The 53,236-nt window shown below is 67.9% G+C and carries 62 protein-coding genes and 2 tRNA genes (2 of these 64 only partly in view); 32 read left to right on the plus strand and 32 right to left on the minus strand.

All coding sequences use genetic code 11. The features are described from left to right. The 3 genes in view from gcl to ACWF0M_RS09160 are tightly spaced (at most 19 nt apart) and all read right to left on the minus strand, a layout consistent with a single transcriptional unit that may run on beyond the window. Positions 1-1,257, minus strand: the 5' portion of a protein-coding gene (gcl, locus tag ACWF0M_RS09150) for a glyoxylate carboligase (protein WP_452235086.1). The gene continues 519 nt to the left of window position 1, outside the view; 1,257 of the gene's 1,776 nt are visible here — the first part of the coding sequence; its start codon is at positions 1,255-1,257; its stop codon lies off the left edge, out of view. Next, positions 1,257-2,141 carry a 2-hydroxy-3-oxopropionate reductase gene (locus tag ACWF0M_RS09155; RefSeq protein ID WP_452235087.1) on the minus strand — a complete coding sequence of 295 codons (885 nt, stop codon included), beginning with the start codon at positions 2,139-2,141 and terminating at the stop codon, positions 1,257-1,259. Before ACWF0M_RS09155 ends, gcl begins: the two co-directional genes overlap by 1 nt. Before the next feature lie 19 nt (positions 2,142-2,160). Beyond that, positions 2,161-2,973 carry a hydroxypyruvate isomerase family protein gene (locus ACWF0M_RS09160; RefSeq protein WP_452235088.1) on the minus strand — a complete coding sequence of 271 codons (813 nt, stop codon included), beginning with the start codon at positions 2,971-2,973 and terminating at the stop codon, positions 2,161-2,163. Positions 2,974-3,020: 47 nt separating this feature from the next. On the opposite strand from ACWF0M_RS09160, the gene ACWF0M_RS09165 reads away from it, so the two are divergent. The 6 genes from ACWF0M_RS09165 to guaD all read left to right on the plus strand — a co-directional run bounded on the left by ACWF0M_RS09165 (position 3,021) and on the right by guaD (position 12,780). After that, positions 3,021-4,652, plus strand: a complete 1,632-nt coding sequence (locus tag ACWF0M_RS09165) for a PucR family transcriptional regulator (RefSeq protein ID WP_452235089.1) — start codon at positions 3,021-3,023, stop codon at positions 4,650-4,652. A gap of 125 nt (positions 4,653-4,777) precedes the next feature. Continuing rightward, positions 4,778-6,703: a 2-oxo-4-hydroxy-4-carboxy-5-ureidoimidazoline decarboxylase gene (gene uraD / locus ACWF0M_RS09170; protein WP_452235090.1), complete on the plus strand. Its 1,926-nt coding sequence runs from the start codon at positions 4,778-4,780 to the stop codon at positions 6,701-6,703. Then, the gene (locus ACWF0M_RS09175) at positions 6,700-8,136 is read left to right on the plus strand and encodes a xanthine dehydrogenase small subunit (protein WP_452235091.1); all 1,437 of its coding nucleotides are present in this window, start codon (positions 6,700-6,702) and stop codon (positions 8,134-8,136) included. The genes uraD (ACWF0M_RS09170) and ACWF0M_RS09175 overlap by 4 nt, the downstream gene beginning before the upstream one ends. Further along, positions 8,133-10,574: a xanthine dehydrogenase molybdopterin binding subunit gene (xdhB, locus tag ACWF0M_RS09180; RefSeq protein ID WP_452235092.1), complete on the plus strand. Its 2,442-nt coding sequence runs from the start codon at positions 8,133-8,135 to the stop codon at positions 10,572-10,574. The genes ACWF0M_RS09175 and xdhB overlap by 4 nt, the downstream gene beginning before the upstream one ends. Positions 10,575-10,579: 5 nt before the next feature. After that, positions 10,580-11,506: a xanthine dehydrogenase accessory protein XdhC gene (gene xdhC, locus ACWF0M_RS09185; protein WP_452235093.1), complete on the plus strand. Its 927-nt coding sequence runs from the start codon at positions 10,580-10,582 to the stop codon at positions 11,504-11,506. Further along, positions 11,503-12,780: a guanine deaminase gene (gene guaD, locus ACWF0M_RS09190; protein ID WP_452235094.1), complete on the plus strand. Its 1,278-nt coding sequence runs from the start codon at positions 11,503-11,505 to the stop codon at positions 12,778-12,780. Before xdhC ends, guaD begins: the two co-directional genes overlap by 4 nt. Here guaD and ACWF0M_RS09195 read toward each other — a convergent pair whose 3' ends face one another. The 8 genes from ACWF0M_RS09195 to ACWF0M_RS09230 all read right to left on the minus strand — a co-directional run bounded on the left by ACWF0M_RS09195 (position 12,781) and on the right by ACWF0M_RS09230 (position 18,934). After that, a complete protein-coding gene (locus tag ACWF0M_RS09195; protein WP_452235095.1) occupies positions 12,781-13,755 on the minus strand; it encodes a type IV toxin-antitoxin system AbiEi family antitoxin domain-containing protein in 975 nt (324 codons plus the stop codon). Between the two features lie 118 nt (positions 13,756-13,873). Further along, on the minus strand, positions 13,874-15,217 hold the full coding sequence (locus ACWF0M_RS09200) for an 8-oxoguanine deaminase (RefSeq protein ID WP_452235096.1): 1,344 nt from the start codon (positions 15,215-15,217) through the stop codon (positions 13,874-13,876). Positions 15,218-15,219: 2 nt separating this feature from the next. Continuing rightward, positions 15,220-16,125: a factor-independent urate hydroxylase gene (gene pucL / locus ACWF0M_RS09205; RefSeq protein WP_452235097.1), complete on the minus strand. Its 906-nt coding sequence runs from the start codon at positions 16,123-16,125 to the stop codon at positions 15,220-15,222. 6 nt (positions 16,126-16,131) lie between these two features. Beyond that, complete coding sequence (uraH, locus tag ACWF0M_RS09210; RefSeq protein ID WP_452235098.1) at positions 16,132-16,449, minus strand: hydroxyisourate hydrolase; 318 nt, start codon at positions 16,447-16,449, stop codon at positions 16,132-16,134. Beyond that, positions 16,446-16,940, minus strand: coding sequence for a 2-oxo-4-hydroxy-4-carboxy-5-ureidoimidazoline decarboxylase (uraD, locus tag ACWF0M_RS09215; protein WP_452235099.1), 495 nt, complete (start codon positions 16,938-16,940; stop codon positions 16,446-16,448). The genes uraH and uraD (ACWF0M_RS09215) overlap by 4 nt, the downstream gene beginning before the upstream one ends. A gap of 172 nt (positions 16,941-17,112) precedes the next feature. After that, positions 17,113-17,487, minus strand: a complete 375-nt coding sequence (locus ACWF0M_RS09220) for a helix-turn-helix domain-containing protein (RefSeq protein ID WP_452235100.1) — start codon at positions 17,485-17,487, stop codon at positions 17,113-17,115. Beyond that, positions 17,480-17,719 (minus strand): thiamine-binding protein, encoded by a 240-nt coding sequence (locus ACWF0M_RS09225; protein WP_452235101.1) that lies wholly within the window; start codon positions 17,717-17,719, stop codon positions 17,480-17,482. The genes ACWF0M_RS09220 and ACWF0M_RS09225 overlap by 8 nt, the downstream gene beginning before the upstream one ends. 9 nt (positions 17,720-17,728) lie before the next feature. After that, positions 17,729-18,934 (minus strand): DUF6986 family protein, encoded by a 1,206-nt coding sequence (locus ACWF0M_RS09230; protein WP_452235102.1) that lies wholly within the window; start codon positions 18,932-18,934, stop codon positions 17,729-17,731. Between the two features lie 113 nt (positions 18,935-19,047). Here ACWF0M_RS09230 and ACWF0M_RS09235 point away from each other — a divergent pair, with 113 nt between their 5' ends. Next, positions 19,048-19,809 (plus strand): IclR family transcriptional regulator, encoded by a 762-nt coding sequence (locus ACWF0M_RS09235; RefSeq protein WP_452235103.1) that lies wholly within the window; start codon positions 19,048-19,050, stop codon positions 19,807-19,809. 9 nt (positions 19,810-19,818) lie between these two features. Here ACWF0M_RS09235 and ACWF0M_RS09240 read toward each other — a convergent pair whose 3' ends face one another. Next, positions 19,819-20,394: a GNAT family N-acetyltransferase gene (locus ACWF0M_RS09240; RefSeq protein WP_452235104.1), complete on the minus strand. Its 576-nt coding sequence runs from the start codon at positions 20,392-20,394 to the stop codon at positions 19,819-19,821. A gap of 10 nt (positions 20,395-20,404) precedes the next feature. Further along, positions 20,405-21,409, minus strand: a complete 1,005-nt coding sequence (fgd, locus tag ACWF0M_RS09245; protein ID WP_452235105.1) for a glucose-6-phosphate dehydrogenase (coenzyme-F420) — start codon at positions 21,407-21,409, stop codon at positions 20,405-20,407. A gap of 91 nt (positions 21,410-21,500) precedes the next feature. On the opposite strand from fgd, the gene ACWF0M_RS09250 reads away from it, so the two are divergent. The 3 genes from ACWF0M_RS09250 (at position 21,501) to ACWF0M_RS09260 (ending at position 23,512) form a co-directional block, all read left to right on the plus strand. After that, complete coding sequence (locus ACWF0M_RS09250; RefSeq protein ID WP_452235106.1) at positions 21,501-21,824, plus strand: hypothetical protein; 324 nt, start codon at positions 21,501-21,503, stop codon at positions 21,822-21,824. 313 nt (positions 21,825-22,137) lie between these two features. Continuing rightward, positions 22,138-22,971: a carbon-nitrogen hydrolase family protein gene (locus tag ACWF0M_RS09255; RefSeq protein ID WP_452235107.1), complete on the plus strand. Its 834-nt coding sequence runs from the start codon at positions 22,138-22,140 to the stop codon at positions 22,969-22,971. Between the two features lie 37 nt (positions 22,972-23,008). Beyond that, positions 23,009-23,512 carry a methylated-DNA--[protein]-cysteine S-methyltransferase gene (locus tag ACWF0M_RS09260; RefSeq protein WP_452235108.1) on the plus strand — a complete coding sequence of 168 codons (504 nt, stop codon included), beginning with the start codon at positions 23,009-23,011 and terminating at the stop codon, positions 23,510-23,512. On the opposite strand, the gene ACWF0M_RS09265 is transcribed toward ACWF0M_RS09260, so the two are convergent. Continuing rightward, entirely contained in the window at positions 23,454-24,347 is an 894-nt protein-coding gene (locus tag ACWF0M_RS09265) for a DUF72 domain-containing protein (protein ID WP_452235109.1), read from the minus strand. The two genes, ACWF0M_RS09260 and ACWF0M_RS09265, sit on opposite strands and share 59 nt — an antisense overlap. 20 nt (positions 24,348-24,367) lie before the next feature. Here ACWF0M_RS09265 and ACWF0M_RS09270 point away from each other — a divergent pair, with 20 nt between their 5' ends. Then, on the plus strand, positions 24,368-25,306 hold the full coding sequence (locus ACWF0M_RS09270) for a phosphotransferase (protein WP_452235110.1): 939 nt from the start codon (positions 24,368-24,370) through the stop codon (positions 25,304-25,306). An 83-nt stretch (positions 25,307-25,389) separates the two neighbouring features. On the opposite strand, the gene ACWF0M_RS09275 is transcribed toward ACWF0M_RS09270, so the two are convergent. After that, positions 25,390-25,764, minus strand: coding sequence for a hypothetical protein (locus ACWF0M_RS09275; RefSeq protein ID WP_452235111.1), 375 nt, complete (start codon positions 25,762-25,764; stop codon positions 25,390-25,392). Positions 25,765-25,941: 177 nt separating this feature from the next. Beyond that, on the minus strand, positions 25,942-26,328 hold the full coding sequence (locus tag ACWF0M_RS09280) for a hypothetical protein (protein WP_452235112.1): 387 nt from the start codon (positions 26,326-26,328) through the stop codon (positions 25,942-25,944). Positions 26,329-26,450: 122 nt separating this feature from the next. Here ACWF0M_RS09280 and ACWF0M_RS09285 point away from each other — a divergent pair, with 122 nt between their 5' ends. Then, positions 26,451-26,795 (plus strand): ClpX C4-type zinc finger protein, encoded by a 345-nt coding sequence (locus ACWF0M_RS09285; RefSeq protein WP_452235113.1) that lies wholly within the window; start codon positions 26,451-26,453, stop codon positions 26,793-26,795. A gap of 6 nt (positions 26,796-26,801) precedes the next feature. Here the strand turns inward: ACWF0M_RS09285 and ACWF0M_RS09290 are convergent, their stop codons facing one another. Beyond that, positions 26,802-27,656, minus strand: a complete 855-nt coding sequence (locus ACWF0M_RS09290; protein ID WP_452235114.1) for an alpha/beta fold hydrolase — start codon at positions 27,654-27,656, stop codon at positions 26,802-26,804. A gap of 64 nt (positions 27,657-27,720) precedes the next feature. On the opposite strand from ACWF0M_RS09290, the gene ACWF0M_RS09295 reads away from it, so the two are divergent. Next, positions 27,721-28,119 carry a cytidine deaminase family protein gene (locus ACWF0M_RS09295; protein ID WP_452235115.1) on the plus strand — a complete coding sequence of 133 codons (399 nt, stop codon included), beginning with the start codon at positions 27,721-27,723 and terminating at the stop codon, positions 28,117-28,119. On the opposite strand, the gene ACWF0M_RS09300 is transcribed toward ACWF0M_RS09295, so the two are convergent. Next, a complete protein-coding gene (locus tag ACWF0M_RS09300; RefSeq protein WP_452235116.1) occupies positions 28,105-28,227 on the minus strand; it encodes a hypothetical protein in 123 nt (40 codons plus the stop codon). The genes ACWF0M_RS09295 and ACWF0M_RS09300 overlap by 15 nt on opposite strands. A gap of 365 nt (positions 28,228-28,592) precedes the next feature. Continuing rightward, complete coding sequence (locus ACWF0M_RS09305) at positions 28,593-29,342, minus strand: phosphotransferase enzyme family protein (RefSeq protein ID WP_452235117.1); 750 nt, start codon at positions 29,340-29,342, stop codon at positions 28,593-28,595. A 71-nt stretch (positions 29,343-29,413) separates the two neighbouring features. Between ACWF0M_RS09305 and ACWF0M_RS09310 the strand changes: the two genes are divergently transcribed. From ACWF0M_RS09310 to ACWF0M_RS09325, 4 genes are all read left to right on the plus strand, one after another. Beyond that, positions 29,414-29,848, plus strand: a complete 435-nt coding sequence (locus tag ACWF0M_RS09310; RefSeq protein ID WP_452235118.1) for a VOC family protein — start codon at positions 29,414-29,416, stop codon at positions 29,846-29,848. A gap of 2 nt (positions 29,849-29,850) precedes the next feature. After that, positions 29,851-30,153, plus strand: coding sequence for a hypothetical protein (locus ACWF0M_RS09315; RefSeq protein ID WP_452235119.1), 303 nt, complete (start codon positions 29,851-29,853; stop codon positions 30,151-30,153). 94 nt (positions 30,154-30,247) lie between these two features. Beyond that, the gene (locus tag ACWF0M_RS09320; protein WP_452235120.1) at positions 30,248-30,829 is read left to right on the plus strand and encodes a helix-turn-helix domain-containing protein; all 582 of its coding nucleotides are present in this window, start codon (positions 30,248-30,250) and stop codon (positions 30,827-30,829) included. Beyond that, positions 30,826-31,488: a DUF6036 family nucleotidyltransferase gene (locus ACWF0M_RS09325; protein WP_452235121.1), complete on the plus strand. Its 663-nt coding sequence runs from the start codon at positions 30,826-30,828 to the stop codon at positions 31,486-31,488. The genes ACWF0M_RS09320 and ACWF0M_RS09325 overlap by 4 nt, the downstream gene beginning before the upstream one ends. Before the next feature lie 28 nt (positions 31,489-31,516). Here the strand turns inward: ACWF0M_RS09325 and ACWF0M_RS09330 are convergent, their stop codons facing one another. Continuing rightward, positions 31,517-32,182: a Type 1 glutamine amidotransferase-like domain-containing protein gene (locus tag ACWF0M_RS09330; protein WP_452235122.1), complete on the minus strand. Its 666-nt coding sequence runs from the start codon at positions 32,180-32,182 to the stop codon at positions 31,517-31,519. 115 nt (positions 32,183-32,297) lie between these two features. Here ACWF0M_RS09330 and ACWF0M_RS09335 point away from each other — a divergent pair, with 115 nt between their 5' ends. Both ACWF0M_RS09335 and ACWF0M_RS09340 read left to right on the plus strand, forming a co-directional pair. Next, positions 32,298-32,837 carry a GNAT family N-acetyltransferase gene (locus tag ACWF0M_RS09335; RefSeq protein WP_452235123.1) on the plus strand — a complete coding sequence of 180 codons (540 nt, stop codon included), beginning with the start codon at positions 32,298-32,300 and terminating at the stop codon, positions 32,835-32,837. Between the two features lie 111 nt (positions 32,838-32,948). After that, positions 32,949-33,884, plus strand: a complete 936-nt coding sequence (locus tag ACWF0M_RS09340; RefSeq protein WP_452235124.1) for a hypothetical protein — start codon at positions 32,949-32,951, stop codon at positions 33,882-33,884. 533 nt (positions 33,885-34,417) lie between these two features. Here the strand turns inward: ACWF0M_RS09340 and ACWF0M_RS09345 are convergent. Further along, positions 34,418-34,630: a hypothetical protein gene (locus ACWF0M_RS09345; RefSeq protein WP_452235125.1), complete on the minus strand. Its 213-nt coding sequence runs from the start codon at positions 34,628-34,630 to the stop codon at positions 34,418-34,420. Between the two features lie 310 nt (positions 34,631-34,940). Between ACWF0M_RS09345 and ACWF0M_RS09350 the strand changes: the two genes are divergently transcribed. Together ACWF0M_RS09350 and ACWF0M_RS09355 are read left to right on the plus strand one after the other, a co-directional pair. Next, a complete protein-coding gene (locus tag ACWF0M_RS09350) occupies positions 34,941-35,111 on the plus strand; it encodes a hypothetical protein (RefSeq protein ID WP_452235126.1) in 171 nt (56 codons plus the stop codon). A 102-nt stretch (positions 35,112-35,213) separates the two neighbouring features. After that, positions 35,214-35,918 (plus strand): hypothetical protein, encoded by a 705-nt coding sequence (locus tag ACWF0M_RS09355; protein ID WP_452235127.1) that lies wholly within the window; start codon positions 35,214-35,216, stop codon positions 35,916-35,918. A gap of 524 nt (positions 35,919-36,442) precedes the next feature. Here the strand turns inward: ACWF0M_RS09355 and ACWF0M_RS09360 are convergent. The 5 genes from ACWF0M_RS09360 to ACWF0M_RS09380 all read right to left on the minus strand — a co-directional run bounded on the left by ACWF0M_RS09360 (position 36,443) and on the right by ACWF0M_RS09380 (position 38,613). Further along, positions 36,443-36,646: a hypothetical protein gene (locus tag ACWF0M_RS09360; RefSeq protein WP_452235128.1), complete on the minus strand. Its 204-nt coding sequence runs from the start codon at positions 36,644-36,646 to the stop codon at positions 36,443-36,445. Positions 36,647-36,693: 47 nt separating this feature from the next. Next, entirely contained in the window at positions 36,694-37,551 is an 858-nt protein-coding gene (locus tag ACWF0M_RS09365; protein WP_452235129.1) for a helix-turn-helix domain-containing protein, read from the minus strand. Continuing rightward, positions 37,532-38,050 carry a DUF6879 family protein gene (locus ACWF0M_RS09370; protein WP_452235130.1) on the minus strand — a complete coding sequence of 173 codons (519 nt, stop codon included), beginning with the start codon at positions 38,048-38,050 and terminating at the stop codon, positions 37,532-37,534. Before ACWF0M_RS09370 ends, ACWF0M_RS09365 begins: the two co-directional genes overlap by 20 nt. Positions 38,051-38,055: 5 nt before the next feature. Continuing rightward, positions 38,056-38,250, minus strand: a complete 195-nt coding sequence (locus ACWF0M_RS09375; RefSeq protein ID WP_452235131.1) for a hypothetical protein — start codon at positions 38,248-38,250, stop codon at positions 38,056-38,058. 290 nt (positions 38,251-38,540) lie between these two features. Next, positions 38,541-38,613 (minus strand) — tRNA-Arg (locus tag ACWF0M_RS09380). A gap of 147 nt (positions 38,614-38,760) precedes the next feature. Here ACWF0M_RS09380 and ACWF0M_RS09385 point away from each other — a divergent pair. From ACWF0M_RS09385 to ACWF0M_RS09400, 4 genes are all read left to right on the plus strand, one after another. After that, positions 38,761-39,315 carry a hypothetical protein gene (locus ACWF0M_RS09385; protein ID WP_452235132.1) on the plus strand — a complete coding sequence of 185 codons (555 nt, stop codon included), beginning with the start codon at positions 38,761-38,763 and terminating at the stop codon, positions 39,313-39,315. Between the two features lie 190 nt (positions 39,316-39,505). Beyond that, positions 39,506-40,099: a hypothetical protein gene (locus ACWF0M_RS09390; RefSeq protein WP_452235133.1), complete on the plus strand. Its 594-nt coding sequence runs from the start codon at positions 39,506-39,508 to the stop codon at positions 40,097-40,099. Further along, a complete protein-coding gene (locus ACWF0M_RS09395) occupies positions 40,099-41,343 on the plus strand; it encodes a hypothetical protein (protein ID WP_452235134.1) in 1,245 nt (414 codons plus the stop codon). The genes ACWF0M_RS09390 and ACWF0M_RS09395 overlap by 1 nt, the downstream gene beginning before the upstream one ends. Before the next feature lie 323 nt (positions 41,344-41,666). Further along, entirely contained in the window at positions 41,667-43,556 is a 1,890-nt protein-coding gene (locus tag ACWF0M_RS09400) for a phosphoenolpyruvate carboxykinase (GTP) (RefSeq protein ID WP_452235135.1), read from the plus strand. A 60-nt stretch (positions 43,557-43,616) separates the two neighbouring features. Here the strand turns inward: ACWF0M_RS09400 and ACWF0M_RS09405 are convergent, their stop codons facing one another. Next, complete coding sequence (locus tag ACWF0M_RS09405; protein WP_452235136.1) at positions 43,617-44,273, minus strand: phosphoribosyltransferase; 657 nt, start codon at positions 44,271-44,273, stop codon at positions 43,617-43,619. A gap of 306 nt (positions 44,274-44,579) precedes the next feature. After that, positions 44,580-44,669, minus strand: a tRNA-Ser gene (locus tag ACWF0M_RS09410). 265 nt (positions 44,670-44,934) lie between these two features. Here ACWF0M_RS09410 and ACWF0M_RS09415 point away from each other — a divergent pair. The 4 genes from ACWF0M_RS09415 to ACWF0M_RS09430 all read left to right on the plus strand — a co-directional run bounded on the left by ACWF0M_RS09415 (position 44,935) and on the right by ACWF0M_RS09430 (position 49,026). Beyond that, positions 44,935-46,527 carry an LCP family protein gene (locus ACWF0M_RS09415; RefSeq protein ID WP_452235137.1) on the plus strand — a complete coding sequence of 531 codons (1,593 nt, stop codon included), beginning with the start codon at positions 44,935-44,937 and terminating at the stop codon, positions 46,525-46,527. Between the two features lie 70 nt (positions 46,528-46,597). Then, the gene (locus tag ACWF0M_RS09420; protein WP_452235138.1) at positions 46,598-47,569 is read left to right on the plus strand and encodes a hypothetical protein; all 972 of its coding nucleotides are present in this window, start codon (positions 46,598-46,600) and stop codon (positions 47,567-47,569) included. A gap of 34 nt (positions 47,570-47,603) precedes the next feature. Next, on the plus strand, positions 47,604-48,062 hold the full coding sequence (locus ACWF0M_RS09425) for a hypothetical protein (RefSeq protein ID WP_452235139.1): 459 nt from the start codon (positions 47,604-47,606) through the stop codon (positions 48,060-48,062). A 4-nt stretch (positions 48,063-48,066) separates the two neighbouring features. Then, entirely contained in the window at positions 48,067-49,026 is a 960-nt protein-coding gene (locus ACWF0M_RS09430) for an acetylxylan esterase (protein ID WP_452235140.1), read from the plus strand. On the opposite strand, the gene ACWF0M_RS09435 is transcribed toward ACWF0M_RS09430, so the two are convergent. Continuing rightward, positions 49,023-49,589 carry a hypothetical protein gene (locus ACWF0M_RS09435; protein WP_452235141.1) on the minus strand — a complete coding sequence of 189 codons (567 nt, stop codon included), beginning with the start codon at positions 49,587-49,589 and terminating at the stop codon, positions 49,023-49,025. The genes ACWF0M_RS09430 and ACWF0M_RS09435 overlap by 4 nt on opposite strands. 284 nt (positions 49,590-49,873) lie before the next feature. Between ACWF0M_RS09435 and ACWF0M_RS09440 the strand changes: the two genes are divergently transcribed. Then, the gene (locus ACWF0M_RS09440) at positions 49,874-50,191 is read left to right on the plus strand and encodes an ArsR/SmtB family transcription factor (RefSeq protein ID WP_452235142.1); all 318 of its coding nucleotides are present in this window, start codon (positions 49,874-49,876) and stop codon (positions 50,189-50,191) included. Between the two features lie 74 nt (positions 50,192-50,265). On the opposite strand, the gene ACWF0M_RS09445 is transcribed toward ACWF0M_RS09440, so the two are convergent. Both ACWF0M_RS09445 and ACWF0M_RS09450 read right to left on the minus strand, forming a co-directional pair. Beyond that, entirely contained in the window at positions 50,266-50,496 is a 231-nt protein-coding gene (locus ACWF0M_RS09445) for a hypothetical protein (protein WP_452235143.1), read from the minus strand. A gap of 14 nt (positions 50,497-50,510) precedes the next feature. Further along, complete coding sequence (locus ACWF0M_RS09450; RefSeq protein ID WP_452235144.1) at positions 50,511-50,930, minus strand: MarR family winged helix-turn-helix transcriptional regulator; 420 nt, start codon at positions 50,928-50,930, stop codon at positions 50,511-50,513. A gap of 76 nt (positions 50,931-51,006) precedes the next feature. On the opposite strand from ACWF0M_RS09450, the gene ACWF0M_RS09455 reads away from it, so the two are divergent. After that, positions 51,007-51,843 (plus strand): NAD(P)H-binding protein, encoded by an 837-nt coding sequence (locus ACWF0M_RS09455; protein ID WP_452235145.1) that lies wholly within the window; start codon positions 51,007-51,009, stop codon positions 51,841-51,843. Between the two features lie 163 nt (positions 51,844-52,006). Here ACWF0M_RS09455 and ACWF0M_RS09460 read toward each other — a convergent pair whose 3' ends face one another. Continuing rightward, complete coding sequence (locus ACWF0M_RS09460) at positions 52,007-52,873, minus strand: HIRAN domain-containing protein (protein WP_452235146.1); 867 nt, start codon at positions 52,871-52,873, stop codon at positions 52,007-52,009. 231 nt (positions 52,874-53,104) lie between these two features. On the opposite strand from ACWF0M_RS09460, the gene ilvA reads away from it, so the two are divergent. Further along, positions 53,105-53,236, plus strand: partial view of a threonine ammonia-lyase IlvA gene (ilvA, locus tag ACWF0M_RS09465; RefSeq protein ID WP_452235147.1) — the beginning only. It continues 1,152 nt past the right edge of the window; 132 of the gene's 1,284 nt are visible here — the first part of the coding sequence; it begins with the start codon at positions 53,105-53,107; the stop codon falls past the right edge of the window.

Genomic DNA, 53,236 nt, shown 5'->3' on the forward strand with positions numbered 1-53,236 from the left:
CCCGGCCTGGCCGGCGTTGATCCAGTGCCGCGGACGGTACACGTGCAGCATCTGCGCCGCCTGGATCTGCGACAGCCCGATCGTGCTGACGTAGCGGACCTCCGGCCCGAACGCCCGGTTCATCTCCTCGTACACGCGCTGCGGCTTGATCGGCACCGCGTCGAAGTGCGTCTTGCGCTGCAGCGTGGTCTTCCGCTCACGGCACTCCGCGGCCCACGCCGTACGGTCGGCCAGCTTGCCGGCGGCGGCCCATTCGCGGGCCACCTCGACGAAGACCTCCAGCGCCGCCCGCGCGTCCGACACGACGCCGTAGTCCGGCGCGAACACCCGCCCGATCTGCGTCGGCTCGATGTCCACGTGGATGAACTTCCGCTGACCGCGATAGACATCCAGCCCGCCGGTGTGCCGGTTCGCCCATCGGTTGCCGATCCCGAGGACCAGGTCGGAGGCCAGCATCGTCGCGTTCCCGTACCGGTGCGAGGTCTGCAGGCCGACCATGCCCGCGCTCAACGGGTGGTCGTCCGCGATCGCGCCCCAGCCCATCAAGGTCGGTACGACGGGAACGCCCGTGATCTCTGCAAAGGCGACCAGAAGCTCCGCCGCGTCGGCGTTGATGATCCCGCCACCCGCGACGATCAACGGCCGCTCGGCGTCGGCCAAAAGAGACAGCACCTTCTCCGCCTGCGCCCGAGTGGCCGCGGGACGCGAGACCGGAAGCGGCTCGTAGGTGTCGATGTCGAACTCGATCTCCGCGAGCTGTACGTCGATCGGCAGGTCGATCAGCACCGGACCCGGCCGGCCTTCGCGCATCACCTGGAACGCCTTCTGGAAGGTGCCCGGGACCTGCGCGGCCTCCATCACCGTGACCGCCCACTTGGCCACCGGCTTGGCGATCGACGAGATATCGACAGCCTGGAAGTCCTCTTTGTGCAGCTTCGCGACCGGTGCCTGTCCCGTGATGCACAGGATCGGGATCGAGTCCGCGGAGGCGGAGTACAGCCCGGTGATCATGTCGGTGCCGGCCGGTCCCGACGTACCGATGCAGACGCCGATGTTGCCGGCCTTGGCCCGGGTGTACCCCTCGGCCATGTGCGACGCGGCCTCGACGTGGCGGGCGAGCACGTGCTTGATCCCGCCGTGGGCGCGGATCGCGCTGTAGAACGGGTTGATCGCGGCGCCGGGCAGCCCGAACGCCTGCGTCGACCCTTCCTTCTCCAGGATCAGTACGGCGGCGTCAACCGCGCGCATGCGAGCCATCAGTCCACCTTCTTTCCGGACAGCCGCTCGACGCCGCGCAGCAGTGCGGAGTGGTCGAGGCCGCCGTCGCCGTTCGCACGGGCCGACGCGACCAGCTGTGCCACCAGTGCACCCAGCGGTACGACGACACCCGCCTCGCGCGCGGCCGCGGTGACGATGCCCATGTCCTTGTGGTGCAGGTCGATCCGGAACCCGGGCTCGAAGGAGCGCGACAGCATGTTCTCCTTCTTCTGGTTCAGCACGGTGGAACCGGCCAGGCCGCCGCCCAGGACTTCAAGGGCCGCCTTGGTGTCGACGCCGTACGCCTCCAGGAAGATGACCGCCTCGGAGACGGCCTGGATGTTCGCGGCGACGATCAGCTGGTTGGCGGCCTTGACCGTCTGGCCCGAACCGCTCGGGCCGACATGGACGACGGTCTTGCCGACGACGTCGAACAGCGGCTTGGCCTCGGCGAAGTCGTCCGCCGAGCCGCCGACCATGATCGACAGTACGGCGTTCTTGGCGCCCGCCTCGCCACCGGAGACCGGGGCGTCGAGCAGCCGGAAGCCGAGGGCGCGCGCCTGCTCGGCGAGCTGCTGCGTGACGTCGGGCCGGATGCTGGAGAAGTCGATGATCAGCGCGCCGGTCTCGGCGTTCTGGAAGACCCCGTTCTCGCCTTCGAGGACGTCCTGGACGTCCGGCGAGTCCGGCACCATCACGCAGATCACGTCGGCGCCCTTGACCGCGTCGGCGATCGAGGTCCCGGCCCGGCCGCCGGCGGCGATCAGTGCCTCCGCGCGCTCCGGCGTACGGTCGAGGCCGGCAACCGTGTGGCCGGCGTTGGCGAGGTGGACGGCCATCGGGTTGCCCATGATGCCGAGGCCGATGAAGGCGATGTTCGTCATGTCAGATCTCCTGTGGTGATCAGCGGCGCTCGTACGGCAGCCAGCCGAAGCTTGCTTCTGAGGTGGTGGACGGCTTGTACTCGATCCCGACCCAGCCGCTGTAGCCCTGCGCCTCGAGGGCGGTGAGCTGCCGGTCGAGCGGGAGCATGCCGGTGCCGGGTTCGTTGCGGCCCGGGTTGTCGGCGATCTGCACGTGGGCGACCCGGTCGGTGTGCTCGGCGATCACCCGGTCGACGTCGTCGCCGTTGACGGCAAGGTGGTACAGGTCCGCGAGCAGTCCGACGTTCGGTACGTCGTACGCCGCCTGGACGCGATCGATCACGGCGAGCGCGTCGGACGCGACCTTGAGCGGGTAGCGGTCGGCGCCGCTGACCGGCTCGACGAGGACGGTGGCGCCGATCCGCGCGGCGGCCTTCGCGGCGAGGGCGAGGTTCTCGACGGCGACGTCGTCCTGCTCCTGCTCGCTACTGCCGTCAAGGCGGTTGCCGTACAGGGCGTTGAAGCCCTGGGCCCCGAGCCGCTCGCCGATGCCTACGGTGACGTCGACGTTGTCGCGGAACTCGCTCGACCGCTTCGGCCAGGACACCAGGCCGCGGTCGCCGCCCGGCATGTCGCCCGCGAAGAAGTTCAGGCCGGTGAGCCGCACGCCGGCGTCGGTGATCGCGTTCACGAACGCGTCGACCTGCCGCTCCGGCGGGACGGCCTCGACGAACGGCCACCAGAACTCCACCGCGCTGAACCCCGCCCGCCGAGCGGCCGCCGGCCGCTCGAGCAGAGGCAACTCGGTGAAGAGCAAAGAACAGTTCACCGTGTACTTCAGCTGGTGACTCATCCCGACTCCATTTTCCGCATTGTGGAACTTGATTTCTGCTTTGTGAAATGACCATAAGCTCGGAGCCGGTGGTCGTCAAGGCGCCGGAAGAGATGGGGCTGTCCTACGCGGGCGCGCGCGTTGTACGTTCCTCTAAAGGGAGGTACGTCGTGTTGCTCGCCGAGTTGCTGGATGCGCCCGAGCTCGGGTTGCGGCTGATGCACTCAGCCGGCGGGACGCTGGACCGACCGATCGGGCGGCTCGTGACCACCGATCTACTGGAGCCGGGGCGGTACCTGAGCGGCGGCGAAGTGGTGCTGACCGGGCTGGTCTGGCGGCGGCAGGCGGCCGACAGCGAGGTGTTCGTGGCGTCGATGGCCGGGCGCGGCGCGACCACGATCCTGGCGGGGAAGGCGCAGCTCGGCGACGTACCGACGGATCTCCTGGAGGCGTGCCGGCGGCATGACGTGACGTTGGTCGAGGTGCCGATCGAGGTCGCGTTCGCGGATGTGACGGAGTACGTCGCGGCGGCCGGATCGGCCGAGACGGGTGCGCGGTTGTCGGCGAGCCTGGTGCGCCAGCGGCAACTGCTGTCGTCGATCGCGGCCGGGCGCAGTCTCGACGAGCTCGCGGCGCGGATCTCCGCCGAGATCGGGCACGACTGCCGCGTGCTGACCTCGACCGGGCGCCACGTCGTACCGGGGCCGAGCGAGCTCGATGCCGAGACGGTCGATGCCGTGACGCGACGATTCCTGACCGCAGACCGGATGCCGGCCGTGGCAGCTGCGCCGAAACCGTACAGCCTGTTTCCGGTCGGATCGGGGTTCGGCAACCGGCTGACCGCGTGGGTCCTGGTCATCGAAGGCGATCACACGACCTGGTCCCGCGATCACGTCGAGGCAGTGCACGAGCTGAGCGCGATCGCCGCGTTGGACCGAGCCCGCCGCGACGAGGGCCGCCGCGCATTGCGCCCGTTGGTTGCGGACGCCCTCGCTCTGGTCGAGTCCGGCGCGCCGCAGGCCGAGGTCGCCGCGCGGCTCCGGCAGGCGGGCGCGCACTCGGAGCGGCCGATGGTGGTCGCGGTCGCCGAACTGCGGGACGACGGCCCCGGCGAGGTTGCGCTGAGCCTGCTCGAAGATGTCGCCCTCACGGTCGGGCCGGCCGTGGTCGCCCCCGGCCGAGACGATCTGCTCGTCGGGTTCCTGCCGTTCACGCCCGAGCTTCCCGAGCACCTGCGACGGGCGTTCGGACGCCTCGCTCCAGGTCTCAATCGGGCCCGTCTCACGGTCGGGATCAGCGGCGAGACGTCGATCGACGCGCTCGCCGGCGCACTCGAAGAGGCCCGGTTCGCGCAGCGGGCGGCCCGCGCCGCGCGGGCACCGGTCTCGGTCGTGACCTCGGACGAGGTCGCCTCCCACGTCCTCCTCCTCGGCACGCTCCCCGACGACGTACGGCGTACGTACAGCAACCGCGTCCTCGGAGCGGTCCTCGACCACGACCGCCGTACCCATGCCGACCTGCTCATGACGTTGCAGGCGTTCCTCGCGTGCTCGTGCTCATGGACGCGTACGGCGGAGTACCTGCATCTGCACGTCAACACCGTTCGCTACCGGATCGAACGCGTTGAGCAACTGACCGGACGCGATCTGTCGACCCTCGAGGACCGGGTGGACGTGTTCCTCGCCTGCAAATCGCTGTAGTTGTGTGATCACACAAAACGGAGCGTTCTCTCGGCGTTCATCTTCGGAGGTTCACGGGGTGCAATCCGCAGCTCGGTGAGTTGATGCTCGGGTGCAGGTCAAAATCCCCCGAGGAGCGTGTCCCGATGAAGGCAGTCCTGCGACCGAGCCGCCATACCAACCGCCATCCCGTCGACCAGGTGCTGCCACCAGGGAAGCTGGCCGTGTACGGCGCTCAGCACGTACTGGCGTTCTACGCCGGGGCGGTGATCGTACCGATCCTGCTCGCCAGTGCGATCGGGCTCACCACCGAGCAGCTCATCCACCTGATCAACGCCGACCTCTTCACCTGCGGTATCGCGTCGATCATCCAATCGGTCGGGTTCTGGAAGGTCGGCGTACGGCTGCCGCTCCTGCAGGGCGTGACGTTCACCGCGGTGTCGCCGATGATCGCGATCGGCCTCGCGGCCGGCGGCGGGACGGACGGTCTGCTGGTGATCTACGGCGCCGTTCTGGTCGCCGGGCTGGCCACGTTCTTCATCGCACCGTACTTCAGCAAGCTGATCCGGTTCTTCCCGCCAGTGGTGACCGGCTCCGTGATCACGATCATCGGTCTGGCGCTGCTGCCGGTCGCGGCCGGGGACGCGGTCGGCGGTGCCGGCCCGACCGCGGCTCCGACCAGCGGTAAGAACATGGCCTACGCGCTCGGCACGCTCGCGCTGATCGTCCTGATCCAGCGCGTCTTCAAGGGCTTCATGGCGACCATCGCGGTTCTGATCGGCCTGGTCGTCGGGACCCTGGTGGCCTGGGCGCTCGGCGACGCGCACTTCGGCGCGGTCGGCGACGCCGCCTGGGCCGGCGTGACGACACCGTTCTACTTCGGCTGGCCGAAGTTCTCGATCGCGGCGATCATCTCGATGGTCGTGGTCATGCTGATCACCGCGGTGGAGACGACTGGTGACGTCTTCGCGACCGGTGAGATCGTCGAGAAGCGGATCGGCCGCGACGACATCGCCCGGGCGCTGCGGGCCGACGGCCTGGCGACCACGATCGGCGGCGTCTTCAACTCGTTCCCGTACACCTGCTTCGCCGAGAACGTCGGCCTGGTCCGGCTGACCCGGATCCGCAGCCGGTGGGTGGTCGCGACCGCGGGCGCGATCATGATCCTGATCGGGCTGGTGCCGAAGGCCGGTGCGATCGTGGCCGGCGTACCGCACCCGGTGCTCGGCGGCGCGGCGCTGGCGATGTTCGCGACCGTGGCCGTGGTCGGGTTCCAGACGCTCGCGAAGGTCGACTTCCACGACCACCGCAACGTCGTGATCGTCGCGACCAGCGTCGGCCTGGCGATGTACGTGACCGCGCAGCCGCAGGTCTCGCAGGCCGTGCCGGACTGGGCCGAGATCATCTTCGGCAGCGGCATCACGCTCGGCAGCCTGACCGCGATCTTCCTGAACATCCTTTTCCACCACGTCGGCAAGAGCTTCGGCCCGGCGGTGGCGGGTCAGCCCGGTGACACCGTGCGGCTGGACCAGGTGAACGAGATGACCCGCGAGGAGTTCGTCGAGACCTTCGGATCCCTGTTCCAGGGGCCGCGCTGGGCCGTCGAGCGGGCCTGGGAGATGCGGCCGTACGCCGACACGCACGCGCTCCGGCGCTCGTTCCAGGAGGCGTTGTTCTCCGGTTCCCGCGACGAGCAGGTGGAACTGATCCAGGCCTACCCGCGGCTCGGATCGCAGTTCGTCGCGGACGGTCTCAGCGGGGAAGCCTCGCTGCGAGACCAGTCGGACAAGGGCCTGACGTTCCTCGGCGACCCGGAGCGGGACGAGCTGACCGCGATCACCTCGGCGTACGAGGAGCGTTTCGGCTTCCCACTGGTGATCTCGGTGCGCGACGCTGAGTCGTACGAGCGGATCGTCGAGCAAGGTCGCGAGCGGCTCGGCAACTGCGAGAACCAGGAGCACGCCGCCGCGCTGCTCGAGATCGCGAAGATCGCCGGCTACCGGTTCGACGACTTCGTCTCCGACGCCAACCCGATCCACAGTGCACGCACCCGATGGAGCACGAACCGATGACCACGCAAGCCCTCCGCGCCCCTGCTGTGACCGTGAACGGTGAGCTCACCGCTCTCGGCGACGTATCTGTACACACCAGCGTGCTGGACTGGCTGCGGGACCGCGGCCTGACCGGCGCCAAGGAGGGCTGCGCGGAGGGCGAGTGTGGTGCCTGCTCGGTGATGGTCGCCCGCCCCGGCATCGACTCGCAGACCGAGTGGACCGCAGTGAACGCGTGCCTGCTGCCGGTCGCCTCGCTGGACGGGCAGGAGCTGGTCACGTCGGAGGGTCTGGGCTCTCCGGCTGAGCTGCACCCGGTCCAGAAGGAGATGGCGGTCCGCGGCGGCTCGCAGTGCGGGTACTGCACACCGGGCTTCGTCTGCAGCATGGCGGCGGAGTACTACCGGCCGGGACGTGCTTGTGGCGAAGGTGATCATGAGCACGGGCCGAACGGGTTCGATCTGCATGCGTTGAGCGGGAACCTGTGCCGGTGCACGGGGTACCGGCCGATCCGGGACGCGGCGTACGCGCTGGACACTCCGGCCGAGAACGACGCCTTCGCAGTACGCCGCGACTCGCCCCCACCCGCCCCGGCGGCCACCGGCATGGTCTCCACCGAAGGCGAGTTCATCCGGCCCGCCTCGCTCGACGGAGTGCTGGAGTTGCTCGCCGACCGGCCGGACGCGCAGGTCGTGGCTGGTTCGACCGACCTCGGTGTGCAGGTGAACATCTTCGGTTCCCGCCCACAGCTGACCATCGCGATCGACCGCCTGGAAGAGCTCCGCGAGTTCAGCGTCGGTTCCGACGAGGTTCGGTTGGGTGCGGCGCTGACGCTGACCGAGATCGAGCGGAAGCTGGCGGGCCGGATCCCGTTGCTCGAGCAGATGTTCCCGCAGTTCGCGTCTCGGTTGATCCGCAACGGCGCGACGATCGGCGGGAACCTGGGGACCGGATCGCCGATCGGAGATACACCACCCGCACTCCTGGCCCTGGATGCATCGTTGGTACTGGCGTCTCGCCGCGGTGAGCGGACCGTGGCGCTCGCTGACTACTTCACCGGCTATCGCCAGACGCTGAAGGCGGCTGACGAACTGATCAAGACGATCGTGATTCCGTTGCCCTTGGCACCGATGACCGCGTTCCACAAGATCGCCAAGCGGCGCTTCGACGACATCTCGAGCGTCGCGATCGGGTACGCCGTCGAGATCCTTGATGGCGTGGTCATGGGGGCCCGGATCGGGCTCGGCGGCGTCGCAGCCACCCCGTTGCGTGCTCGCGAGACCGAGGCCGCGTTGGCCGGTCGCCCGTGGACCGAGGAGACCGTGCGGATCGCGGCGGGGGTGATGGCCGCGGAGGGTACGCCGATGGACGATCACCGCGCGAGTTCGTCGTACCGCTCCGCGATGCTCGGCCAATCGTTGCTGCGTTTCTATTTCCAGGGGGTCGGCGCATGAGCTCGTTGTCGGAACGGCCTGCTGCGGCCGTCGTCGGCGTACCGATGCCGCATGAGAGCGCGGCGCTGCATGTAACCGGGGCCGCCTTATATACAGACGATCTGGTGATGCGGACCCGCGACGTACTGCACGCTTGGCCGGTGCAGTCGCCGCATGCCCACGCGCGCGTGACCGCGCTCCGGGTGAAGCCGGCGTACGACGTACCCGGTGTGGTGCGCGTGTTGACGGCGGACGACGTACCGGGAGTGAACGACGCCGGCGTGAAGCACGACGAGCCGTTGTTCCCGGGTGAGGTGATGTTCAACGGGCACGCGGTGTGTTGGGTGCTCGGGGAGACGTTGGAGGCTGCGCGGCTCGGGTCGTTGGCGGTGGAGGTCGAGTACGAGCCGCTGCCGTCGTTGGTGAGCGTGCGCGAGGCGATCGACGCGGGCAGCTTCCAGGGCATCGGGCGGCACCTGGAGCGTGGCGACGTCGAGGCGGCGTTGGCGGGGGCGGAACACGTGTTCCGTGGCGAGTTCGAGTTCGCCGGGCAGGAGCACTTCTACCTCGAGACGCATGCGGCGTTGGCGCTGGTGGACGAGTACGGGCAGATCTTCGTGCAGTCGAGCACCCAGCACCCGTCGGAAACGCAGGAAATCGTTGCGCATGTGCTCGGGCTGGCCAGTCACTCGGTGACGGTGCAGTGCCTGCGGATGGGCGGGGCCTTCGGCGGCAAGGAGATGCAGCCGCACGGGTTCGCCGCGATCGCCGCGCTCGGTGCGACGTTGACCGGGCGACCGGTGCGGTTGCGGCTCAACCGGACGCAGGACATGACGATGTCGGGGAAGCGGCACGGGTTCCACAGCTCGTGGACGGTTGGGTTCTCTGATGATGGTGCGTTGGTCGCGCTAGATGCGACGTTGACGGCCGACGGCGGATGGAGTCTCGACCTGTCGGAGCCGGTGCTGGCGCGGGCGATGTGCCACATCGACAACGCGTACGAGATTCCGCATGTGCGCGTGGACGGGCGGATCGCGCAGACCAACAAGACATCGCAGACCGCGTTCCGCGGGTTCGGCGGGCCGCAGGGGATGCTCGTGATCGAGGACATCCTCGGCCGGTGCGCCCCGCTGCTCGGGTACGACGCGTTGGAGCTGCGGCGGCGGAACTTCTACCAGCCGGGCGACTCCACGCCGTACGGGCAACCCGTCCGGCACGCGGACCGGTTGGAGTCGTGCTGGAGCCAGGTCATCGCGGCTGGGGACGTTACCGCGCGACAGGCCTCGCTGGAGGCGTTCAACGCGTCGCACGAGCATGTGAAGCGCGGGCTGGCGATGACGCCGGTGAAGTTCGGGATCTCGTTCAACCTGACCGCGTTCAACCAGGCAGGGGCGCTGGTACACGTCTACAAGGACGGCTCGGTGCTGATCAACCACGGCGGCACCGAGATGGGGCAGGGCCTCCACACGAAGATGCTGCAGGTGGCGGCGACCACGCTCGGGGTGCCGTTGGAGCGGGTACGGCTCGCGCCCACGCGGACCGACAAGGTGCCGAACACGTCCGCGACCGCGGCCTCCTCGGGTGCTGATCTGAACGGTGCGGCGATCAAGAACGCGTGCGAGCAGATCCGGGAACGGCTGGCGCAGGTCGCCGGCGGAAAGCTCGGGATCAGCCCACACGACGTGCGATTCGTCGACGGCGTCGTCCGCGGGTTGTCGGGCGACGGCGTGGACTGGAACTCGCTGGTCAATCTCGCTTACCACCAGCGCGTGCAGTTGTGGGCGGCCGGGTTCTACCGGACCGAAGGCCTGCACTGGGACGCCAACGCGATGCGCGGCGAGCCTTTCAAGTACTTCGCGTACGGCGTTGCGGCGGCCGAGGTCGAGGTCGACGGGTTCACCGGCGCGTACACCCTGCGCCGCGTCGACATCGTGCACGACGTCGGCGACAGCCTCAGCCCGTTGATCGACATCGGCCAGATCGAGGGCGGTTTCGTGCAGGGCGCCGGGTGGTTGACGCTCGAGGACCTCCGCTGGGACGAGAGCTCCGGCGATCGGCGCGGTCGGTTGTCCACGCAGGCGGCGAGCACGTACAAGCTCCCGAGCTTCTCCGAGATGCCTGAGGTCTTCAACGTCACGCTGCTGGAAAAGGCCCACGAGGAAGGCGCCATCTACGGCTCCAAGGCCGTCGGCGAACCACCGCTCATGCTGGCCTTCTCCGTCCGTGAAGCACTACGTCACGCAGCCGCAGCCTTCGGCCCTGCCGGCACCAGCGTCGACCTCCCCTCCCCAGCCACCCCCGAAGCCGTCTACTGGGCCCTCGACAAGGCCCGCTCCGGAGCGGCTGACTGGGCCGAGGGCCCGGGGCCTCGCACCGACGGCGCGGGGCCTTCTCCGGCGGCCCCGTCCTCTCCGCCCGGAGGCGCTCCCTCCGCTTCTCCCCGTAGTGCGGGAGGTTGATGGAGATGGAGTGGGTAAAGGCTGTTCAGCGTCTGCGGACCGGACGATGTCCAGGGGTTCTTGTCACCGTGATGTCTGTTCGTGGGCATGCGCCGCGGGAGGCCGGGGCGAAGATGGTTGTTGCTGCTGGCAACGTCTGGGGGACGGTGGGTGGCGGGAACCTGGAGGCGCTGGGCGTCGAGCGTTCGCGGGAGATGATCGCGGACGAGGTGACGACGCCCGAGGTGCTGACCGCGGCGTTGTCCGACAAAGCGCCGTACCAGCACGGAGTTCAGTGTTGTGGTGGTGAGGTGAAGCTGTTGCTGGAGCCGTTGCCTGTGGTGCCGTCGGTGGCGATCTTCGGGGTCGGGCATGTGGGGCTGGAGTTGGCGCGGATCCTCGCGCGGCATGATCTCGAGCTGCACCTGATTGACTCGCGGGCCGATCAGTTGACGGCTGATCGGCTAGCAGTGCTAGATGACGCGGTCGGGCAGGTCCACGTACACAACGTGCCGGTGTTGCCGGAGCTGGTCGTTGGTGAGCTTCCGCCTGGCACTCACGTTTTGATCATGACGCACGATCATGCCGAGGACGCGGCGCTCTGTGATGCCGCGATCCGTCGCGAGGAGCTGGCGACGATCGGGCTGATCGGGTCCAGCGCGAAGTGGACGCGGTTCCAGCGGAAGCTTGCCGAGGACGGCAACTCCGCCGAGGCGATCGCTCGGATCACCACGCCGATCGGTCTGTCCGATCTTCCCGGCAAGGAGCCGGCCGTGATCGCGGTAAGCGTCGCCGCCTGGCTCCTCCAGCAGTTCATCGCCGAGCGGCAGTCCGCTTCGGCTCATCCCGCCGAGCGGTCGTCCGCTTCGGCCGAGGTCGCCGACCGGCATCCCGTGTCGGCTCGTCCTGCCGTGCGTCGCCCCGCGCCGGCTCAGCGTGAGGCAAAGGCATGACTCTTTATCGTGGCACGTTCATCGACACGCCGGAGAACCCGTTCGAGGGCGGCGGCCTGCGGGTCGACAGCGACGCGGGACTGCTGGTCGAGGACGGGATGATCGTTGCCCGCGGCCCGTTCGTGGAGATCCGCCAGACGCACCCTGCCGAGCAGGTCGTGGATCTGCGCGACGGCGTCGTACTGCCCGGGTTCGTCGACACCCACGTGCACTTCCCGCAGATCCGCGCCGTCGGCGGCCTCGGACTGCCGTTGCTCGAATGGCTCGACCGGTACGCCCTCCCCGAGGAGGCGCGGATGGCCGACGCCGACTACGCGGCAAGCGTGGCCAACGAGTTCGTACGCGGACTGGCGGCGGCCGGTACGACGTCGGCGCTCGTCTTCGGCGCGCACTACGCCGACGCCGTCGACACGCTCTTCGACGCCGCGTCCAAGGTCGGCCTCCGCATCACGTCCGGGCTGGTGCTCAGCGACCGCCTGCTCCGGCCGGAGCTGCTCACCACCCCGGTCCGTGCATACGCCGAGTCGCTCGCCCTCGCGAACCGCTGGCACGGCGTCGGCCGCAACCGGTACGCCGTGACGCCGCGCTTCTCGCTCTCCTGCACGGACGAGCTGCTCGCGACCTGCCGTGAACTGATGGACGCGATCCCCGGCGCGCTGTTCACCTCGCACGTCAACGAGAACGAGGCCGAGATCGCGAGCGTCGCCGACCTGTTCGGGGGCGCCGACTACGTGACGACGTACGACCGGCACGGCCTGGTGGACCGGCGTACCGTGCTCGCGCACAACGTCCACCCGACGGACGTCGAGCTCAAGATGCTCGCTGTCAGCGGCGCGACCGTGTCCCACTGCCCCACGAGCAACGCGGCGCTCGGTAGTGGATTGTTCCCGCTGACGCGACACCTGCAGTACGGCGTACGCGTGGCGCTCGGATCGGACGTCGGCGCAGGCACCGGCTTCTCGCTCCTGAAGGAAGGTCTCCAGGCGTACTTCTGCCAGCAACTCCAAGGCGACCATGGCCGCCCGCTCTCCGCAGCCCACCTGCTCTACCTCGCCACGACGGCCGGCGCCGACGCTCTCGACCTGCCCCAGGTCGGCCACCTCTCGGTAGGCCACCACTTCGACGCCCAACTCCTCCGCCCCGCCGAAGGCTCTCCGCTGGCCGTGGCGATCACCCACGCCGAAGACACCGAAGAAGCCCTGGCCCGAATCTTCACCCTGGGCACCCCTGCCGACGTCCAAGCCGTCTGGATCAACGGCGACCTCCTCCACTGATCACCCTCGCCGGGGACTGGGAACAAGCAATCGCCTGTTCCCAGTCCCCGTCGCATGTGCCCGCAACGCCCGCTCCAGCCGCGCCGCGGTCTCGTGCGGGTTGGTCAGCTCAGCCCAGTTGACGCGCGCTACGCCGTACCCGCACTCCCGGAGGCGGTCCTCGCGATATTTCTCGGCCAGTACGGCGTCTGCGTTGTCGCCGTACTTCATCGCGCCGTCGAACTCGACCACCAGCACGCCCGCGAGCAGGAAGTCGACCCGCCCGATCAGCCGGCCGCCCGCGTCCCAGATCTCTACCTGCAGCTCTGGTTCGGGTAGGCCGTGGTTCGCCATCAGGACGCGAAGCCGCGACTCGCCGACCGACTCGCTCCGGGCGTCCGCGAACAGTACGGCGGCCTGCGCAGCCGGCAGCCCGCGCCAGTGGCGATGACGCCGTACAACGGCGGCCAACTGTTCGCGGGTCGTGAGCCCACGGAGCGCGACGTCGGCCATGACGACGCCGACCTCGTACGACGTCGTACAGGCGGTCTCCACGATCGCTCGATCGACGCTGGTGACGTTGAGACCGCCCAACTCGACGATCTCGTCGACTGCAGGCGTGCCGCGATGCACCTGGACCCCTCGGCCGACGCGGGGCCGGCCGGACGCCACACGAGTGAAGTGCGCCCTCGCCAGATCGGTCCCCCAGACGGGCAAGCCGTGGAGCAGGGCAGCGGATTGGTGACTCACGACAACATCGCCGAGCCGTTCACTCGCCATCCGCACGTGCAGTAGGTGCCGCCGAGTCGCCCGCTCCCACGGCGGTTCGTCCGGCCAGGCCCGCGGGTCGACGTACGAGTTGAAGCTCATCCTGAGCCACTGCCCGCTGCGCACGCGTTGCCGCAGCTCGCTGTCGCTGTACCCTGCGGCGTGCGCGTCCGGGCGCGTGAACCACCCGCCCCGGCCGGCCGCGATCACTTCCAGTCGTCTGTTCATGCCCAAGAAGGTGCACGTCTCGCGCGCCGCGCGGACGGGCGATCGCGCAACTGTGGATAACCCCCGGCGACTGGGAACAGGCCATTGCGTGTTCCCAGTCCCCGAGGGTTATCGCACGTCAGCCCACGAGCTTGGCCTGGGTACGGGCGACCTGGGTGGCGAGGGTGTTGGTGTCGGCGGTTTGGAGTACGTCGTGTTCTACGACGGGGCGGCCGTTGGCGAGGAGGAGCGTCAGAGGCGGGGGTGTGGAGAGAGTGAGGGCCGCGATCGGGTCCTGGATGCCGGCGTGGGGGAGGGTGGTGAGGTCCCAGACGGCCAGGTCGGCTTGTTTGCCGGGTTCGAGCGAGCCGATGTCGTTGGAGCGACCAATGATGCGCGCGCCGTCGAGGGTCGCCATTTCCAGGGCGGCGCGGACGGTCAGTGCTTGTGGGCCGCTGCGGGCGCGGGCGAAGAGCAGCGCGTGCCGGAGTTCCTCCACCAGGCTGCCGGATTCGTTGCTCGCGGCACCGTCGACGCCCAGACCGACAGGGGAACCGGCTGCGCGGAGGTCTGCGGTACGGGCGATGCCGGCGCCGAGGCGGGCGTTGGAGCTGGGACAGTGGGCGACGCCGGTACCGGTGCCGCCGAGGTGCTTGATCTCCGCGTCGTCGAAGTGGATCCCGTGCGCGAACCACACGTCCGGGCCGGTCCAGCCGAGGCGATCGGCGTACTCGAGAGGCGTGCAGTTGAACCTCTCCCGGCACCAGTCCGTCTCGTCCGTGGTCTCGGCGAGATGGGTGTGCATCCGTACGCCGCGACGCCGAGCGAGCTCCGCAGACTCGCGCATCAGCTCGCCGCTCACACTGAACGGGGAGCACGGCGCGACCACGATCTGCAGCATCGAATCGGGCGACGGATCGTGCCAGCGGTCGATCGCGGCCTCGGTCGCGGCGAGGATCTCGTCGCGGTTCTCGACCACGGAGTCGGGCGGCAACCCGCCGTCCTTCTGCCCGCGGTCCATCGACCCACGTGCCGGGTGGAAGCGCAGCCCGATCTCACTCGCCGCGGCGATCTCCGCCGCGAGCAGATCGCCACCATCACGTGGGAAGACGTAGTGGTGATCGGCGACCGTCGTGCATCCGGTGCGCGCGAGCTGGGCGAGCGCCGCCCGCGCCGCGACGTACACGGTCTCCTCGGTGATCCTCGCCCACACCGGGTACAGCGTTGTCAGCCACTCGAAGAGGGTCGCGTCCGCGGCGAGTCCGCGCGTGACCCACTGGTACAGGTGCTGGTGCGTGTTCACGAACCCAGGCGTGACCAGGCAGCCGCGTCCGTCGATCACGCGGGCATCGTCGTACGCCGGTGCGGGGCCGCGCCCGACAGCTGTCAGGCGATTGCCCTCGGCAACCACGTGTCCGACGAACTCGCGCCGGGCCGGATCGAGGGTCGCCACGTAGGCGCCCTCGATCACGATCCTCGACATGATCAGCAGAATCCGGGTACGGCGTGCCAGGCGCTGCCCGCGTCGCTGGCGTCGTCCCGCGTGACGGTCGCCTCGATCAGGCCGTACGGGCGATCGGCGGCGATGAACACCTCGCCCGGGTTCTCGACACCGAAGGGCGACAGGTCAACGAGGAAGTGGTGCTTGTTCGGCGCCGAGAACTTGATCTCGGCGACCTCCGGGTGCTGCTCGAGCACCGCCGACCCCATCCCGTAGAGCGTCTGCTGCAACGCAAGACTGTGGATCGTCGCGAATCGCGAGAGCAGCAGTCCCTTGATCTCGTCGTACGACTTGTCCCAGTCGACCTCTGTGTGGTCGTAGCGCCACCGCGCGACCAGGGACGTTGCGAGGATCCGGTCGTTCGTCTCCGGCAGCGTCGTGTATTCGTCCTTCAGGAACCCGTGGAACTCCGAGCCGGTCGACTTCAGTACGACGAGATCGCTGATCCCCGACACGACGTACGACTTCCGGTCCGCGCCCCGGCCCTCCACGTTGACGACCGTGTTCCGCACGCCGCCGCCGGTCCGCACGAACGAGTGATCATGCCCCTGGCCGTCGACCTGGATCCGCTCCCAGGCGTACTCCTCGACCTCGACCCGGGCGCCCTGCGCGGCCGGCGACGCGTCCAGGAAGTGCGCGCCGAGCGTCAGCGCGTAGTCCTCGATCGCCCCGATGCCCTTCTCCTTGGCGAAGGCGAACGCGGTGTTCTTCTGCGTGTCGGTCGGCAGTACGTCGGACTGGTCGCCGGTCGTGTGCGCGTCCTCGAAGTCGCCGCGGAGCGCGGTCGACACGCTCAGATCGCGGATCTGGTGGCGGGGCGTGTCGCGGTAGATGCGGACGACGCGGTTCTCGGCTTTGCCGTACTGGTTGGCTCCCAGGTGGATGGCCATCTGAGATCAGCTCCCTCGGTAGGTGGAAAACGCGAACGGGCTGAGCAGCAACGGGACGTGGTAGTGCCGCTCGTCGGCGACCGTGAAGGTCACGGAGACCTCGGGAAAGAAGATGTCCTGGCCGGTGGATTGCGCGTACGCCGCGACGTCGAACCAGAGCCGGTACGTGCCGTGCTCCAACGCCGGCGCGAGCTCTCCGATCCGCCCGTCTGCGTCCGTCGTACCGCTCGCGAGTAGGGCGTCGCCGTCGTACAGCCTGACCGGAACACCCTGCGCCGGTCGCCCCAGCGCGGTGTCGAGCACGTGTGTCGACAGAGAACTCATGCGTCCACCACCTTGCTCAGCCGGAGCAGCGCGATCTTGCGCAGTTCCTCGTGTACGACGATTGCCTCGGTCGCGTCGTCGTGCGTGAGACGGGTTCGCAGACTGTCCAGCATCTGCGCCGCCGACAACCCGGTGGCGCAGATCAGGAACACCCGGCCGAACCGCTCCTCGTACTGACGGTTGCCGTCGGCAAGCTCCTGCCGGACGCCGGCGTCGTCGCCGACACCCGCCTGCTCGTTCCGCGACCAGGCGGCCTCGGTACTCGCGCCCTGCGGCCGGTCCCCGATCCGCGGGTGCGCCTGGAGGGCACGATCGACCTCGTTGTCGTCGAGCTCCCGCAGCGACTGGTCGGCGACCGCGGTCAAGGCGGCGAGGTCGCCGTACGGCCGCTTGGCCAGGATCGCGTCGACCCAGCGGGGCACGTCACAGCAGGCCGCCAGTGCCGGCCGAAGCCGGTCGGTCGGAGCGGAGTTGAACTCCTCCAGATCCACGGATCACACCTTCTCGAATCCCGAAATCAACTTTCCGTATGACGAGAGTGGCAGGCGGCACGCTCGTCGTCAACAGTTTGTTGAATATTGGTGGGTGGACCGCCGCGCAGGCAGAACCCCCTCGATCGGACCCGACACGCCGCCCGCGGCGGGGTTGTGCCTGCACGGCGGTTCACCTGGCGCGGTTCAGGTAGTTGTAGACGGTGAAACGCGTGACGCCGAGCGCCTCGGCGACGATCTCGGCCGACCTGCGGTACTCGAAGGCTCCGCGCGCCTCCAGAAGCAGCACGGCCTGCTGCTTGTCGTGCCGCGACAGGTCGCGCAACGGACCGCCCAAATCCTCGGCGACACCAGCCAGGAGACTCTGCACGCCGCCCTCTGGCTTTTCAGGCGGTTTTGCAGGGGATAGGCGTACGGCGACCACGGGCTTGCCGTCCCACGCGAGCGTCACGTCGTCCGCGCGGGCCTCCGCCGCGTCGACGAGTTGTGCGTTCAGTCGCTCGACGAGCGGCGCGATCGCCTGCACCAGCGGGTGTTGTTCAGGCATCGCGGCGTACCTGCAAGGTCACCTGGCTCGCGCCGCTGGCGAACGCCGCCTCGAGCACCTTCGGGAGCGCCGGCAGCAGGAGATGCTGCTCGCCGCTGACCTGCGTACCGAGCGGGCCGAACTCGCAGTCGAGCCCGGCCGCCTCCGCCGCACGCAACGCCTCGGTGGCGTGCGCGGGCGGCGACCCGTCGACATCGAAGGGTTCCGTGGTGAACTCCGCAACCAGTCGCATGCGGCGAGGCTAACTCTCCGGGACTGCTCTGCGCGCCAGCTTGGCGAGCTCGGTGTCGTCGAACTCGGACGTCTCGATCGCGCCGCACTCGATGCCGCGCAGTACGAAACCGGCGAGCGCGGCAGCTGTCGCGGGCTCGTCGAGGTAGCCGGACTCGCCGTCACCCAGGTACGCGCGGAGACGTCGCGCAGCCTGGTCGAAGCCTTCCAGGTAGAACAGGTAGGTCGCCGCGAAGCGGGTCGGGAGTTGCGCAGGGTGCATGTCCCAGCCCTGGTAGATGCCGCGTGCGAGCGAACGACGTACCAGCCGGAAATGCAGGCGCCAGGCGTCGTGGACCGCGTCGCCGACCGGGAGAACGTTGGTCGAACCATCGGATACGAACACGCCGGTGCCAGCCGCGGCCAGCTGCATGACGTCCTTGGCGTGATCGGCGACCGGATGCTCCATGCTCTGGTACGCCGCCGCGACGCCGAGCGAGGCGGAGTAGTCGTAGGTGCCGTAGTGCAGACCGGTGACGCGCGCGCCGCCCGCCTTGATCATCCGGGCGATCAGCGCGGTGCCGTCGGCACCGAGGATCGCTTGCGGGGTCTCGACCTGGATCTCGAACTTCAACGGCGGCAGGCCGTACTGATGCTCGAGCGTCTCGAGTACGAACACCATCGCCTCGACCTGCTCGACCGACGTCACCTTCGGGAGCGTGATGACGAAGCCGTCGTCGATCGCGCCGAGGTTCTTGAGGAAGAGGTCGAGGGTTCGCACACCGCGACGCCTTGTCGGCGCCTCCAGCGACTTGATCCGCAGGCCTTGGTACGGCGTCTGCTTGTTGGCGGCGAAGACCTGAGCGGCAGCGATCGCCGCGGCGTCCTCCTCGTCGTCCGGGCGGTTGCCGTAACCGTCCTCGAAGTCGACGCGGAGGTCCTCGATCGGCTCGCGCTCGAGCTTGGCCCGGACACGGTCGTACACGTCGTCGGCGAGGTCGTCCGGCAGATCCAGCACCTTCGCGAGCTCCGCGGCCGATCCGCCGTACTCGTCGAGGGCCGCGCACGCCTGCGCACCCCAGTCCGCCACCGTGCGTACGTCGTACCGATCGGCCGGAACGTACACGGTGTGGACCGGCTGCCGGACCCCGCGATCGCCGCGATAGTCCGCGGCCAGCGCCGTGTCCGCGGCCGCCAGCCGCCGGTCGAGCTCGGTCACCAGGTCATCCAGGCTCACTGCCGCCTCCTTTTTCCGTATTGTGGAGACTAATATCTACCTTGCGGAAGACACAAGCACCCGAGCTTCCGATATCTGGCGCTAAACTTCCGTGATCCGGAAAGGTGGTTGTCATGGCGGAGACGAACGGCAAGGGACGCACCGGCAGCGTGCAGTCCATCGAGCGCGCCTTCGGGCTGCTCGAGACGATGGCCGACGCGGGCGGGATGATGGGCCTGTCGCAGCTGGCCGCGGCCTCCGGCCTGCCGCTGCCGACGATCCACCGGCTGGTCCGCACCCTCGTCGACCTCGGCTACCTGCGTCAAGAGCCGTCCCGGCAGTACATCCTCGGGCCGAAGCTGATCCGGCTCGGGGAGAGTTCGTCGCACATGCTGAGTGTGTTCGCCCGGCCGCATCTCGCCCGGCTCGTCGACGAGCTCGGCGAGTCCGCCAACATGGCGATGCTCGACGGCGACCAGATCGTGTACCTCGCGCAAGTCCCGTCGCGGCACTCGATGCGCATGTTCACCGAGGTCGGCCGCCGCGTCCTGCCGCACTGCACCGCGGTCGGCAAGGCGATCCTCGCCCAGTACCCCGACGCCGAGGTCCGCGACCTCCTGCACCGCACCGGCATGCCGCAACACACCGACAACACCATCACTACCCCCGACGCCTTCACCACCCAGCTCCACCACGCCTCCGACGTCGGCTACGCCATGGACGAAGGCGAACAGGAAGTCGGCGTCCGCTGCGTCGCCGTGGCCGTCCCCGACGCCCCAACCCCGCTGGCCATCTCCATCTCCGGCCCCGCCGGCCGAATGACCGAATCCCTCGTAGCCCAAGCCGTCCCCCTCCTGACCCAAGCCGCCAAGTCTCTCTCCGACGACCTCCACTGAAGCGAGGGGTCAGGGCGCGTAGGTTCGCCAGTGTTCGGTTAGTTGGTAGCCGAGGGACTGGTTGGCCTGGAGGCTGGCTTGGTTCGCGGCGGCTCCGCCGGTGCTGAAGCGGGTGATGCCGATGTCGAGGAAGGCGAGGATCGAGGCCGCCTTGACGGCCTGGGCCACGCCGCGGCGGCGGTGGCTAGCCAGGACCGACGTGAAGGCAGTGTCGCCGAAGCCGTCCTTCTCGCGCATCACGGTCGCGCCGACAAGCCGGTTGCCGTCGAAGGCGCCGAACACCCGGTGCTCAGGCCACAGGCCCTCGACATCGGCGAGCTCCCCGACGGCGCGGTGTGTCGCGGGCGTGTAGGGATAGTCGGACTCGTTCGACTTCTCCAGCGCGTACAGGACCGCGGCCGATTCGGACCCGAGTTCGCGGAGCGTCAGTCCGCCGGCGGTAACCCGGCGTACGGCGGTCTCCAGCAGCTCACGGTCCGGGTCGAACAGCCGCACCGCCCAGGACTCGGCGACCACGCGGTACCCGGCTGCTTCCAGCTCGGCGCACCGCGGGTCACCGTCCTGAACGATCTCGAATTCGGCCACGGGGTGATTGTCAGCCCAGTTTGCGCAGCAGCGGAAGAACATCCTCGGTGAACTGGGTGAGGAACCGCTCCTGGTCGTTCCCCGGACCGTGGACGACGAAGTGGTTGAAGCCGGCGTCGAGGTACGGCTGGAACTGCTTCACGACCTCCTCCGGATCCGACGCCACGATCCACCGCTTCGCGACCTGCTCGATCGGCAACTCGTCGGCGAGCCGCTCCATCTCGGTCGCACTCGTCACGCTGTGCTTCTGCTCCGCGGTCAGCGACAGCGGCGCCCAGAAGCGGGTGTTCTCCAGTGCGAGTGCCGGATCCCGGTCGTACGAGAGCTTGACCTCGAGCATCCGGTCGACGTCCTCGAACGTCTTCCCGGCCTTCTCGGCCCCTTCGCGTACGGCGGGAATCAGCTGCTCCGTGTAGAGCTCCATCCCCTTCCCGGACGTCGCGATGAACCCGTCACCGGCGCGCCCGGCGTACCGCGCGACGAGCGGCCCGCCCGCGGCGACGTACACCTTCAGCGGGGTCTCGGGACGGTCGTAGATGAACGCGTCCACGGTCTTGTAGTACGGCCCCTCGGAGCTGACGCCGTCCTTCGTCCACAGGTCGCGGATCAGCTGCACCGCCTCCCGCAGCCGGGCGAACCGCTCCTTGAACTCGGGCCACTCCCGCCCCGACACCGCGATCTCGTTCAGCGCCTCACCGGTGCCGACGCCGAGCATCACGCGCCCGGGGTACAGCTCGCCGAGCGTCGCGAACGCCTGCGCGATCACGGCCGGGTTGTACCGGAACGTCGGCGTCAGAACCGACGTACCGAGCAGCACCCGGTTGGTCCGCTCACCGACCGCCGCCAGCCAGGCGAGCGCGAACGGCGCGTGGCCGCCCTCGTGCCGCCACGGCAGGAAATGGTCCGACACGGTCACACTGTCGAGCCCGAGCTCCTCGGCCCGAACGGAGTACTCCACCAGATCCCGCGGCCCGAACTGCTCCGCCGAAGCCTTGTACCCGACCCGAATGCTCACCCTCTGCTCCAAACGTCGTCTGCGCGTACTCCGGAAGACAACCGCGCCCGGGTCCGACTTTATGCCGCCCGGGGTCGCTAACATCCAGAACGTGAACGCAAGTGAAGCGCGAGTGCTCGGTTTGATCGGTACGACGTTCCGCGCGGCGCAGCTGCCGACGATCCGCGTCACCGTGCCGGCCGCGCTCGCCGAGAGGGCTGTCGCCGCGTGGCAGCGGGACGCCGCGGACGCCGTACCGGAGCTGGAGCGTCCCGAGGATCGGGTCCGCCGGCAGCGGGCCGGAACGCTCGCACTGATCGGTCTCACGATCACCGAACGCGGGCAGCTGGACGCCGACGGGAACACCGTCGTCGACCTCAGCCCCGAGCTGGTCGGGGTCGCGATGGACGCGGCCGACGACGTACACCTGCGCTGATTCGGAGAGCCTGATTGACTCCGGCCGCGGGGCTCGGCGAGGATGTTGGTCCGGCGCGGCCCGCGCCTCACCTTCGTCGACCGGCCCCAGCGCGGTCACAGTGAGAAGGCAAAGGGACTTCCTGTCTCGGGCCGCTCGTCCTGGTCTGCCGCCTCGACGGGATCGCTGGGGGATCGCGTGCGAGTGCGTGGAAGGCCAGATGACAGCGCACAGGAACTTCAAGCAACGGGTCCGAGCCCGCGCCGCGAAAACCGGCGAGTCCTACACGACTGCCCTCCGGCACTTCCGTCCGACTCCACAGGGAGAACCAGACATGCCGGAATCCTTACGAATCGCCGTCGCCCAGTCGACGATGCGCGACGACCCGACGAACGCCGACGAGCTGCGCGCGGGCGGCGCCGAACTCCGCGACTTCATCAGGCAGGCCGCCGCGGCCGGTGCCCGCCTGGTGCATTTCACCGAGGGCGCGATCTGCTTCCCGAGCAAGCGGGTGCTGTCGTCGCTCGGCCCGGACGAGGTAGGTCCGTCCGACTGGACCAAGGCGCAGTGGTCGGTGTTGCAGTCCGAGCTCGACCAGATCAACGCACTCGCGCGGGAGCTCGGGATCTGGGTGGTGATCCCGTCGGTGCACCAACTGCCGGAGGGGCGCCCGCACAACAGCATGTACGTCGTGTCCGACCAAGGAAAGGTTGTCGCCCGGTACGACGAACGGACGCTGTCGACCACCAAGGTGACGTGGATGTACACGCCGGGGAAGCAGCCGGTGACGTTCGACGTGGACGGCTTCCGTTTCGGGCTCGCGCTCGGACTGGACGTGCTGTTCCCGGAACTGTTCGTGCAGTACGACGAACTCGGTGCGGACGGCGTCCTGGTGTCGTACGCGACCAATGGCGTCTCAGGGCACGAGCATGTCGCGGTCCAGGCGCGCGGTTGCGCCGTGAACAACACGTCCTGGATCAGCTTCGCCGTCGGCGCGAACCCGACCGGCGGGCTCTCGTCCGGCGTGATCGACCCACGCGGTGAGTGGGTGGCCCAGGCCCCGGGCGACGGTTCACCGGCGATCGCGCTGACGGATCTGCACCACGCTGAGCCCACCCGGATCGGTCGTGAGTTCCGGCGGCGTACGCGGGAGCGCATCAACTCGTAGAGCCTCACAGGTCCGGGTGCTGACGCGTTCTATCTGTATGAACAGGCATGCGGTGGTCAGCACCCGGATCGGGGAGCTCACGGTGGTGGTGTCGGAGGAGGACGTGCTGGTCGGCGTCTACTTTCCGCACCACTGGGTGAAGCCGACGGCGGAGACGCTGGGTGAGCGGGTCGAGGCGTCCGACCCGCTCATCGCGGTCGTCGTCTCGCAGTTGGAGGAGTACTTCGGCGGCTCGCGGGTTTCGTTCGAGCTGCCGACCCGGTTGGAGGGCGAGGAGTTCCAGCGGCGGGTGTGGTCGGTGCTCGAGGAGATCCCGTACGGCGAGACGACGACGTACGGCGAGATCGCGGCGCGGCTCGGTGAACCGGCACACGCGGCGCAGGCGGTGGGGAAGGCGGTCGGACAGAACCCGCTGTCGATCGTCGTCCCGTGCCACCGGGTGATCGGGAAGAACGGGTCGCTCACCGGGTACGCCGGCGGTCTCAAGCGGAAGCAGTTCCTACTCGACCTGGAGGAGCCGGTCGGCGCTCGACTGTTTTAGTTTCAGGCACCGCTCTGATCCCGAGGCGGTGCGCCAAGCGCTCGGCGTCGTACGGCGCATGCACCTTGACGTCGTTGTCGAAGTACACGTACGCGTCGCAGTTCCAGGAGCGGATCTTGCGCGCCCAGCGGTCGAGCGACTCGTCGTCGTACCCGCTCACGTAGAGCTCGTCGGCGCCGTGCAGCCGGACGTACGCGAAGTCGGCCGTGACGTCGTCGAACATCGGCCACTTGCCCGCAGTGTCCGCGCACACCACCGCGATGTCGTGCTCCCGCGCGAGCTCGACGAATCCGTCGGTCTTGAAGCTGTCATGCCGTACTTCGATCGCGTACCGGAGCGGCCCGTCGACAGCCGGCTCGAGCAGCGCCCGGCCTTCCATCCGTTCGTCGTGACGCTTGGCGTGTTCGGCTGCCTCAACCGTTTTCCGAGGCAACTGCGCGAAGAAGTCCGCACACCGCGCAGCGTCGTACTGGAAATTGGGCGGTAGTTGCCAGAGCACCGGCCCGAGTTTGTTGCCCAGCGCAAGGACTCCGGACGCGAAGAAGTTCGCCAACGGTGCGTCCACGTCGGCCAGTCGCTTGAGATGCGTGACGAACCGCGGTCCCTTGACCGAGAAGACGAAGCCGTCGGGCGTCTCGGCGTACCAGCGCTGGTACGACTCGGGGCGCTGGAGGGCGTAGAACGAGCCGTTCAGCTCGATCGAGTTCAGCCGGGACGACGCGTACTCGAGTTCGGCCCGCTGCGGCAGCCCGTCGGGGTAGTAGACCTTCCGCCACGGCGGGTAGCGCCAGCCCGAGATCCCTACTCGGTACGGGGAGTCCGGCCAGCGCGTCATCCCTCGATTATGGTCCCGGGATGGAGATCAACCGCGGCGCATACCCGGACGCGTTGACGCCTTGGGACGATCCGTCCTGGCGTACGACGGCCCTCGGCTGGCTGGACGCGCAACTCGACGAACTCGGCGTCCGCGAGACCGGCCCGCGGCAGGTTCGGGTCCGGCCGTGGTCGGTGCTCGTCCGGATCGAGGCGGTGGACCCGGTGTGGTTCAAGGCGGCCTCGCCGGGGAGTGCGTTCGAGGCCGGGCTGGGCGAGGCGTTGTCGTGGTGGACGCCGCAGCACGTCCTCACGCCGCACGCCGTCGACGCCGGCCGCGGGTGGTCGCTGCTGCCATCCGGCGGGTCGGTGCTGCGCGGTCTGGGGGCTGGGCCGCGCGAGTGGGAGGAGGCGTTGACGCAGTACGCCGATCTGCAGCGGGCGCTCGTACCGCGGGTGGAGGAGTTGCTGCGTCTCGGCGTACCTGATGCTCGGGTTCTGGGGCTGCCGGCGATCTTCGACGAGGCCGTGGCCGGGAACGCGACGTTGGATGCGGCGGATCGGGAACGGTTGCGGCTGTTCCGACCGCGGTTGGTCGAGTGGTGCGAGGAGCTGGCGGCGATCGGCGTACCGGATTCGCTGGATCATGCGGATCTGCATGACGGTCAGATCCTGGTTGCGGGGGCCGGGCGGTACACGTTCTTCGATTGGGGTGACGCGAACGTCGGGCACCCGTTCTGCAGCTTGCTCGTCGCGCTCGAGCGTGCCGCTGAGGAGCACGGTTCGGACGTTGTCGCGCGGTTGGAGGACGCGTACCTCGAAGGGTGGTCGGGTCACACGCTTTCCGACCTCCGCCGCGCGGCCGAGCTCGCCCGCCGGCTCAGTCAGCTGACGCGCGCCGGCTCCTGGGCCCGCCTGTTCCCGACCGCCGCCCACATCGGCGACCCCGAACGCGCCGCCGCGCTACTCCGGTTGCTCTGACCTCCAGGCCATCACAATTGCCGCGATCGCGCGTGCTCACGCCTGACCGCGCCGGCGACGGCGCGATTGTGATGGGCTGGCGATCAGGTCGGGATCCACGTCGGCCACCACGGCGGGACGTTGCCGGGGCAGGTGCCGGGTGAGGCCGCGGGGGTGCCTTGCCAGGAGAACAGGGCGAGGTCGGCGATCGCGATCGCGATGGCGGCGGCGATCAGCGAGAACAGGAACGCCTTCCCGGCGTACCGGAAGACGACGGTGAACAGCACCAGGTTGACGATCAGCGCGATCGGTACGCCCAGAAACAGCAGCGTCAGCCCGTTCGGCACGCTCCCGGTGACGTCCACCTGGCACGCCTTCCACGCCCGCGACACCAGCACCACCAGCCCGAACGCCGCCCCACCACCAACCACCACCGCAAGGAACGACTCCCCCTTGCTCCCCTTCGCCGCAAACGCCATGAACATCACGGTAAGTGATCCACCGGCCCACCGCGTGCTCACCCGTCCAGCGGACGAAGGTCGACCGAGGCAAGAACCCACCAAAAGCCGACAACTACCAGCGAATGCCGAGCGCGGCATGCGCACCTCGGCCCCCGTCCCGTTCGCGAACCACCGCGCTAGCCAGTCCCATGGCGGTCAGCTCGGGTTCGGGCGGAGCCACAGCATCGTGGTGAAGTCGAGATCCTCGTGCGGTACGACGACCACCTGGTGCTCGTCCTCGTAGAGCACGCGGCCCGGTGCGGTCGACTCGTAGCGTTCGCACGGGAGGTTGTGCGCGGCGAGGATCGCCAGGTAGCCGGGGATCGGCTCCATCAGGTACGCCGCCGACGTCTTGAACCACGCGGCCGCGAGCAGGTTGTCGTAGACGGTCGGGTCGACGGTCGTCGGATTCGCGTACGTCGCGTCGTACCAGTCGTTCGTCGTACGCCGGAACTGTTCCTCCTCCGCACTCAGATACCCCCGGTTCCCGAGCATGTTCACCAGCCCGAAGATCCCGATCCGCCGCCCCCGCCGATCTGGCACCGGACTCTGATACCGCACAAACACCTCCACCCTGCAGATTCTGCCTCGCCGTTGACTCGTCGGGTTGTCAGGTTTAACCTGACAAGCGTGTCAGGGAAACCCTGACAGACTGGAGGTTTGGGATGCCGGACAACGTGTTGCGGTGTTCGTTCTGCGGGAAGACGCGGGACGAGACCGAGCGGCTGATCGCCGGGCCGGGGGTGTTCATCTGCAACGAGTGCGTCGACCTGTCGGTGCGGGTGATGAACGAGCAGCCGATTCCGTCGTTTCCGCCGCTGGACGGAAAGAGTGACGAGGAGTTGCTGGCCGACATGGTTCGGCTCGACAAGTCGCGCGGGCAGGTCGAGGCCGCCGTACAGGATCGCGTACTCCGCCTGCGCTCCCGCTCGGTCACCTGGGCCCGGATCGGCGCGGCCCTCGGCATCAGCCGCCAATCCGCCTGGGAACGCTTCTCAGGCGAGGAGTAAGCCGCGTCAGTTCGCGTGAAGGAAGGCGGCGATCTCGGCGGCGTACCGCTCGGGCTCCTCGACGTTCGGGAAGTGGGCGCTCTCGTCGAACACGCGGAGCTGCGCGCGAGGGAGGCGGGTCGCCAAGTCGCGACACGCATCGACGCCCGCGTTGCGATCCCAGAAACCGATCAGCACCAGGACCGGTACGTCGAGCGCAGCGATCTCATCGACGAGCGGCACCGACCGCGGAGGTTCCTTCGCCAGCGCGGCCGCCATCTCGCCCGTGTTGATCAACCCACTCTCGGCCCACAGTTCGCGGACCCGCTTGGCCGCTGCGGGCTGGTGGAACAGGAACCGATCGATGGTCGGCCGGTCGACGACGTCCCAGACGGCGCGCGGCCCCGAATCCGCAACCGCCGTACGGATCGCGGCCCGCATCTCGTCGTCGGCGGCGACCGCCTCGAAGCCCGATCCCCACGGCGACGGGGTGAGCGGGCCGGCCAGCGCGGTGCCTTGGAGGATCAGCCGGTCGACGCGGTCCGGGTGCGCAACGGTGTACTCGGCCGCGAGGTCTCCGCCGAACGAGATGCCGAGCAGCGTGATCCGCGGTAGCTCGAGCTGCTGCCGCAGCTGTTCCAGATCGTCGACCAGCAGCGGTACGTCGTACCGGCCGTCCTGATCGCTGCGCCCGGAGCCGCGCTGCTCGTAGTACACAACTGGCCCGAGTTCCTCGAGCAACGGCCCCGTCAACTGCTCGAAGTCGTAGATGAACCCGCCGGGCCCGCCATGAACCACGACGATCGGCGTACCTGCCTGTGGATCACCGACCACGCGCACCCAGTGCCGCACCCCGTTGAGCACCACGTACGACTCGGCCATCACCGCAGTCTCACACGCCAAATCCGTTGGTTTCGACTGCGCTAGCGTTGCTAGGTTCTCGGGGGTGATCAACGACGAGCTCATCGATGCGGCCGCGGCCGTGCTGCATCCGTATCACGTCGGCGATCGGATCTTCGGCGATGTGGCGTCGGCGCTGGTCACCGAAGCCGGCAACGTGTACGTCGGCGTGTGCATCGACACCGCTTCTGGCACGGGGTTCTGCGCCGAGCATGCCGCCATCGCCGCGATGGTGACGGCCCGCGAGTACAAGATCGCGAAGATCGTCGCCGTCTGGCGTGGCGACGGCCCGCTGCACGTGGTGGCCCCGTGCGGCCGGTGCCGCGAGTTCATCCGCCAGATCGACCCGTCGAACCTCGACACCGAGGTGATCCTGGACAGGCGCCGTACGACACCCCTCCGCGCCCTCCTGCCCGAAACAGACTGGCCGTCAGCCCTCGACTGACCGCAACCAGGGGTGGTCGGAGATTATCTCGCGAAGCCCGTAGAGGTGGGCCCAGTACCGGGCCTCCTCGGCTTCGGCCGACGACCGCGCCATCGGCTCAGGAGTCATGCCCGCAACGATCCCCGCCGCGCGCCCCGCGCCGCAAACGTATTCCGGGCCTGCTCCTAAACGCGGCTTCGGCGCCTCCGGGGCCATAGCGCGACGGCGATCGCGAAGAGCGCGACGGCTCCGACGAGGTCGAACAGATTGCCTCGGCGAACGGCCGAGACAATGCCGCCAAGTCCAGCGAGAACGAAGAACACGGCGATCAAAATCCGCAGCACAGTCATTCCCCCACCCCCTACCCGCTAGATCGGGCGCCGTCCGGAAAGCGTTACGGCGGACGTGCGCCACTCACCAACCCCGACCCGCGGTGCAGGTCCACGCGGGGCGGGTGGGCTGGGAGCGGGGTTGGTGAGTGGTGGAGGTCCGCCCTACAGCAGCACCCTGACCCAGTCGTCGTGGTGGGCCTCGATGTACTCGGCCGTCGGACCCCAGTGGTCGGCGTGGCCCTCCGCGTAGAGACGTGCCCACGGCTGCTGTCCGGTGCGGTGGCCGTGGACCAACAGGTCGTACATGCCCCGCGTGTGGGCCGCGATCTGCGCTGGGAAGGCGCGGCGCTGCTCCGGATCGAGCCCGTACCCGTCAGCGAGCGCCCGCAACCGCGGTCCGTCGACGTCGACGTTGCCTCGCGCCACAAACGGTACGAACCCGTGAGCGGCGTACCCGAGATCCCACAACCGCGACGCAGGCCCCGCGTTGTCCCAGTCGATGAACACCCAGCGTTCACCGTCGCGCACCAGATTCCACGGAGCGAGATCGTTGTGACAGATCAGATCGCCACCGGCCGGGTCCGGGACCGCGACGTCCCACACGGTGCCGGCGGGCGGTTGGAAGCTCTCCATCGCGTCGTGGAGTTCACGAATCAGCCGACCGACCCGGGCCAACTCGTCCAGCGAGAACGGCGGCATCGTGTCGGCCAACGCACCCGGAATGTATTCGAGAACATGGCGCCCCTCCGCGTCCCGCCCCAACGTGCGCGGCGCCCCGTCGAAGTCGGCGAGATGGGCAAGCACAGCCTCAACCCTGGCCGTCTGAACGAGCGCCGGCTTCCGCACCGTCGTACCGACCCGAACGACCCGATCCGCGACGTTCCCTCCCGTCAGCACCTCTTCGGCTTCCACGCGCGACATCATGCCCGGCCGCCCGCGTTATCTCGACAGACATTTGCCCCGCGCGCCTTTACGGTGGTCGCATGGCAACGGTCAGGCAGGTTCAAATCACCTTCGACTGCGCGGATCCGGAGCGCGTCGCGCGTTTCTGGTGCGAGGTGCTCGGGTACGTCGTACCGCCGCCGCCCCCAGGCTTCGCGAGCTGGGAAGAGTTCGACCGCGCGCAGCCGCCCGAGCGTCAGGGGTCCGCGTTCGCCTGCGTCGATCCCACCGGCGCCGGCCCGCGACTGTTCTTCCAGCGCGTGCCCGAAGGCAAGGTCGTCAAGAACCGGGTACACCTCGACGTACGCGTCGGCACCGGCCTCGTCGGCGAAGAACGCCTGGCCGCCCTCGAAGCCGAATGCGCCCGCCTCCTCCCCCTCGGCGCAATCCGCGGCCAACTCCTCGTGGCCGACGAAGAAAACGAGTCCTGCCTCAACATGCAAGACATAGAAGGCAACGAATTCTGCCTCGACTGAACATGCTTTTCTCAGTTCTCACCTTGGGATTCGAGGTCCTCGAGAACCGGCCCGACTGGCCGGTTCTCACCATCCGCGTCGACGGCAAGAACCCGTTCGCACACATCGCGAAGGAATGGCGTGGCTTCGATCCCGCCGAGATTCTCGGGCCGGAGTCGCCGCTCGTACCCGACGACGCCGGCCACGAAGGCAACTCCTGGGACCTCCCGGACATCCACTTCGAGCGGGAGCAGTACCTCACGGAGGTACGCCGCATCACCAGCGACCGCTCCTGGGAAACACCGCGACGACCCAGAAGTCGGTGAACGGACCGGCCGCGTCGGTCCGCACGAGGAACAGTTGGCTCAGCGAGGCGGCGCGGCTATTATCTGATTAGATAACAGCCTCAGGAGTGCGGACATGGACAAGGACAATCAGGCGGTCAGCGAGCTGCTCAACCGCGCTCTCGCCGAGAGCGGGCTGTCCCAGGCAGCGTTCGCCACGGCCCTCGGCACTTCCGCGTCCCGCTTCTCCACGTACCGATCCGGCAGGACCAAGCCGACGGCGCAGTTCTTCCTGCGGGCCGGGCGAATTGCGCATGCCCTGCACGCGGCGCGTGAGTATCGGATCATGACCGCTCCGGCGACCGCGACGGCAATCCGCGAGGCGAGCGACGAGGAATGGGCGTGGCGGATGCTGCTTCAGGGCCGCGACCACCTGCGCTTGCTGCTGGAACGTCACGATGGTTCCGAAGCGGCCTGGGAGGCAGCACCGGGTACGACCGGCCACGCAGGCTTCGACGCACTCCTCGCCGTCCTGACAGCGCACGAATTCGAGGCCGTCGGCGAGGACCCGCCCGACTGGACCAAGGTCAATCCGCTCCCGGACCGCTGGATTCCTGAACATCCGTTCCTGGACCACGACGAGATCATCGAGCAAACCCCGGACTACCTGGCACAAGCCAACATCTTCGTCCCAGCCCGCGACCTGGCGACAGCATGAGCGACAGCCGCAACGAATTCAGAGCCGGCGAAATCGTCGACCTCCTCTCCGAACTCGACAGGCGTCTGAAAGCGCGTGGCATCTCTGCATCGATCTTCGTCGTCGGGGGCGCCGCGATCGCGGTCACCTCGAACGACGATCCGCGCCGTACGGAAGATATCGACGCCATCACCCGTGATCAGGCCGTGGTTGACGAAGCCCGCGCGATGGCAAGCCAACGCAAGCTCCCCGAAGACTGGCTCAACACCCGAGCCGGTCCGTGGATGCCGCCGCTGCCCGAAGGCGTATTAGAACGCGGCGACGCGCCCGGGCTGCACATTGCGTACGCCACCGACGAGTTCCTGTTGGCTACCAAGTTGGTTGCGCAGCGCCGCAAGGACGCCGCCGACATCGTCACTCTCACCAGGCGCCTCGGGATGGGCAATGCATCGGCTGCCGACTTCGAACAGGTGATCCATCGCTACTACACCGACGAGGATTCGCTCGAATTCATCCTCGACGGCAGTGACACCGATCGCGAGATCCATCTCCTCGCGGTCAGGGCCGAGCGGCTGCTGGCCAATAGCCAGACCGACTCGACACCTGCGACACCAACTGATCGCGCCGAGCGGTCAGCCGTACGTCGCATGGATCGCCCGACCTCCCACGAGCGGAGTTAGCCGGCAGGCCGCTCTGAACGGCTGAGTGCTAGGCGGGGAAGGCTTTCCAGTGGCCTTCGGAGATGATTTCTGTGGTGCCGTTGGCCACTTTGATCGCGGTTTGTTCGTCGATGGCGTACGACGGGCCGCCGATGCCGGCCGCCCAGGTTTCCGCGTTGGCCAGGGTGTTGTCCGGCATGCTCTCGTCGTCCAGGTGCGGGAAGATCGAGAAGTCGACGACGCCGAGGGTGCGGTCGTCCGGCGCGGAGGCCCACGAGACGAAGTCGTCGCCGATCCGCGGTGTCATCACCATGCTGCCGGCGCTCACCCCGACCCACACCGTGTCGGGCAGTGACGGCAGGAGGTCGTACAGGCCTGACTGCCGCATCCAGTGGCACAGGTACGTCGCGTCGCCGCCGTCCACCAGCAGTACGTCGGCCTCGCGGACCCACGGCACCCACCGCTCCGCGCCGATGCTGGGCAACGCGGTGAGTTCGAGTACGCCGACGGATGCCCAACCCAGGCTGGGCAGGTGCCAGGGAGGTGCGCCGACGACGGAGCCGCGCACCGACACCGGACCGAGCATCTGATGGCCCCACATCGCCGTCGGGATGAGCAGCGCGCGGGACTCGGCGATCGGCTTGCCCAGCAGCTCGACGAGCGCGTCGCGGATGCTCGAGTTCGTGATGCCCCCGGATGTAAGAAGAAGACGCATACCCTGACTCCTCGTCTTGGCAGCCTCGACCGGCCGCCGTTCACCTGTTCTACGAACGCCGCGTTCCAGTTCCGACACCCTGTCAGAAATACGGGCCTCTGTTAGCGTGCCGCGGATGGAACCCCTGGCACTCGTAGCGTGGCCGCCGGAGCCGATCAAGACCGAGCGGCTCGTACTCCGAGAGTCCGAGGCACGGGACCGTACGGCGTTCATCGAGCTGCTCGCCTCGCCAGAGGTGAACACGTACCTCGGCGGACCCCGCCCCCGGGACGAGCTCGAGCGCGAGACGCCTGAGGTGCCCGGGCAATCGCCCGGGAGTTTCGTCGTCGAGCTCGACGGGACGATGATCGGCGTGATTCTGCTCAGGAGAGCAACCAAGCACCGCCCGGCGGCCGTGGGGAAGGCCGATCTGGGCTACCTCTTCCTGCCGCGGGCGTGGGGATTCGGGTACGCCGCGGAGGCGTGCGCGGCGGCCCTCGACTGGTTCGACGGCGTCCTCCCGGGCGAGCCCGTGGTGCTCGCGACCCAGACCGCCAACGTCGGCTCGATGCGCCTCGCGGCGAAGTTGGGGTTCACAGAGGTAGAACGGTTCGAGGCCTGGGGTGCCGAACAGTGGCTCGGCATGCGACGTCCGCCTGAAGAAACCGTCCACTAGCGTCACCTGATGCCGCAATGCCCGCCTGCGAGACCGCTCGGCCCGGATGCCCAGGGCCAGTGGGTCCGGCGTTGGACGTCACCGTCGTGGACACGGACCGTTGACGCTTGGGTGAGTTGCCGGCTGGCCGAGTACGGCCGGCGGATCAGTGGCGAACCGGTCACCTACCGAGCCCGCTTCTGGTCAGTGGTCCGCTGCTATCCCACCGTCGAGGGCCTGGTGTGGTTCAAGGAGAACAATCCGGGACATCCGTTCGAGGCCGGTCTCGTCGCGACGCTGGCACAGTACGCGCCGGATGACGTGACCGTGCCGATCGCAGTGGATCGCGAACGCCGCCGGCTGCTCACGGACGACCATGGATCGACGCTGACGCATCCGGACGTCGAGGATCAGGCGACCCGGCGCACCGTCGTACAAGCCCTGGCCCGTCTTCAGTGCAAGCTCCTCGGCCGCCTCGACCCGACCGAGCACGCTGGTGTGATCGAGCTGGCGCCCGCCACGGCCGGCGACCGAGTGCGCGCCGTGGCCAAGGAGTGGGCGACCCTGCCGCCCGGGCATCCGCTGCAGCACGAGCCGGATCAGTTCGCACGAGCTGCGCGCGCCGCCGACGTACTCGATCGACAAACCGTCAGCGAGGTCGTTCCACTCGACCTGGAGATCAACGACGTGTACCCGGCGAACATTTTCGCGGACCGTTCAACCGGCGTACTGCGGCCGCGGTTCTTCGACTTCGGCAACACGCTCTGGGGTCACCCGTTCGTCTCGCTGCACGGTTTCCTCGACTCGGTCGAAGAATGGAACTGCGCGCCATTGTCACGCGTACACAAAGCCGCGCTGTGCGACGACTACCTGGCCGTCTGGCGCGATCACCTCGACGCGGACCCGCAGCTCCTCCGACACGACCTCGCCGCCACGGAGGCGCTGCTCGGCGTACACAAGCTCGTCTCCTGGCTGCGCCTCATCCCGTACGCCGACCCACTCGAGCTCCAAGCCCGCGCCGAAATCCCCCGGAAGTACCTGTCCACGGTCGCCGCACTGGCCGACTAGAAAACACAAAAGCCCAGGTCAGCGGACCGATCCTGGACTTTCACGAAGCGCGCTCGGAGGGATTCGAACCCCCAACCTTCTGATCCGTAGGAGCCTGCAGTACTTGCTGCTAACCGGCGCGGACGGGGAGAACCTGCGCCGCGTTGGCGGTCTGACGCTCGCTGACAGGGGTCGTTGGGTGTCAGGTTGGGGTCACCGAACCAAGCGGCATGATTCCCGCGCGGTCACCAACGACCCCGGCTGATCATCCGAAGCCAGAAGAGGACCGAGCCCGTTGTGGCGATAACCGCCCAGATCGCCCCGGCCAGCGCCCACGGCCACCAGTGCCCGGCCGAGCCCGCCACCGTCGCCGCCTGACCAATCAGGAGGGCTGACGGGACGATGACTAGAACCATCGCTGACCTCTTGAATGCGAATTCCCAATCCTGCCCGCGGATGAAGCGACGTATCCGTTCTCCACGGCGGCCAGGCGCAGGTTCAGGGGTCACGCGACCATTGTCACCGCTCGACAGCCTCACGTGGAGGGCACGCGCTCAGAACGAGAACCAGCGACCCACGAATCCGAATGTCCAGCGCGCGGAGTCTGACAGCCCCCGCTTGAGACTGCGACGAACAACCGAGACGATCAGAGCCAGACCACCGAACGCGGCCACGACGAAGATCAGTAGACCGGCTGCCGTTGCAACATCCGCTGTGATCGCCGCGACTACAAGCAGTACGCCGAAGAGCGCCAGGCCAACGATCACGTCGCCTCTGTCGGCCCCGAGCCCCAGCGGTCGCCGAGTTGGTTCGTCTGCCACACGCCTAAGTATGCGGGCGAGGGGCTGAGGCAGAAGCGTGCCGGCGTGCCACCTGCCGACGGTCGGAGGCCAAGTCATCCTCGCCCGTGTCATTACGAGTGCCGCGACGGCTGTCCACCTCGTTTGCCAGGACAGCGCAATGAAGAGTCCGCGCCCCTCAATCAGTCCGCAGGTGAACACTGCCGTTCATGGGCCTGTTAGCAGAGGTGTTAGCAACTCGGGCGGATAGATCCGATCAGCTGAGCAGCGAGGAGTAGTGTCCGAGCATCTACAGAACCAGCACAAGGTCATGGAGCCGTTGGCAACCAAGAAGGTCCAGGGAATCCGACCCACTCCCGTCGAGGGGCAGGCCGTCCTGGACTTCAATGACAGGCACAACGGCCTTCTTGATGAGTTCGTTGTCGCGGCCACCAAGTTCGTCGACTGACGAAGTACCTGCGTACTTCGGAACCGACCGGGACCGATGCGCGTCACCCCTGCAAGTGAGTCGACTCACTCAATGCTGCACGACTCCAGAGGAGGTGTGGAGATGGATGACAAGTTCACGCCGGTACTCCTCGCGTCGGTTCTAACCCTCATGGCGACTGTCCTGGTTAAGGCGTTCGTGATCCCCTGGGTGCAAGCGCGGACCCGCCGCATCGAGCGCTGGGAAACCTCGGTCGTAGAACTTGCGAGCCTCGTGGACGACACATTTCCAAGGGTTGTCGCCGAGTTCCGCTCCGCCGCCCAGACCGAATTGATCTATCGCTCAATACTGGATAATCCCGACTTCGATCAGGACCGCCTTCGAGAGGCGCTTCCGCAGGCCAAGACCGCCCGCCAGCAAGCTGACGACATCGTCGACCAGCACAGACGCCGCCTCAAGATACTGGTCAACCGCGTGGCAAAGCGGCGCAGTCGAGCAGTGTTCTGGGCTGGGTTCCGCACGCGGGAATTGCTCATGGATTTCAAGCTGAGCAACGTCACCTCCAGCATGGTCATGGACGAATTGCAGTCCCCGGACGATGAGAAGTGGACGACCGCCTGGGCGGAATACCAGGCTTCCGCGAAGGAGTTCAGCGACCTCGTGGACGAACTGGCTTCGGCGATGCGACCTCCGGCGCTCGAACTACGGAAGCGATTCCTCAGGCGCAGCAAGACCTGGTTGAAGGCACACGTCGGGAGAGGTAGCCGCCCTTCTGCCGCAGTCACCAGCGGAGACAACCCCGACACCACACCTGCCCCGTCCCCCTGATAGCTGCCAAACCAGGTCAGCGCGGTGCGGGTCAAGAGTCGGCTTGCCGATCCCGTAGGGACGCGTAGCGCTCTCGACGCCTGCCGTGCTGGCCGTACGATCGGGCGGCAGGGGGACGGGGCTACCCACCGTCGATCACCAGGACTCGGATGATGCCGGCGCTCTTGGAACAGACGATCCTTGGTCCGTCTCCGCGCGGGGTGGGCGAGGTTCGGCCGGCAGGCCGCATGGGCTCGCCCACCCGCGCCGAAGGCGCGCCTTGATCCATAAGAGGGCAATCCGGCAGAGGGGCAGGGCGCCCCGGCCAACGGTCCGGCGTGCGACGAAGGCCCGCTGGAGATGGATCACCGACCGCATCCTTGCTCGGTTGGTCGCCGGGCCCGAGCAAGCGTTCGGAAGTCAGCGTGCAGCGACCCCGGCTGTGAGGAGGTCAGCCGGGGTCGCTTGGTGGTAGGCGGAACAGGCGCGGATGCAGGGGTCAGCACGCCGGCCCCGCCGATCAGGGGGCGGTGGTCCGCGTGGACCTACTCGTCAAGCCACTCGGCTCCGCTGGCGTCGCGGTGGTAGCCCTTGTGATAGCCCTTGATGCAGACCTTGCCAGTCATCGGGTTCTCGCCGTCGCAACGTTCGGCCGGTCGCATCGTGGGCCAACCAAGCCCGGTCGGCTTTGGTTCGCTCAGTTCTCCACCCCACTCCACGGCGAGGGGCTGAGGTGTTCCCGTTGTCATGCTTCAACGGTAGGAATGCGGCGGGCATCGTCGCTAGACAGTTGCTTCTAGTTGCTTCGGGCCAGCTCTCTCTGCACGCTGATGATCATTGCGCGTGCCTCCGGGCCGTAGACGGCAGATCGTCGCAGCATGTCGAACATCCTCTCGTAGAGCGCGATCTCCTGGGGCTGTGTGACCTCGATGCTTGCCGAGGGTGTCTCCAGGGCGACGAGCTTGTCATCGAAGATCCAGAAGCCCGTTGTGGCTACGGCCTCGCGTTCGATCATCGTCGGCACGATGCCGAGGGCAACGTTAGGCAGCGTCATCACGGTGAGCAGGCGGTCGAGCTGGCCGGCCATGGTGTCAGCGTTGCCGAACCACGTCCGGAGGGCGTTCTCCTCCAGAACGACCGCGAATCTCCGCTTGCTCTCGTAGATGATCGATTGGCGTTGCAGCCGTGCGGCGACGGCTTCGTCTATGTCGCTGTCGGTGTTGAGGAACTGCGCCCAGAACGACAGCATCGCCCGGACGTAGTCGGCGGTCTGGAACAGTCCGGGAATCACGCTGTGCTCGTAGATCCTGAACTGCTCGGCGCGCTCGTACGTCTGCTGGAAGGCGAGCATGAGCTGCTTCACGCCGGACCGTGCGCGTCGACGGAACTCGACGTACATGGACTCGATCGCCCGAGCCTGCGCGATCAGGTCAGGCGCCTGGTCCTCCGCGCCGCACACCTGACACCAGGTCCGAATGTCTTGATCGGTGGGCGCTTGGGTGCCGTGTTCGAGCTTGCTGATACGCGTGAAATGCCAACCGGTCGCGGCTGCTAGCTCGCGACCGGTCAGGCCAGCATCTTTGCGCAGGTTCCGAAGGCGGAGCCCGAGGGCTTCTTGTACCTTCCGCGCTGCGCTATTCGGGTTTGTACTCACCGAACGGAATCGCCAACGGCCACACCTGCTCGAATGCCCGCCGGCACATCTCGACAGTCGCCGGGTTTGTCGTGGTCGTTAGTGCGTTGTTCAGCCCTGCACCGGAGTAGTGCAGGAAGACCACCCGTTCGTCATCGAACACGTAGTAGTCGTTGCCGGGGAAGCAGAGCTCGGACACCTGCCTCCTCGGGATGAACCGCTCATCCTCGCCGGCCTCCACGATCGGTTTCGCGATGGTGAGAGTCCAGCGCTGATAGTCGCTGAGCGGTTCGGAGACGATCCGGGCACGCTTGATCGTCCGCCCCGCCGCCACGTGTCCGCGGACAGTGGTGCACCAATCCTGGAGCCATTCGAGGTCGTCCGGTTCACCAGCGGCCCACTTCGCCATGTATGGCAGCTCGACCTCAGTGCCGTACGCGTCGCGAGTCTCCAGATGGATCGAACTGCGCTTGAACGTCTTCAGCAGCTCTTGGAAATCGTCGTTGGTGATCTCTTCCACAAGTCCTACTTGAAGAACTGGATCATGCGGTCCGGGATCTCGACGGCGGTCTCACCGTCCGGGAGGTTGAGCGCGGCCAGCGCATCCGGGTCGTCAACGACCCAGCCCTGCACGACCCAGCTCCCCCGGTCGGTCTTGTAGAGGGTGGGCGAGTTGGTCGGGTGGGACTCCGGGTCGCCAGCTACCAAAGTGAGCTTCATGTTGTTTCCCCTGCTTCCGTCGTTGCGTTAGCTTGCCCTGTCGAGTCTGGGGTTACTCATTGTTGCCTGTCAGCGATGTTGCGTGAAGTTTCTCGAACTGGACGTGGCCGAGGAGTTGCAGCGGGAGGCCGTGGACGAGCTCGGCTTCCTGTTCGAGGACCCGGAGGAATGACGTTGGGGTCAATCGTGGGGGTCAAGAGGGCGGCGAGTACGACAGCCGCCCTCTTCGGCGTTCACTCCGGACACACAAAAGCCCAGGTCAGAGAGTGTCTGCCTGGGCCTTCATTGAGCGCGCTCGGAGGGATTCGAACCCCCAACCTTCTGATCCGTAGTCAGATGCTCTATCCGTTGAGCTACGAGCGCTGGACAACGTCGAGTAACGATACATGGAGGGGGCGGGTGGAGGCCAATCGGCTCCTGAGGCGGGTCTTCGGGGGGTGCGGCGGGGGTACGGCGGCAGTTCGGTGCGGCGCGTGTGGGGAGGCGGGGTGCGGGCTCTACGATCCGCGCATGGGTATTGAGGACTTGCTCGGTGGGCGGGATCTGGGGGATGTGAAGAAGGCGGTCGGGTTCGTGATGGAGAACTCGGACGACTTCCAGAAGGTGCTGAATCTGGTGCGCGGGTTGCCAGATGATGCGCTCGGACTCATCGGGAAGCTGCCGGAGCTACTGAAGGCGATCGGGTCGGGGCTGGCGGAGGCCGGTGAGCAGGCGGCGAAGGCGGCCGGGGCGCTGGTCGGCGAGGACGGCGAGGGTGGCGCGCGGAAGGCGCTGGCCGGGAGCGCCGGGACGATGAACACGGCCAAGGACAAGCTCCACGACGCGGCCGGGATGCTGGCGGGGCTCGCGGGTGAGCTCGACAAGATCCCCGGGATCGGCGACGCCGCGGCGAAGAAGCTGAACGACGGGAGCGGGCAGATCGGCGGTGTCGCGACCGAGGTCGAGGCGCTGGCCGGGAACCTGCAGGACCTGTCGGGCATCCTCGCGACGGTCGGCGAGGCGCTGAACGGCCTCGGCACGAAGCTCACCGAGTCCGGCGGCTCGGTGAAGACCCTTCTCGGCTGAGGCGGGCACTCCGGTACGCCGGTCCTCCGCCGCGCTGACCGGTACCGCCGGGCCAGGGGCCGTGACCACCTCTGCGGGGGCTGTGGACAGGTTATTGCTTGTTCACAGCCACCACTTCTTGTTCACAGACACCACGACTTGCGCGAGGTTGAGGCTGTGGGAGGACCTTCGCGTGGTTAGGGTCGCGGGCATGGGTAGTCGACTGGCGCGGAGTACCGCGATCGGGTGTGGGGTGGCCGCGCTGGTGGGCGGTGGGGTCGGGTTCGCAGTCGGGGAGCCGGTGACGCCGAAGGACATCCTGCCGGCGCGGGCGCTGCCGGCGGACCTGTGCGCGCGGATCGGGGACGTGGCGAACCTGTTGCCCAAGGCATCGTCCGGTCCGGTGACGATGACGCAGGGCGGGACGACCGCGATCAGCTGCGCGGCGGGCAGCTCGCGCGCGAAGGTCCGCGCGTACACGGCGGCGAGCGTGAACGTGACAATCACGGCGTACGGCGGGCTGGATGCCGGCGCGGGGAATGCTCCGTTCACGCCGGCCCAGGTCGCGGACCGGACGTTCAGCCGGTCGACGATGAAGAAGTACGACGCGGACCGCCCGTACCCGACGAAGGTCAGCCGGACCGCGAGCGGACTGGCCGGTGAATCGTGGAGTGTGCACACGCTGGTGCAGCGCGCGGACATCGTCGTACTGGTGGACTACACGGCCAACCCCGTCGACGCGGACACGGCGCAGAAGGCGGCGCTGGCGCTCGCGGACCGGGCGATCTGGGAAAGCAAACAGTGATGACGAACAGCACGCCGGAGATCCCGGGCTACCAGTTCGATCAGCGGATCCTGCTGCATCCGCTGGCGGAGTTGTGGCACGGCCGCACGTTCACCGGGGCGGACGTGATCGCGCTCGTCCTCAGTGAGGAAGGCGCCCAGAACCCGACTGTGGTCGAGCGCCTCACCAAGGCGAGCCGCGACGCCGCGCTCGAACCCGGCCCTCAGGAGACCCCGCTCTGGGCCGCCAACTTCAGTTCGGGCCGCCCGTACGCGATCACGCAGCTCGTCCACGGCGAGACCGGCGCCGAGCGCCTGGTCGACCCGCTCGACGGCGTACTCGGGAACGACGACGAGTCACTGCAGGCGGTCCGCAACCAGCTCGTCGGGTACGGCGCGACGCCGCCGATCCTCCCGCCCGGCGCCGTCCCCCAGCCTGAGCAAAATGGCCAGCAGCGCGGCAATATCCCGTCGTACGTCGACCGTCCCGAGCAGGCCGCGACGGCACCGGAACAAGTAGTAGAGCAGCCGCTGTCGAAGATCGACGTCGCGCGGCAGTACCGCCGCAAGATCGGCGCCTGGATCTACGCCGTCGTCGCGGTCGTCGTGCTGATCGTGTTCAGCATCGCCTACTCCATCGGCACCGCGATCGGCGGCAGCGTGAAGAAGGAACCGGCCGCGGCCGCCCCGCCGCCGGCCGTCAGCCCGGAGCCGATCGCGTCGAGTGTCCTGATTCCGCCGATCAACCGCGTGACGACTGCCCCGTACAAGCGGTCCGACGGATCGCCCGGCGTCTTCGGCGCGACCTACGCGGCCGGCGCCGACGTACAGGTCGTCGCGAACGCCGAGCTCCCGTTCGCGGTCGGCTGGCCGCGGCCGCCGCAGGTCGGTTTCCTCGGTGAGTCGTCGCAGCTGATCCTGCGGCGGATCGTGACCAGGAACGACTACGCTCCAGGCGGATTGAAGAACGCGATGCAGGCGCAGTTCGCGCTGCATCCGTGCGAGAGCCTGGCGAAGTGCCTGTCCGACCGGCTGGATTTCGACGAGCAGTGGACGAAGATCTACAAGACCACCGCGCCGGCAACCGCGAAGGACGCGCGGACCTGGCTGACGGTGTCGACGACGACGCCGTACACGATCACGATGACGCGCGCGTTCCAGAGCGGCGGGCAGTGGTGGCTGGTCGGCGCAATGGTCTACGGCCAAACCGCCGAGGCCGCGGACATCCAGCGACTGGTGAACGACATCTGGCGGCAGACCAGCTGACGCACCGAAAAATCTCTTGGAACGGCCCGCGCGAACAGCGCGGGCCGTTCTCATTTTCACAAGCTGAACCGGAAAGCGATTGTCGCCGAAACTTTGTGACCGGGTTCACGTTCTAGGGGTTCTCAGTATTTGCATCGATCCCTTACCGTAGTACCACTTGCACACTGGTATATGCCCACTGGACTCACTGGTCTGCGAGAGATCACACCGCCAGCCAGCTGAATCGAACCGCCGGAGACCCCGGCGGCCGGAGCCGTACCCCCTCAGCGTCGAGGGGCCGCGCGGTCATCCGGGACCGACAGCCGAGAGGGAATGAGCCGCCGATGACGACCACCGCCAGCCCGACCCATACCGAGACCGCCACCTCACCAGCGACAACGGACCCCCTCCCGGCCCAAGCGCCCGCAGAGTACGACCTGACCGACGCACCGACTCGCCACGCAGGCTTGCTGGCCTGGGTGGCCGAGGTCGCCGCGCTCACGCAGCCCGACCGGATCCACTGGGTCGACGGGTCGGACGCGGAGTACGCGAAGCTCACCGACGAACTGATCGCGGCCGGCACCATGGTCCGGCTGAACGACGAGAAGAAGCCGAACTCGTTCTGGGTCCGCACCGACCCGTCGGACGTCGCCCGGGTCGAGCAGCGCACGTTCATCTGTTCGGTCGACGAGAAGGACGCGGGCCCGACCAACAACTGGGTCGCCCCGGCCGAGATGAAGGCGACGCTGACCGGGCTGTACCGCGGCTCGATGCGCGGCCGGACGATGTACGTCGTCCCGTTCTGCATGGGCCCGTTGACGGCCGAGAAGCCGATGTTCGGCGTCGAGATCACGGACTCGGCGTACGTCGTCGCGTCGATGCGGATCATGTGCCGCAGCGGTGCCGACGTACTCGAGAAGATGGGCGAGACCGCGCCGTACGTCCCCTGCCTGCACTCGGTCGGCGCGCCGCTCGCGCCCGGGCAGCAGGACGTGCCGTGGCCGTGCAACGACGAGAAGTACATCGTCCAGTTCCCCGAGGAGCGGGCGATCTGGTCCTACGGCTCCGGGTACGGCGGCAACTCGCTGCTCGGCAAGAAGTGCTACTCGCTGCGGATCGCGTCGGCGATGGCCCGCGACGAGGGCTGGCTGGCCGAGCACATGCTGATCCTGAAGCTGATCTCGCCGGAGAAGAAGGTCCACTACATCGCGGCCGCGTTCCCGAGCGCCTGCGGCAAGACGAACCTGGCGATGCTCGACCCGACCCTCGAGGGCTGGGAGGTCGAGGCGCTCGGCGACGACATCGCCTGGATGCGGTTCGGCAAGGACGGCCGGCTGTACGCCGTGAACCCGGAGTTCGGCCTGTTCGGCGTGGCCCCCGGCACCGGCTGGAAGACCAACCCGAACGCGATGCGCACGATCGAGAAGGGCAACTCGGTCTTCACGAACGTCGCGCTGACCGACGACGGTGACGTCTGGTGGGAGGGCTACTCGCCGACCCCGCCGGACCACCTGACCGACTGGAAGGGCCGCGAGTGGACGCCGGACAACGGTGAGCTGTCGAGCCACCCGAACAGCCGGTTCTGCACGCCGATCGAGCAGTGCCCGATCCTCGCCGACGAGTACGACGACCCGAACGGCGTACCGATCTCCGCGATCATCTTCGGCGGCCGCCGCGCCACGACGGTCCCGCTGGTGACCGAGTCGCGTGACTGGGCGCACGGTGTGTTCATGGGCGCGACGCTGTCCTCGGAGACCACCGCCGCGGCGGTCGGCCAGGTGGGCGTCGTACGGCGGGACCCGATGGCGATGCTGCCGTTCCTCGGGTACGACGCGGGGCAGTACTTCGACCACTGGCTGACCGTCGGCAAGCAGCACGACGCGGCGCAGTTGCCGAAGATCTTCTACGTGAACTGGTTCCGCAAGGACGAGGCCGGCAAGTTCGTCTGGCCGGGCTTCGGTGAGAACAGCCGCGTGCTGAAGTGGGTCATCGAGCGGATGGAGGGTCAGGCCGACGCGGTCGAGACCCCGATCGGCCGGGTGCCGGCGGCGGATGCGCTGGACGTCAGCGGGCTGGACCTGACCGCGCACGACCTCGAGATCGCGCTCGATGTCGACGTCGAGGAATGGAAGGCCGAGATCCCGCTGATCGAGGAGTGGTTCGCCAAGCTCGGCGACACCGTCCCGGCCTCGTTGAAGGTCGAGCTCGACAACCTCAAGGCCCGTCTGGGCTGACAAGCACCGGCCGCCGAGTCGGAAGCCGGCGGCCGGGTCAATACGGTGCGGCGCCCCGGATCACCTCCCGGGGCGCCGCGCTGTGCTTTCCGCGAGCACGCGGCGTACCTCGTCGTCACTCACCGACGAGAAGTCCCGGTACGCCTGCCCGACCGCGGTGAAGTACTGCGGGATCCACGCGCACACCACCTGATCCGCGACCCGCGACAGTCGCCGGCAGCTCTCGATGCCACCGACGGGTACGGCGACGATGACCTGCGCCGGACGATGTCGGCGTACTGCTTCTACTGCGGCTCGCATCGTCGCGCCGGTCGCGAGGCCGTCGTCGACCAGGATCACCACGCGATCCCGTACGTCGATCGGCGGCCGATCGCCCCGGTACGCCAGCTCGCGGCGGCGCAGTTCCCGCACCTCCTGCCGGCGTACGGCCTCCAGCGTCTCCGCGTCGACCTCCGCCGCGATCGGCTCGTTGCGGACCACATGTAACTCGTCGCCGACGCCGGCGATCGCGCCCATCGCCAGCTCCGGCTGACCGGGCAGCCCGAGCTTGCGCACGATCAGTACGTCGAGCTCCGCGTCCAAGACGTCCGCGACCGGAGCCGCGACGGGTACGCCGCCGCGTGCCAGCCCGAGGACCAGTACGGAACCGCCGACCGATCCGAGCTCGTCGGCCAGCACGCGGCCCGCAGCCGCCCGATCCAGGTACGGCCTCCTCATAGCGCCCATGATCCACGTACGTTGACCGCATGCGAATCCCTGACAGCGCGCGGGCCGTGCTCGAATCTCATCTCCCCCGAACCCATGACCCCACGGACCATTGAACGAATCGCCGAGGCAACCAGCTGACCGACCAACCCGGCCGATCACGAGCGGACAAGCAGCAGCACGGAGCATCCACGCAGCGGATCAGTCGCGGGGGGTCCGGGGGGCGAAGCCCCGCCGGACGGGGCCCGGGGGTTGCACCCCCAGTGAAATGGCCGGAGCTCTTTGCCTGCGCTTTTTGCAGGCAAAGAGCTCCCAGAGCGGAGGCGGCGAGATTTGAACTCGCGAGAGGGGTTTACCCTCAACCCGCTTAGCAGGCGGGCGCCATCGACCGGACTAGGCGACGCCTCCTCCGACGGTCCACTCGAGGAGCGGACGCGACGACGACCAAGAGTATCTGCTCGACCGGCTCGTGAGCAAAGCGGGTCGCCGGGCACGCTGGGTCGCCGACCCGGCACGTTGCGGTGGTAGCCCGCGGCCCCTGTACGCTGACGAACATCGACGGGGGTCGCCAGCATCACGTCAACCAACTGGGTGCCGTGGGCGTCTGAAGTACCGTGGGCCGCCTCGCGCGGCCGACGGAAGGTCGTGACGTCGTCGATCAGGGAACGGAGCTATGTCGCGGAGTACTCGCGCAGCCGGTCGGAGGGCAGCGCCTCGTGCCAGCCGGTCCCGGGCCCGAACGCACCGTGCCCGGACGGCGTCGAAGGCGATCGGCCTGACGCTGCTCAGCGCCCTGGTCCCCGGTTCGGGGCTGCTGATCGGCGGCCGGAAGAAGCTCGGCGCGTTCATCCTGACGATCAGCATCGGCCTGGTGCTGATCGCCGCGTACGTCGGTCTCGCGCACCGCAACTCCGTGCTCGCCCTGCTCGTCTCCCCGCGTCAACTGCTGATTGCGACCGGTGCCGTCGTACTGCTCGGGGTCGGCTGGATCTGGACCGTGGTCGCGTCGCACAAGCTGCTCCGCCCGGTCAGCATGACCTATACGGGCCGGCTGGTGGGCTCGATGTTCGTCGGGTTGCTGTGCTTCGCGATCGCCGTACCGACGACTGTCGCGGCGCAGACCGTGATGGCGCAGCGTGACCTGATCGGCAGCGTGTTCCAGTCCGAGAGCAACTCCAAGAGCGCGACCCGGCCGAAGGTGACCAACGCGAGCGACCCGTGGGCTAAGACCCCGCGGCTGAACCTGCTGCTGCTCGGCGCGGACGACGGCGTCGGCCGGACCGGTACGCGTACCGACACGGTGATCGTGGCGAGTATCGACACCAAGACCGGTGACACCGCACTGATCTCGCTCAGCCGGAACTGGATGCGGATGCCGTTCCCGGCGGACTCGCCGCTGCACAAGGTGTACCCGGACGGCTTCTGGGACCCGAGCCTGGGCAATGTCGAGCAGCCGGAGTTCTACCTGGACGCGATGTACGACAACATCCCGAAGGCACACCCGGGGATCCTCGGCCAGACCGACAACGAGGGCGCGGACGCGGTCAAGCTGGCCGCGAGCGCCGCGCTCGGTCTGGACATTTCTTACTACATGCAGGTCAACCTGGCCGGGTTCAAGCAGATCATCGACGCGCTCGGCGGGATCACCGTGAACGTCAACTACCGGGTGCCGATCGGCGGCGACTACGGCGCCGGCCCCGGATCGAACACCGAGAAGAAGCCGAGCGGGTACATCGAGCCGGGTCCGAACCAGAAGCTCGACGGGTACCACGCGCTGTGGTTCGCGCGCGGCCGCTACGGGTTGAGCGACCCGTCCCGGCAGGAGCGGCAGCGGTGCACGATCCACGCGCTGGTCAGCAGCGCGAACCCGCAGGCACTGGTCACGTCGTACCAGCAGATCGCCAAGGCCGGGAAGGAACTCCTGCGCACCGACATCCCGCAGGACATCCTGGGGGCCTTCATCCAGCTCGCGCTGAAGGTGAAGAACGCCAAGGTCACCAACATCGACCTGGACAAGAACAAGAACTTCCCCACCGGGAAGAACCCGGACTACACGGCGATGCAGGAGATCATCCAGAAGGCGATCGCCCCGAAGACCAACCCGGTCGCGTCGACGCCGAAGCCGACCACGACCAAGTCGCCGACGTCCGGTACGACGAAGCGGCCGACCACTCCGCCGAAGACGACCGTCACCCCGGGCGCCGCGGAGAACCTGAACGACGCCTGCGCCTACAACCCGAGCCAGACCGGCACCGGCGGCAACTGATCCGGATTGGTGAACCCCTCCCAGGGAAGTATTGGACCAAAGTGAAGATTGGTCACACCTGGGGGTGACTGTGAGGCGTTCGTTGGCGGTTGTGGTCGGGATGACGGTCCTGGCCTGCGCAGGCTGCAGTGGCAACTCGAGCAGTTCGGACGCGCCCTCGGCAGGGGGTACGACGACCAGCACCAGCGCGCCACCGCCCTCGTCGGCGGCGCCCAAGCCGGCCCCGAAGCCGACACCTACGCCCGTCGCGCTCTCGGTGCCGATGTACCAGCGGGCGCTGACCAATGTCGAGAAGGTTCTCAAGCCGTACGTCGGGCGCGTGATGAACGCACCGACAGTCGCCGCGTTCGACGCCGCGCGCGCCCAGCTCGCGGGTGCCGTCGTACTCGAACGCAGCGAGCTCGTGAAGATCACGCCGCCGCGCGGCCTGGTGTCCGCGCATCCCCAGGTCCTCGACGCCTTCGACGCGTACGCCGGGAACGTGGCCACGGAGCTGACCAAAGCCGGGGAGACGAAGACCAGTTGCGGCCTGCCGAAAGCGCTCGACGTCCGGCTGTACGAGGCGAAGAGCGGCGTCCGGCTCGCGTTCGCCGAGCTCGCGCAGGGCGTGCAGAAGTCGATCGGCAAGGGTGTGAAGTTCGGCGCGCTGTCGGTGCCGGCGAAGCTTGCCCAGCCGGCCGTGTTCGGTGGCCGGGGTGAAAACGGCGACGTCTTCCAGCGGTCCGGCTCGCGCGGGTCCGGCTCGCTCCGGATCACCAACGCCGGCTCGGACATCGTGGTCGTGGTCACGCCGAGCAGCCCGCGCAAGCCGCAGGCGTCGATCTACATCCGGGCGAACAAGACGGCGACGCTGAACGGGATCCGCGGCGACTACTGGGTCTACTACAAGACCGGGACGAACTGGGACGAGACGAACCACCGGTTCACCGAGAACTGCTCGTACGCGAAACTCGACCGTTTCCTGGACGGGTCGTTCAACTGGACACTCACGCTGAAGTCGGTGGCCGGCAACACCACGGAGTCCGAGACGGAAGCCTTCTGATCCGGTAGCCCCGGGCGGATGAGATCCTGTGGCGATGCGTACGACGTACCGGATGCGAGCGGGACGGTTCCTCGGGATCCTGGCCGCGGGACTGATCATTCTCGGGGTGGCCGCGGTGCTCTGGGCACTGGGGCTGCCGGGCGTCGCCGTATCGGTGTTCGTCACGCTCGGCGGGATGATCACGCTGGCCGGCCTGTGGATCCTCGCCCGGCCGCCGAAGGTCGCGCGGCTCCGCGACGGCGACCTCGAGGTCCGCGGCCTCCGCACGCCGTGGACCGACATCACCGAGGTCGGCCGGGTGGAGACCACCCACGGCGAGGCGATCGTCCTCCGCACCAAGAACCCCGACCACCCGATCCTGCTGCCGGTCTCGTGGCTGGCGCCCGGGAAGGCCGAGAGCCTGGAGACCACGCTGCGGGACAAGCTGAACGCGGCCCACGGGTACACGATCTGGGACGGGACTGCACCTGAAGGCACCGACAGCGCAGAATGATCCGGTGCTTTCCTTCGAACTGTCGTACGACGAACTACTCACCTACCAGGGCACGAACCCGCGGCCCGCGGACTTCGACGCATTCTGGGACAAGGCGCTTTTGGAGCTCGACGCGGTGCCGGCGGACGCTGAGTTCGTCGACGCGGCTGACTTCCCGCTGACGACGGCGACCGCGCAGCACCTGTACTTCACCGGGACCGGCGGCTACCGCGTGCATGCAAAGGTGGTGCGCCCTGCCGAGCCGACCGGGCCGGCCGTCCTGCTGTTCCACGGGTACGGCGGTGAGCAGCCGAAATGGGTCGAACTGCTGCCGTACGCCGCCCGCGGGTTCACGGTCGCGGCGCTCGATGTGCGGGAGCAGGTCGGATTCCGTACGCCGTCGCAGGCGTCAAACAGCTTCTCGCTGCACCACCACCTGGTGCACGGGCTCGACGACGGGCCGGACGGACTGCTCTACAAGCACGTCTTCCTGGACACGCGGCGCTTGGCGGACCTCATCGGCGGACTGCCGGAGGTCGATGCGGCCCGGATCGCGACGACCGGATGGAGCCAGGGCGGTGGGCTGTCGCTGGCGGCTGCGGCGCTGACGCCGACGATCAAGTACGTCGCGAGCGTGTTCCCGTTCCTGTCCGACTACCAGCGCACGTGGGACCTGAACCTGGAAACATCGCCGTACGACGAGATCGTCACGTGGTTCCGGAAGCGCGACCCACGGCACCTGCGCCAGGACGAGGTCTTCACAACGCTCGGCTACATCGACATCCAGAACCTGGCCCCCCGCATCCAGGCCGAAGTCACCCTCTTCACCGGCCTAGAGGACCAGATCTGCCCGCCGTCGACCCAGTTCGCCGCCTACAACAAGATCCAGTCACCGAAGGAAATCCGCACCTACCCAGACTTCGGCCACGACGACCTCCCCGGCGCCCTCGACGACATCTACCAACTGATCGGCACCAAACTCTAGGGCTGGATCCATGGCTCGTTCATCGAGTGCCGGACGATCTCGTAGACGATGCGTTCGTCCTGCCGGCGTTCGATGGCTCCGATCCACGCTCGGGACAGGTCCTCGGGCTCGTCGCCGACGAGAACCACGACCCGGTTCTGGAGGGTGTCCCATCCCCCTGCCAGCCCTCCTTCAGCCGGCCCCCATTCGTGGGCGTTGGGGAAGATGTCGTCGGCGAGTTCGAGCAGTTCCTCGCGCGAGTACCGGACCGACTCGAACTCGACGGTGAAATCGGCCGGCTGAGCCAGGACTGCCTGCTTCACAGCCTCCACCTCGGTTTCGGAGCCGTCGACAGCGCCGACCAGGCGGACGGTGAGGACGCGCGTCCGGTGATCCCAGGACAGCCCTCCGTCGGGCACAGGTCCGTTCTCGACGATCGGCCGGATCGCGTCGATCTGCTCCACCACGTCGGCTTCGCCGGTGATGTCGAGCAGCACCAGCTCCTCGTTCGGCGGCACACCTTTCGTCCTCGCCACCTCGTACCGCCCCGGGTACGGCGCGAAGTTCGGATCGTCGGTACTCATTCAGGTCCGCTTAGGCCGGTAGAGCGGAGGGTTTGGAGGGTGATCCTGGGGTCGTGGAGCTGGTTGACGGCGCGGATCAGTGTGTCGGCGGCCCCCACGATCGCGAACCCTCGAATCCTCACAGCTCGATGCTAGTACCGCTCCAACCAACGTTGTCGTTTGCGCGCTAGCGGGTTATGTGACCGATGGCGGGATGTAGCAGGCCAGCGGTGACACCGCCCGCCAGTGGTGACCGTATGATGTGTACCCTTGTGGTTACATAGCCGGTCGGGTACATTCGCTGCATGGATGTGGTGTTGCAGGCGTTGGCGGATTCGAGCCGGCGGACGGTGTTGGGGATTTTGCGGGATCATCCGGCGACGGCGGGTGAGTTGGCTGATGCGTTGCCGATTGCGCGGCCGGGGGTGTCGCGGCACCTTCGGGTGCTACGGGAGGCCGGGCTGGTCGACGTACGGCAGGACGCGCAGCGGCGGATCTACAGTCTGCGGCCGGAGGCGCTCGTCGAGGTGGACGAGTGGCTGGAGGGGTACCGCGCACTCTGGCGGAACCGGCTGGACGCGCTGCACACGGAGGTCGCTCGCGGAAAGAATGCGGGACGATGAAGCGGGTGACGGGAGGACATGCGCCGGGGCCTGTGAACAGGCAATAGCTTGTTCACTGACCCCGGCGGATGTCCTCAGTCCCGGTGGAGGGCGGCGTCTATTGCGGCACTGAGAACTTGGTCGTCGTCTGCCTGCCAGGTATGGGCCTGTGGGCAGGTCCAGTTGTCCGGGTTCGCCGGGATCACGCAGCCGAACAAGCGGACTCGGCCGGCTGCGGCGGCTTCGCGTGCGACCGGGGTGGGCAGGCCGTAGAGGATCGGCACGGCTCGTTCCCCGCAGGTGGGGCAGACCGGTGCGTTCGCCATACCGCCAAGGTACGTCACGGCCCGTCCACCAACACCTGGTTGATCTTCGCGAGCGCCTTCATCAACTGGGTCCGCTCGGTCGTCGTGAGCGTCGCCGTGACGCGGTCCTCGAGCTGCTGACGCTCGGACTCGATGGGGCCCTGAAGCGCCCGGCCGGCCGGCGTCAGCCACAGCCGCACGAGACGGTTGTCGCGCGGATCGGGCCGGCGCTCGAGCAGGCCTGCCTCGGCCAGCCGGGTGGCGAGTTTGGTGACGGCGGGCGTGGTGACGTTCACCGCGGCGGCGATCTCGCCCGGCGTACGGCCGTCCTCCGCCCACAGCGCGGCGAGCAGGTGATCCTGCCCGAGCCGGAGACCGTGCCGCTGTACGGCGGCGTCCGCGGCGGCCCGCAGCAGCTTGGAGGTCTTGCTGTGCAGCTCCAGGAACTCGGGCATCTTCGGACTCCTTGACGCTCAGATCATTTACCGGTTAACGTTCCCTGCGAATCGTTAACCGGTAAAGGAGTCTGCCATGTTGTTGATCACCGGCGCCACCGGACACGTCGGTCGCGCGCTCGTCGAGGAACTCAACCGGCGCGGCGCTCCGTTCCGCGCACTCGTCCGCAGCCAGCGGCCTGATCTGCCCGCCGAGCAGGTCATCGGGGACCTCGACGGGCCGCTCGACCTCCGCGGTGTCGACAAGGTGTTCCTGCTCGTACCCGGCACCGGCATCGCGCATACGGCCAATCTCGTCGCGGCGGCGCGTCACGCTGGCGTCCGGCAGATCGTGTACCTGTCGTCGTACGCCGTACTCCGCGACCCGATCCCCGCGATGGGGCGATGGCATCACGAGCGTGAGCAGCTGATCGCGGATTCGGGGATCGCGGCAACGTTCCTGCGGCCGACCGGGTTCATGACGAACGCGTTCGACTGGCTGCCGACGATCCGCGCCGGCGGCTACGTACTCGACCCGATCGGGCCGGGCCGGGCAGCTCCGATCGACCCGGCGGACATCGCGGCGGTCGCGGCGACGGTGCTGGTCGAGGAGGGTCACGAGAAGCAGGCGTACACCTTGACGGGTCCCGAGGCGTTCACCCTCGCGGAACAGGTCGCGATCCTCGGTACGGCGATCGGGCGCGCCCTCGACGTACGGCCGATCGCGACACCTGAGGAAGCGGTTCGATTCCGTTATCCAGAAGGGGCTCCGGCGGACTTGGCGGCCGCCCTGATCGAGGGATTGGCCCTCATGCGCGCCGACACGATCGGTTTGCGAACAGACGCCGTACGGCGGCTCACCGGGCGGTCACCGAACACGTTTTCCGCGTGGTGCGAGGAGAATGCGGCGGAGTTGAACCAGTCCGCGTCATGATTGCCCGGCGCAACCGTCTCATCGGTGCGGGGACTCGGACCCCGTGGGCAGGCGTGCGGCGCCTGCTCGGTGCCGGGCAGCTCTCCAAGGGAAGCTGCCCGGCGCCCTGAAAGTAGCTCCGCAGTACCGGCCTGGTGAGGCATGGTCAGTACTGCGCAGCCGCCTAGTTGGCCTCTTTGGTGGCCCAGTAGTGCCATTGCGGGGAAGCGACTGGGGAGCGAGCCAGCCCGTCCGGCCAGGTGGCCGGCAGGTCGTGACTTCGCGCCGCGTAGAGAATCACCTCCGATGCGCAGCGGTCACCGCGGACGGCGACCCGGGCGGCGGTCTCGGCCCGCATGTCGGCGAGGTAATGGATCGCGGGCAGGAACTCGGCGCTCAGCCGCGGGCTGAGCCGGCCGACGGGTTCGTCGTCGATCCGGATCTCGACCACGATCCGGTGCCGGTCCTGAATGCTGTCCTCCTCCTCGATCGCGTGCATGGTGGCGTACACCCAGCACTCGCCCTCCGCGCGGAAGAACGGCGCCAGTACGTCGGGATGCACCTCGCTGCCCGGTACGACGATGCCGCTGCCGGGCGGTAGCAGGTGAAAACTGCCTGGCGGGGGCAGGTTCACCGGGACGAGCATGTGCGGCTGCCCGAGGGCGACCGCGACGCTGGCATGGAACTCGGTGCCCTGGGTGCCCTTACCGTCCCAGTCCGCCGGCTCCCACTCACTCACCCACAGGTGGCACGGAACCTGCGGTTGCAGGCCTTGCGCCACCAGATCTGACAGCACCGGGTGGTACCGGTGCGCGTCGTCCCTCGGCAGATAGCCGACAACCTTGCCCTGCACCCGAACGGCGATCGACCGCGGGTCGAAACGGTTGTGCGGTTCCGGGACGAGGTCCGCCTCGGTGTCCAGATCTGCGCCGCGCGCCGGGATGGGGTTCGGGAACAGGCTACGGATCGCCTGCTCGTGCGGAGCCTCCCGCACGACCTCCTGACCACACCACAAAGCGTCGCCCCACAGACTGAACGGAATCAGTTCCATGTGCCCTCCAGTCCTCACTGACCGGCCTGTACCCGGTTCATCTCTCCCAGGGCCGTGGCCGTTACACCGAGTGAGCGTATGAAAACTAGACTGCCCAGTGAAGAGCCGTTTCACGCCTGGTGCAAGAGTCTGGAACGCAAAAGGTATCCGCCGGTCCGGACTGTGGACGCCAATCGTCTTGTGCAGCGAGCGAATCGGCGAAGATCGTGCAAATGCACGGGAAGGAACGTCATGCAGGGCAGTGGTTCAGTCGCTCGATCGACCACCGGCGACATCGTTGACGCGGCGGCGATCGAGGCCGCCGTCAAGCGCTTGGACGGTGTCGCTGTGCGTACACCGTTGGAGCGTAATCTCCGTCTCTCC

The sequence above is a fragment of the Kribbella sp. NPDC055110 genome, assembly GCF_053607525.1.

What these genes read in the sequence shown, in the direction of transcription:
- ACWF0M_RS09445 (WP_452235143.1), bottom strand. Translation starts at nt 50,496, where the DNA reads ATGGCGAACGCACCGGTCTGCCCCACCTGCGGGGAACGAGCCGTGCCG.
- ACWF0M_RS09415 (WP_452235137.1), top strand. Translation starts at nt 44,935, where the DNA reads ATGTCGCGGAGTACTCGCGCAGCCGGTCGGAGGGCAGCGCCTCGTGCC.
- xdhC (WP_452235093.1), top strand. Translation starts at nt 10,580, where the DNA reads ATGGAGTGGGTAAAGGCTGTTCAGCGTCTGCGGACCGGACGATGTCCA.
- ACWF0M_RS09450 (WP_452235144.1), bottom strand. Translation starts at nt 50,930, where the DNA reads ATGCCCGAGTTCCTGGAGCTGCACAGCAAGACCTCCAAGCTGCTGCGG.
- ACWF0M_RS09385 (WP_452235132.1), top strand. Translation starts at nt 38,761, where the DNA reads ATGGGTATTGAGGACTTGCTCGGTGGGCGGGATCTGGGGGATGTGAAG.
- ACWF0M_RS09195 (WP_452235095.1), bottom strand. Translation starts at nt 13,755, where the DNA reads ATGAACAGACGACTGGAAGTGATCGCGGCCGGCCGGGGCGGGTGGTTC.
- ACWF0M_RS09315 (WP_452235119.1), top strand. Translation starts at nt 29,851, where the DNA reads ATGCTTTTCTCAGTTCTCACCTTGGGATTCGAGGTCCTCGAGAACCGG.
- ACWF0M_RS09435 (WP_452235141.1), bottom strand. Translation starts at nt 49,589, where the DNA reads ATGAGTACCGACGATCCGAACTTCGCGCCGTACCCGGGGCGGTACGAG.
- ACWF0M_RS09460 (WP_452235146.1), bottom strand. Translation starts at nt 52,873, where the DNA reads ATGGAACTGATTCCGTTCAGTCTGTGGGGCGACGCTTTGTGGTGTGGT.
- ACWF0M_RS09390 (WP_452235133.1), top strand. Translation starts at nt 39,506, where the DNA reads ATGGGTAGTCGACTGGCGCGGAGTACCGCGATCGGGTGTGGGGTGGCC.
- ACWF0M_RS09330 (WP_452235122.1), bottom strand. Translation starts at nt 32,182, where the DNA reads ATGCGTCTTCTTCTTACATCCGGGGGCATCACGAACTCGAGCATCCGC.
- xdhB (WP_452235092.1), top strand. Translation starts at nt 8,133, where the DNA reads ATGAGCTCGTTGTCGGAACGGCCTGCTGCGGCCGTCGTCGGCGTACCG.
- ACWF0M_RS09225 (WP_452235101.1), bottom strand. Translation starts at nt 17,719, where the DNA reads ATGCGACTGGTTGCGGAGTTCACCACGGAACCCTTCGATGTCGACGGG.
- ACWF0M_RS09400 (WP_452235135.1), top strand. Translation starts at nt 41,667, where the DNA reads ATGACGACCACCGCCAGCCCGACCCATACCGAGACCGCCACCTCACCA.
- ACWF0M_RS09220 (WP_452235100.1), bottom strand. Translation starts at nt 17,487, where the DNA reads ATGCCTGAACAACACCCGCTGGTGCAGGCGATCGCGCCGCTCGTCGAG.
- ACWF0M_RS09270 (WP_452235110.1), top strand. Translation starts at nt 24,368, where the DNA reads ATGGAGATCAACCGCGGCGCATACCCGGACGCGTTGACGCCTTGGGAC.
- ACWF0M_RS09320 (WP_452235120.1), top strand. Translation starts at nt 30,248, where the DNA reads ATGGACAAGGACAATCAGGCGGTCAGCGAGCTGCTCAACCGCGCTCTC.
- ACWF0M_RS09360 (WP_452235128.1), bottom strand. Translation starts at nt 36,646, where the DNA reads ATGACAACGGGAACACCTCAGCCCCTCGCCGTGGAGTGGGGTGGAGAA.
- ACWF0M_RS09265 (WP_452235109.1), bottom strand. Translation starts at nt 24,347, where the DNA reads ATGACGCGCTGGCCGGACTCCCCGTACCGAGTAGGGATCTCGGGCTGG.
- ACWF0M_RS09285 (WP_452235113.1), top strand. Translation starts at nt 26,451, where the DNA reads ATGCCGGACAACGTGTTGCGGTGTTCGTTCTGCGGGAAGACGCGGGAC.
- ACWF0M_RS09155 (WP_452235087.1), bottom strand. Translation starts at nt 2,141, where the DNA reads ATGACGAACATCGCCTTCATCGGCCTCGGCATCATGGGCAACCCGATG.
- ACWF0M_RS09395 (WP_452235134.1), top strand. Translation starts at nt 40,099, where the DNA reads ATGACGAACAGCACGCCGGAGATCCCGGGCTACCAGTTCGATCAGCGG.
- ACWF0M_RS09355 (WP_452235127.1), top strand. Translation starts at nt 35,214, where the DNA reads ATGGATGACAAGTTCACGCCGGTACTCCTCGCGTCGGTTCTAACCCTC.
- uraD (WP_452235090.1), top strand. Translation starts at nt 4,778, where the DNA reads ATGAAGGCAGTCCTGCGACCGAGCCGCCATACCAACCGCCATCCCGTC.
- ACWF0M_RS09310 (WP_452235118.1), top strand. Translation starts at nt 29,414, where the DNA reads ATGGCAACGGTCAGGCAGGTTCAAATCACCTTCGACTGCGCGGATCCG.
- ACWF0M_RS09425 (WP_452235139.1), top strand. Translation starts at nt 47,604, where the DNA reads ATGCGTACGACGTACCGGATGCGAGCGGGACGGTTCCTCGGGATCCTG.
- ACWF0M_RS09160 (WP_452235088.1), bottom strand. Translation starts at nt 2,973, where the DNA reads ATGAGTCACCAGCTGAAGTACACGGTGAACTGTTCTTTGCTCTTCACC.
- ACWF0M_RS09325 (WP_452235121.1), top strand. Translation starts at nt 30,826, where the DNA reads ATGAGCGACAGCCGCAACGAATTCAGAGCCGGCGAAATCGTCGACCTC.
- ACWF0M_RS09300 (WP_452235116.1), bottom strand. Translation starts at nt 28,227, where the DNA reads ATGACTCCTGAGCCGATGGCGCGGTCGTCGGCCGAAGCCGAGGAGGCC.
- ACWF0M_RS09260 (WP_452235108.1), top strand. Translation starts at nt 23,009, where the DNA reads ATGAACAGGCATGCGGTGGTCAGCACCCGGATCGGGGAGCTCACGGTG.
- ACWF0M_RS09175 (WP_452235091.1), top strand. Translation starts at nt 6,700, where the DNA reads ATGACCACGCAAGCCCTCCGCGCCCCTGCTGTGACCGTGAACGGTGAG.
- guaD (WP_452235094.1), top strand. Translation starts at nt 11,503, where the DNA reads ATGACTCTTTATCGTGGCACGTTCATCGACACGCCGGAGAACCCGTTC.
- ACWF0M_RS09440 (WP_452235142.1), top strand. Translation starts at nt 49,874, where the DNA reads ATGGATGTGGTGTTGCAGGCGTTGGCGGATTCGAGCCGGCGGACGGTG.
- ACWF0M_RS09290 (WP_452235114.1), bottom strand. Translation starts at nt 27,656, where the DNA reads ATGGCCGAGTCGTACGTGGTGCTCAACGGGGTGCGGCACTGGGTGCGC.
- ACWF0M_RS09405 (WP_452235136.1), bottom strand. Translation starts at nt 44,273, where the DNA reads ATGAGGAGGCCGTACCTGGATCGGGCGGCTGCGGGCCGCGTGCTGGCC.
- ACWF0M_RS09255 (WP_452235107.1), top strand. Translation starts at nt 22,138, where the DNA reads ATGCCGGAATCCTTACGAATCGCCGTCGCCCAGTCGACGATGCGCGAC.
- ACWF0M_RS09335 (WP_452235123.1), top strand. Translation starts at nt 32,298, where the DNA reads ATGGAACCCCTGGCACTCGTAGCGTGGCCGCCGGAGCCGATCAAGACC.
- pucL (WP_452235097.1), bottom strand. Translation starts at nt 16,125, where the DNA reads ATGGCCATCCACCTGGGAGCCAACCAGTACGGCAAAGCCGAGAACCGC.
- uraH (WP_452235098.1), bottom strand. Translation starts at nt 16,449, where the DNA reads ATGAGTTCTCTGTCGACACACGTGCTCGACACCGCGCTGGGGCGACCG.
- ACWF0M_RS09375 (WP_452235131.1), bottom strand. Translation starts at nt 38,250, where the DNA reads ATGAAGCTCACTTTGGTAGCTGGCGACCCGGAGTCCCACCCGACCAAC.
- ACWF0M_RS09200 (WP_452235096.1), bottom strand. Translation starts at nt 15,217, where the DNA reads ATGTCGAGGATCGTGATCGAGGGCGCCTACGTGGCGACCCTCGATCCG.
- ACWF0M_RS09235 (WP_452235103.1), top strand. Translation starts at nt 19,048, where the DNA reads ATGGCGGAGACGAACGGCAAGGGACGCACCGGCAGCGTGCAGTCCATC.
- ACWF0M_RS09455 (WP_452235145.1), top strand. Translation starts at nt 51,007, where the DNA reads ATGTTGTTGATCACCGGCGCCACCGGACACGTCGGTCGCGCGCTCGTC.
- ACWF0M_RS09275 (WP_452235111.1), bottom strand. Translation starts at nt 25,764, where the DNA reads ATGGCGTTTGCGGCGAAGGGGAGCAAGGGGGAGTCGTTCCTTGCGGTG.
- ACWF0M_RS09165 (WP_452235089.1), top strand. Translation starts at nt 3,021, where the DNA reads ATGACCATAAGCTCGGAGCCGGTGGTCGTCAAGGCGCCGGAAGAGATG.